Source organism: Roseivivax halodurans JCM 10272, assembly GCF_000521785.1.
Lineage (GTDB): Bacteria > Pseudomonadota > Alphaproteobacteria > Rhodobacterales > Rhodobacteraceae > Roseivivax > Roseivivax halodurans.
The window spans coordinates 113,144-168,132 of record NZ_JALZ01000004.1 but is presented as its reverse complement, the minus strand read 5'-3'; the positions used below and the strand labels follow the sequence as shown (position 1 = coordinate 168,132).

55 protein-coding genes (2 of these 55 running past the window's edge) are annotated in these 54,989 nt (G+C 68.1%); 23 read left to right on the top strand and 32 right to left on the bottom strand.

All coding sequences use genetic code 11. The features are described 5' to 3' along the window. From OCH239_RS05870 to OCH239_RS05860, 3 genes are all read right to left on the bottom strand, one after another. Positions 1–829: the 5' portion of a M20 aminoacylase family protein gene (locus tag OCH239_RS05870; RefSeq protein ID WP_037259853.1), read on the bottom strand. Its footprint begins 335 nt before the window's first position; only the first 829 of its 1,164 coding nucleotides appear in the window; its start codon is at positions 827–829; its stop codon lies off the left edge, out of view. A gap of 141 nt (positions 830–970) precedes the next feature. Next, on the bottom strand, positions 971–2,134 hold the full coding sequence (gene argE / locus OCH239_RS05865; RefSeq protein ID WP_037259851.1) for an acetylornithine deacetylase: 1,164 nt from the start codon (positions 2,132–2,134) through the stop codon (positions 971–973). A 19-nt stretch (positions 2,135–2,153) separates the two neighbouring features. Continuing rightward, positions 2,154–3,986 carry an ABC transporter ATP-binding protein gene (locus OCH239_RS05860; protein ID WP_037259849.1) on the bottom strand — a complete coding sequence of 611 codons (1,833 nt, stop codon included), beginning with the start codon at positions 3,984–3,986 and terminating at the stop codon, positions 2,154–2,156. Between the two features lie 318 nt (positions 3,987–4,304). Here OCH239_RS05860 and OCH239_RS05855 point away from each other — a divergent pair, with 318 nt between their 5' ends. From OCH239_RS05855 to OCH239_RS05840, 4 genes are all read left to right on the top strand, one after another. Further along, positions 4,305–6,008 carry a peptide ABC transporter substrate-binding protein gene (locus tag OCH239_RS05855; protein ID WP_037259846.1) on the top strand — a complete coding sequence of 568 codons (1,704 nt, stop codon included), beginning with the start codon at positions 4,305–4,307 and terminating at the stop codon, positions 6,006–6,008. A 64-nt stretch (positions 6,009–6,072) separates the two neighbouring features. After that, on the top strand, positions 6,073–6,408 hold the full coding sequence (locus OCH239_RS05850) for a DUF4440 domain-containing protein (RefSeq protein WP_037259844.1): 336 nt from the start codon (positions 6,073–6,075) through the stop codon (positions 6,406–6,408). A gap of 39 nt (positions 6,409–6,447) precedes the next feature. Further along, positions 6,448–7,485 carry an ABC transporter permease gene (locus tag OCH239_RS05845; protein ID WP_037259842.1) on the top strand — a complete coding sequence of 346 codons (1,038 nt, stop codon included), beginning with the start codon at positions 6,448–6,450 and terminating at the stop codon, positions 7,483–7,485. Beyond that, positions 7,478–8,458: an ABC transporter permease gene (locus tag OCH239_RS05840; protein WP_037259840.1), complete on the top strand. Its 981-nt coding sequence runs from the start codon at positions 7,478–7,480 to the stop codon at positions 8,456–8,458. The genes OCH239_RS05845 and OCH239_RS05840 overlap by 8 nt, the downstream gene beginning before the upstream one ends. A gap of 4 nt (positions 8,459–8,462) precedes the next feature. On the opposite strand, the gene OCH239_RS05835 is transcribed toward OCH239_RS05840, so the two are convergent. The 5 genes from OCH239_RS05835 to OCH239_RS05815 all read right to left on the bottom strand — a co-directional run bounded on the left by OCH239_RS05835 (position 8,463) and on the right by OCH239_RS05815 (position 14,073). Next, a complete protein-coding gene (locus OCH239_RS05835) occupies positions 8,463–9,758 on the bottom strand; it encodes a DUF3422 family protein (RefSeq protein ID WP_037259838.1) in 1,296 nt (431 codons plus the stop codon). Positions 9,759–9,945: 187 nt separating this feature from the next. Next, positions 9,946–10,173 (bottom strand): hypothetical protein, encoded by a 228-nt coding sequence (locus OCH239_RS05830; protein WP_037259836.1) that lies wholly within the window; start codon positions 10,171–10,173, stop codon positions 9,946–9,948. 268 nt (positions 10,174–10,441) lie between these two features. Next, positions 10,442–11,941 carry an NAD(P)(+) transhydrogenase (Re/Si-specific) subunit beta gene (locus tag OCH239_RS05825; RefSeq protein WP_037259834.1) on the bottom strand — a complete coding sequence of 500 codons (1,500 nt, stop codon included), beginning with the start codon at positions 11,939–11,941 and terminating at the stop codon, positions 10,442–10,444. A gap of 16 nt (positions 11,942–11,957) precedes the next feature. Further along, positions 11,958–13,532 carry a Re/Si-specific NAD(P)(+) transhydrogenase subunit alpha gene (locus OCH239_RS05820; RefSeq protein ID WP_037259831.1) on the bottom strand — a complete coding sequence of 525 codons (1,575 nt, stop codon included), beginning with the start codon at positions 13,530–13,532 and terminating at the stop codon, positions 11,958–11,960. A gap of 103 nt (positions 13,533–13,635) precedes the next feature. Continuing rightward, a complete protein-coding gene (locus OCH239_RS05815) occupies positions 13,636–14,073 on the bottom strand; it encodes a methyltransferase family protein (protein WP_037259829.1) in 438 nt (145 codons plus the stop codon). A gap of 157 nt (positions 14,074–14,230) precedes the next feature. On the opposite strand from OCH239_RS05815, the gene OCH239_RS05810 reads away from it, so the two are divergent. Then, positions 14,231–14,983, top strand: a complete 753-nt coding sequence (locus OCH239_RS05810) for an SDR family NAD(P)-dependent oxidoreductase (RefSeq protein ID WP_037259824.1) — start codon at positions 14,231–14,233, stop codon at positions 14,981–14,983. Positions 14,984–15,001: 18 nt separating this feature from the next. Here OCH239_RS05810 and OCH239_RS05805 read toward each other — a convergent pair whose 3' ends face one another. The 5 genes from OCH239_RS05805 to OCH239_RS05790 form a co-directional block, all read right to left on the bottom strand. Further along, positions 15,002–15,778 (bottom strand): gamma-glutamyl-gamma-aminobutyrate hydrolase family protein, encoded by a 777-nt coding sequence (locus tag OCH239_RS05805; protein WP_037259823.1) that lies wholly within the window; start codon positions 15,776–15,778, stop codon positions 15,002–15,004. Positions 15,779–15,855: 77 nt separating this feature from the next. Continuing rightward, positions 15,856–16,284: a GlcG/HbpS family heme-binding protein gene (locus OCH239_RS05800; RefSeq protein ID WP_037259821.1), complete on the bottom strand. Its 429-nt coding sequence runs from the start codon at positions 16,282–16,284 to the stop codon at positions 15,856–15,858. A gap of 100 nt (positions 16,285–16,384) precedes the next feature. Then, a complete protein-coding gene (locus OCH239_RS05795; protein WP_037259819.1) occupies positions 16,385–18,526 on the bottom strand; it encodes a malate synthase G in 2,142 nt (713 codons plus the stop codon). Between the two features lie 226 nt (positions 18,527–18,752). Continuing rightward, entirely contained in the window at positions 18,753–18,899 is a 147-nt protein-coding gene (locus tag OCH239_RS22025) for a DUF2256 domain-containing protein (RefSeq protein ID WP_084782212.1), read from the bottom strand. Between the two features lie 13 nt (positions 18,900–18,912). Next, the gene (locus OCH239_RS05790; protein ID WP_037259817.1) at positions 18,913–19,206 is read right to left on the bottom strand and encodes a hypothetical protein; all 294 of its coding nucleotides are present in this window, start codon (positions 19,204–19,206) and stop codon (positions 18,913–18,915) included. Positions 19,207–19,367: 161 nt separating this feature from the next. On the opposite strand from OCH239_RS05790, the gene pepN reads away from it, so the two are divergent. Further along, on the top strand, positions 19,368–21,917 hold the full coding sequence (pepN, locus tag OCH239_RS05785) for an aminopeptidase N (protein WP_037259969.1): 2,550 nt from the start codon (positions 19,368–19,370) through the stop codon (positions 21,915–21,917). Between the two features lie 172 nt (positions 21,918–22,089). Continuing rightward, complete coding sequence (locus OCH239_RS05780; RefSeq protein ID WP_037259815.1) at positions 22,090–22,956, top strand: lysophospholipid acyltransferase family protein; 867 nt, start codon at positions 22,090–22,092, stop codon at positions 22,954–22,956. Between the two features lie 78 nt (positions 22,957–23,034). Here OCH239_RS05780 and OCH239_RS05775 read toward each other — a convergent pair whose 3' ends face one another. Beyond that, a complete protein-coding gene (locus tag OCH239_RS05775) occupies positions 23,035–23,898 on the bottom strand; it encodes a transglycosylase SLT domain-containing protein (RefSeq protein WP_244430306.1) in 864 nt (287 codons plus the stop codon). Between the two features lie 322 nt (positions 23,899–24,220). On the opposite strand from OCH239_RS05775, the gene gatB reads away from it, so the two are divergent. Continuing rightward, on the top strand, positions 24,221–25,735 hold the full coding sequence (gene gatB, locus OCH239_RS05770; protein WP_037259814.1) for an Asp-tRNA(Asn)/Glu-tRNA(Gln) amidotransferase subunit GatB: 1,515 nt from the start codon (positions 24,221–24,223) through the stop codon (positions 25,733–25,735). 285 nt (positions 25,736–26,020) lie between these two features. Further along, positions 26,021–26,446 (top strand): DUF4177 domain-containing protein, encoded by a 426-nt coding sequence (locus OCH239_RS23505; RefSeq protein ID WP_244430305.1) that lies wholly within the window; start codon positions 26,021–26,023, stop codon positions 26,444–26,446. Positions 26,447–26,469: 23 nt separating this feature from the next. Here the strand turns inward: OCH239_RS23505 and OCH239_RS05760 are convergent, their stop codons facing one another. Continuing rightward, entirely contained in the window at positions 26,470–26,727 is a 258-nt protein-coding gene (locus OCH239_RS05760; RefSeq protein WP_037259812.1) for a BolA family protein, read from the bottom strand. Positions 26,728–26,803: 76 nt separating this feature from the next. Here OCH239_RS05760 and OCH239_RS05755 point away from each other — a divergent pair, with 76 nt between their 5' ends. After that, complete coding sequence (locus tag OCH239_RS05755; RefSeq protein ID WP_037259810.1) at positions 26,804–27,430, top strand: DnaJ domain-containing protein; 627 nt, start codon at positions 26,804–26,806, stop codon at positions 27,428–27,430. Positions 27,431–27,681: 251 nt separating this feature from the next. Here the strand turns inward: OCH239_RS05755 and msrB are convergent, their stop codons facing one another. The 4 genes from msrB to OCH239_RS05735 form a co-directional block, all read right to left on the bottom strand. After that, a complete protein-coding gene (msrB, locus tag OCH239_RS05750) occupies positions 27,682–28,173 on the bottom strand; it encodes a peptide-methionine (R)-S-oxide reductase MsrB (RefSeq protein WP_037259808.1) in 492 nt (163 codons plus the stop codon). 144 nt (positions 28,174–28,317) lie between these two features. Beyond that, positions 28,318–28,881, bottom strand: coding sequence for a fasciclin domain-containing protein (locus tag OCH239_RS05745; RefSeq protein WP_037259806.1), 564 nt, complete (start codon positions 28,879–28,881; stop codon positions 28,318–28,320). 122 nt (positions 28,882–29,003) lie between these two features. Then, entirely contained in the window at positions 29,004–29,714 is a 711-nt protein-coding gene (locus OCH239_RS05740; RefSeq protein ID WP_037259804.1) for an anti-sigma factor, read from the bottom strand. Next, positions 29,711–30,256 carry a sigma-70 family RNA polymerase sigma factor gene (locus OCH239_RS05735; protein ID WP_037259802.1) on the bottom strand — a complete coding sequence of 182 codons (546 nt, stop codon included), beginning with the start codon at positions 30,254–30,256 and terminating at the stop codon, positions 29,711–29,713. The genes OCH239_RS05740 and OCH239_RS05735 overlap by 4 nt, the downstream gene beginning before the upstream one ends. A 197-nt stretch (positions 30,257–30,453) precedes the next feature. Here OCH239_RS05735 and cobS point away from each other — a divergent pair, with 197 nt between their 5' ends. The 3 genes from cobS to OCH239_RS05720 all read left to right on the top strand — a co-directional run bounded on the left by cobS (position 30,454) and on the right by OCH239_RS05720 (position 32,780). Further along, on the top strand, positions 30,454–31,440 hold the full coding sequence (gene cobS, locus OCH239_RS05730) for a cobaltochelatase subunit CobS (RefSeq protein ID WP_037259800.1): 987 nt from the start codon (positions 30,454–30,456) through the stop codon (positions 31,438–31,440). Continuing rightward, entirely contained in the window at positions 31,437–31,763 is a 327-nt protein-coding gene (locus OCH239_RS05725; protein WP_037259798.1) for a hypothetical protein, read from the top strand. Before cobS ends, OCH239_RS05725 begins: the two co-directional genes overlap by 4 nt. Positions 31,764–31,859: 96 nt before the next feature. Next, positions 31,860–32,780, top strand: a complete 921-nt coding sequence (locus tag OCH239_RS05720) for a sugar kinase (RefSeq protein ID WP_037259796.1) — start codon at positions 31,860–31,862, stop codon at positions 32,778–32,780. Positions 32,781–32,865: 85 nt separating this feature from the next. Here OCH239_RS05720 and OCH239_RS05715 read toward each other — a convergent pair whose 3' ends face one another. After that, complete coding sequence (locus OCH239_RS05715) at positions 32,866–33,804, bottom strand: 2-hydroxyacid dehydrogenase (protein ID WP_037259794.1); 939 nt, start codon at positions 33,802–33,804, stop codon at positions 32,866–32,868. Between the two features lie 82 nt (positions 33,805–33,886). After that, complete coding sequence (locus OCH239_RS05710) at positions 33,887–34,282, bottom strand: methylglyoxal synthase (protein ID WP_037259791.1); 396 nt, start codon at positions 34,280–34,282, stop codon at positions 33,887–33,889. A 172-nt stretch (positions 34,283–34,454) separates the two neighbouring features. Here OCH239_RS05710 and aroQ point away from each other — a divergent pair, with 172 nt between their 5' ends. After that, entirely contained in the window at positions 34,455–34,892 is a 438-nt protein-coding gene (gene aroQ, locus OCH239_RS05705; RefSeq protein ID WP_037259789.1) for a type II 3-dehydroquinate dehydratase, read from the top strand. 229 nt (positions 34,893–35,121) lie between these two features. Next, positions 35,122–35,634 carry a YgjV family protein gene (locus OCH239_RS05700; RefSeq protein ID WP_037259787.1) on the top strand — a complete coding sequence of 171 codons (513 nt, stop codon included), beginning with the start codon at positions 35,122–35,124 and terminating at the stop codon, positions 35,632–35,634. Positions 35,635–35,644: 10 nt separating this feature from the next. Here the strand turns inward: OCH239_RS05700 and OCH239_RS05695 are convergent, their stop codons facing one another. Further along, complete coding sequence (locus tag OCH239_RS05695) at positions 35,645–35,893, bottom strand: hypothetical protein (protein WP_157577811.1); 249 nt, start codon at positions 35,891–35,893, stop codon at positions 35,645–35,647. 332 nt (positions 35,894–36,225) lie between these two features. On the opposite strand from OCH239_RS05695, the gene OCH239_RS05690 reads away from it, so the two are divergent. After that, on the top strand, positions 36,226–36,738 hold the full coding sequence (locus OCH239_RS05690) for a DUF421 domain-containing protein (RefSeq protein ID WP_037259783.1): 513 nt from the start codon (positions 36,226–36,228) through the stop codon (positions 36,736–36,738). 12 nt (positions 36,739–36,750) lie between these two features. On the opposite strand, the gene OCH239_RS05685 is transcribed toward OCH239_RS05690, so the two are convergent. The 3 genes from OCH239_RS05685 to OCH239_RS05675 all read right to left on the bottom strand — a co-directional run bounded on the left by OCH239_RS05685 (position 36,751) and on the right by OCH239_RS05675 (position 40,665). Further along, positions 36,751–37,359, bottom strand: a complete 609-nt coding sequence (locus tag OCH239_RS05685) for a 2-dehydro-3-deoxy-6-phosphogalactonate aldolase (protein ID WP_037259781.1) — start codon at positions 37,357–37,359, stop codon at positions 36,751–36,753. Further along, entirely contained in the window at positions 37,356–38,264 is a 909-nt protein-coding gene (locus OCH239_RS05680) for a 2-dehydro-3-deoxygalactonokinase (protein WP_037259779.1), read from the bottom strand. The genes OCH239_RS05685 and OCH239_RS05680 overlap by 4 nt, the downstream gene beginning before the upstream one ends. A gap of 76 nt (positions 38,265–38,340) precedes the next feature. Further along, positions 38,341–40,665, bottom strand: a complete 2,325-nt coding sequence (locus OCH239_RS05675) for a Tex family protein (RefSeq protein WP_037259778.1) — start codon at positions 40,663–40,665, stop codon at positions 38,341–38,343. Positions 40,666–40,830: 165 nt separating this feature from the next. Between OCH239_RS05675 and OCH239_RS05670 the strand changes: the two genes are divergently transcribed. From OCH239_RS05670 to OCH239_RS05660, 3 genes are all read left to right on the top strand, one after another. Further along, the gene (locus tag OCH239_RS05670) at positions 40,831–42,567 is read left to right on the top strand and encodes a PAS domain S-box protein (protein WP_037259777.1); all 1,737 of its coding nucleotides are present in this window, start codon (positions 40,831–40,833) and stop codon (positions 42,565–42,567) included. Positions 42,568–42,571: 4 nt separating this feature from the next. Continuing rightward, positions 42,572–42,916 carry a response regulator gene (locus OCH239_RS05665; protein ID WP_037259776.1) on the top strand — a complete coding sequence of 115 codons (345 nt, stop codon included), beginning with the start codon at positions 42,572–42,574 and terminating at the stop codon, positions 42,914–42,916. 87 nt (positions 42,917–43,003) lie between these two features. Continuing rightward, positions 43,004–44,347, top strand: coding sequence for a sodium-dependent transporter (locus OCH239_RS05660; protein ID WP_037259775.1), 1,344 nt, complete (start codon positions 43,004–43,006; stop codon positions 44,345–44,347). Here the strand turns inward: OCH239_RS05660 and OCH239_RS05655 are convergent. The 7 genes from OCH239_RS05655 to OCH239_RS23500 all read right to left on the bottom strand — a co-directional run bounded on the left by OCH239_RS05655 (position 44,344) and on the right by OCH239_RS23500 (position 52,516). After that, positions 44,344–44,676 (bottom strand): chaperone modulator CbpM, encoded by a 333-nt coding sequence (locus OCH239_RS05655; RefSeq protein WP_037259774.1) that lies wholly within the window; start codon positions 44,674–44,676, stop codon positions 44,344–44,346. The two genes, OCH239_RS05660 and OCH239_RS05655, sit on opposite strands and share 4 nt — an antisense overlap. Further along, on the bottom strand, positions 44,673–45,581 hold the full coding sequence (locus tag OCH239_RS05650) for a DnaJ C-terminal domain-containing protein (RefSeq protein WP_037259771.1): 909 nt from the start codon (positions 45,579–45,581) through the stop codon (positions 44,673–44,675). Before OCH239_RS05650 ends, OCH239_RS05655 begins: the two co-directional genes overlap by 4 nt. A gap of 2 nt (positions 45,582–45,583) precedes the next feature. Next, positions 45,584–46,018 (bottom strand): thioredoxin domain-containing protein, encoded by a 435-nt coding sequence (locus tag OCH239_RS05645; protein ID WP_037259769.1) that lies wholly within the window; start codon positions 46,016–46,018, stop codon positions 45,584–45,586. An 86-nt stretch (positions 46,019–46,104) separates the two neighbouring features. Next, positions 46,105–46,851 carry a VIT1/CCC1 transporter family protein gene (locus tag OCH239_RS05640; RefSeq protein ID WP_037259766.1) on the bottom strand — a complete coding sequence of 249 codons (747 nt, stop codon included), beginning with the start codon at positions 46,849–46,851 and terminating at the stop codon, positions 46,105–46,107. 154 nt (positions 46,852–47,005) lie between these two features. Continuing rightward, entirely contained in the window at positions 47,006–48,622 is a 1,617-nt protein-coding gene (locus OCH239_RS05635; protein WP_037259765.1) for an acyl-CoA dehydrogenase family protein, read from the bottom strand. A 73-nt stretch (positions 48,623–48,695) separates the two neighbouring features. Beyond that, entirely contained in the window at positions 48,696–51,821 is a 3,126-nt protein-coding gene (locus OCH239_RS05630) for an efflux RND transporter permease subunit (protein WP_037259763.1), read from the bottom strand. Continuing rightward, on the bottom strand, positions 51,818–52,516 hold the full coding sequence (locus OCH239_RS23500; RefSeq protein ID WP_244430314.1) for an efflux RND transporter periplasmic adaptor subunit: 699 nt from the start codon (positions 52,514–52,516) through the stop codon (positions 51,818–51,820). Before OCH239_RS23500 ends, OCH239_RS05630 begins: the two co-directional genes overlap by 4 nt. A gap of 25 nt (positions 52,517–52,541) precedes the next feature. On the opposite strand from OCH239_RS23500, the gene OCH239_RS23995 reads away from it, so the two are divergent. From OCH239_RS23995 to OCH239_RS05610, 4 genes are all read left to right on the top strand, one after another. After that, positions 52,542–52,946: a hypothetical protein gene (locus OCH239_RS23995; RefSeq protein WP_482822332.1), complete on the top strand. Its 405-nt coding sequence runs from the start codon at positions 52,542–52,544 to the stop codon at positions 52,944–52,946. A 246-nt stretch (positions 52,947–53,192) separates the two neighbouring features. Continuing rightward, entirely contained in the window at positions 53,193–53,873 is a 681-nt protein-coding gene (locus tag OCH239_RS05620; RefSeq protein WP_037259761.1) for a Crp/Fnr family transcriptional regulator, read from the top strand. Positions 53,874–54,051: 178 nt separating this feature from the next. Continuing rightward, positions 54,052–54,261, top strand: a complete 210-nt coding sequence (locus OCH239_RS05615) for a YgaP family membrane protein (protein WP_037259759.1) — start codon at positions 54,052–54,054, stop codon at positions 54,259–54,261. Between the two features lie 129 nt (positions 54,262–54,390). Beyond that, a protein-coding gene (locus tag OCH239_RS05610; RefSeq protein WP_037259757.1) for a SulP family inorganic anion transporter crosses the window boundary here: on the top strand, positions 54,391–54,989 show its start. 1,144 nt of this gene lie beyond the right edge of the window; only the first 599 of its 1,743 coding nucleotides appear in the window; the start codon lies at positions 54,391–54,393; its stop codon lies off the right edge, out of view.

The window sequence follows — 54,989 nt, the reverse complement described above, 5'->3', positions numbered from 1 at the left end:
GCATCCGCGTCTCGGCGAGATCGCGCATCTCGGGCGAGAGCGTGCGCACCGTGCCCTTCAGGTGCACCTTCTGCGGGATGACGTTGAAGGCCGTCGAGGAGGTCTGGAACGAGGTGACCGACACCACCACCTGCGCGACTGGATCGGCGTTGCGGCTCGCGATGCTCTGCAGCGCGGTGACCATCTGCGCCGCGACGACCGTCGTGTCGATGGTCTCGTGCGGCTTTGCGGCGTGCCCGCCCCGGCCCTCGACCTCGATCTCGAAGAGATCCGTCGCGGCAAAGAACGCCCCCGGGCGGATCTGGAACTCGCCCACCGGCACGCCGGGCCAGTTGTGCATGCCGTAGACCTCCTCGATCCCCCATCGCTCCATGAGGCCGTCGCGGCACATCTCGCGTCCGCCGCCGCCGCCCTCCTCCGCGGGCTGGAAGATCACCACGGCGGTTCCGTCGAAATTACGGGTCTCGGCGAGATAGCGTGCAGCGCCGAGCAGCATCGCGGTGTGGCCGTCATGGCCGCAGGCATGCATCGCGCCCTCGGTCGTCGAGGCCCATTCGGCGCCGGTCGTCTCATGGATCGGCAGCGCGTCCATGTCGGCGCGCAGGCCGATCGTGCGGCCCGATCCGGTGCTCCTGCCGTGAATGACGCCGACGACCCCGGTCCGCCCGATGCCTGTCGTGACCTCGTCGCAGCCGAACTCGCGCAGCTTCTCCGCCACCAGCGACGCGGTGCGGTGCGTCTCGAACAGGATCTCGGGATGCCGGTGCAGATCGCGCCGCCACGCGGTGATGTCGTCGTGCAGTTCGGCGAAGCGGTTCTTGACCGGCATGGAAGGCTCTCCCCGGGAGATGTGATCGGATTGCCGGAGACTGCCCGAGCCCCGGACCGGCTGCAAGGTCGCGTTATAGGCGAGGGCTCTGCCCCCGCGCTCCCGGGATATTTCAATCAAGAAGAAGGGAGGACGGGAAGACTATCCGCTGAGCGTCTCGACCAGCCGGGTCATGAATGCCTCGCCCGCCTGGAACTGCGCCTGCGTGATGTACTCGTCAGGCTGGTGCGCGACCGCGATGTCGCCCGGGCCGCAGACCACCGCGGAATAGCCCGCGGCCTGGAAGTGGCTCGCCTCGGTGCCGAAGCTGACGGCGCCCGCGGGGCCGTTCTCTCCGGTGATCCTGCGGACGAGGCGTTCTGCCTCGCCGTTCTCCTCGGGGACGAAGACCGGCAGCGAGAAGGTCTCGGCCATCGCGATGCGTGCCTCGGGACGCACCGCCTGCATCCGTCCCTCGATCTCGCGCGCCGCAGCCTCGATCTTGCCGCGCCACTGGTCCAGCGTCTCGCCGGGAACGACGCGGGCGCCGAGCCCGAAGGTGCAGTACTTCGCGGTGATGTTGTGCGCGGTGCCGCCGCGGATCTGCCCCACATGCAGGTTCGTACAGGGGGGATCGAATGCGGCGGCAAGCGGGCCCGGCGTGGCGGCGAGGTTCGCATCGTTCACCCCGTTCGCCCACTCGATCAGCTTCGTGCCCCACATGATCGCCGACACGCCCCGGTGCAGGATCGAGGAATGCACCTCGAAGCCCTGCACATGCACCTTGTAGGTCACCCCGCCCTTGTGACCTGTCACCGGCGAGAGCCCCGTCGGCTCGCCCACGATGACCGCCGAGGCGCGCGGCAGGCCGGACATCGCGGCGATGAGAGGCGGCGCACCGGTGCATCCGACCTCCTCGTCGTAGGAAAGTGCGAGTTGCAGCGGCCGTTCGATCCCGGCGTGACGGGCCTCGACCAGGGCCCAGATCGCGAGGGCGTCGAACCCCTTCATGTCGGTCGTGCCCCGGCCGTAGAGCTTGCCGTCGCGCTCGGTCACCTGCCAGGGGTCGGAGCTCCAGTCCTGCCCCTCAACCGGCACGACGTCGCTGTGGCCCGAAAGGATCACGCCGCCCTCGACCTCCGGCCCGACATGGGCATAGAGGGCGGCCTTGTCGCCGACCTCGTTCCAGTGCCGGTGCGCGGTGATGCCGTGGCCCGCGAGGTAGCTCTCCACCCAGTCGATCAGGTCGAGATTGCTGGCATGGCTGACGGTCGGAAAGGCGACGAGCCGCTCGAGTATGGCGCGGGGTGAGAGACGTTCGGGCATTCGGGGTCTTTCGATGACGTCAGTAGCCGCTGTCGGTCGTGAGCACGAAGTGGCCCGGCGCGACCTCCTCGTAGGAAGAGGGCTCCGGCTCGTGGCCGACAGGGCGGATCGGCGACGGGATCGGCTTGAAGTTGAGGTCCTTCTCGGATGTCCGGCGGTTCGGATCGGCGATCGGCACGGCTTTCATCAGCGCGCGCGTATAGGCGTGGCGGGGATCCTCGAAGACCGCGCGGCGCGGTCCGATCTCGACGATCCGGCCGAGATACATGACCCCGACCTTGTGACTTACCCGCTCCACCACCGCCATGTCGTGGCTGATGAAGAGGTAGGAGAGGCCCAGCTCGGCCTGCAGTTCCAGCATCAGGTTCAAGACCTGCGCCTGAACGCTGACGTCGAGCGCGGAGACAGCCTCGTCGGCCACGATGAGCTTGGGATTGAGGGCGAGCGCGCGGGCGATGGCGATGCGCTGGCGCTGTCCGCCCGACAGCTCGTGGGGGTAGCGGCGCATGTAGGAGCGGGGCAGCTCGACCCGGTCGAAGAGGCGCGCGACCTTATCCATGGCCTCGCTCCCGCCGATCCCGAAATTGCGCATGGGTTCTGCGACTTGAGCGGCGAGCTGCATCTGCGGATTGAGCGAGGCGAAAGGATCCTGGAAGATCATCTGCATGTCGGCCCGGGCGCGGCGCAGATCGCGGTCGTTCAGGGCCATGACATCGGTGCCGTCGAGATCGATCCGTCCCGAATGCGGCTCGATCAGGCGCAGCACGGACCGCCCCGCGCTCGACTTCCCGCAGCCCGATTCGCCGACGAGGCTGAGCGTCTGGCCGCGGTTGGTGGTGAAGGACACGTCCTCCACCGCGTGGACCAGAGCGACTGTGCGGCGCAGAAGGCCGCCCTTCACCGCAAAGCGCGTGGTCAGGTTCTCGACACGCAGCAGCGTCTCGTCCGAGCCGCGCACCGGGGCCCCCGCCCCGTTGCCCTGCCCCACGAGCTTCATCGGCGCGGGCGCGTCGGTGCCACGCATCTCTCCGAGCTTCGGCACTGCAGCGAGGAGCGCCCGGGTATAGTCGTGTTTCGGCTCCGCGAAGATCTGCCCGACGGGTCCCTCCTCGACCTTCTCGCCGCGGAACATCACCACGACGCGGTCGGCCATCTGGGCCACCACCGCCATGTCGTGGGTGATGAAGAGCACCGCGGTGCCGGTCTCGCGCTTGAGCCGGTCGATCAGGGCGAGGATCTCGGCCTGGATCGTGACGTCGAGTGCGGTGGTCGGCTCGTCCGCAATCAGGAGCTTCGGCTTGCAGGCCAGCGCCATGGCGATGACAACGCGCTGGCGCATCCCGCCCGAAAGCTCGTGGGGATATTGTTTCAGCCGCCGCTCGGGCTCGGGGATGCGCACTTCGCGCAGGAGCTCCAGCGCCCGCGCCTCGGCCTCCTTGCGGCTCATGCCGCGATGGACGCGCAGCCCCTCGGTGAGCTGCCGCCCGACGGTGAAGACCGGGTTCAGCGCGGTCATCGGCTCCTGAAAGATCATGCCGATCGCGTCGCCGCGGATGTCCCGCATCGCGTCCTGATCGAGCGTGGCGAGGTCGAGCGGCGCATCCCCCTCCCCCCGGTCGAAGATCAGACGGCCACCCGCGATCTCCCCGCCACCGAACTCCACGAGCCGCATCAGCGACAGCGAGGAGACAGACTTGCCCGACCCGCTTTCGCCCACCACACAGACCGTCTCGCCCGGGCCGATCTCGAAGGAGACGTCCTTCACACCCACGATGGTGCCGCGGCGGGTGCGGAACTCCACCCGCAGGCGGTCGATGACGGCCACGGGCCGGGCAGCGGGAGCGTCGAGCATGGCAAGCGTCCTCGGGGGCAACGGGTTTCACGACGCTAGGGAGCGCGCGCGCCGAATGTCAAATGGCTGTGTCCCTTGCGGGTCCGGCAAGTCCATGAGCGAGCCTTCACATCAGGGGCCGCGCCCATCTGTTGTGCGCATTGCAGGCGAACCCGGTATCTCCATGTCGCCCCAGACTTGCTTTTTCGGAACACCCGGTTTTCGATCGGACCACGATCCGGACGAAGCGCGGACCGGCATCACCAGCCTTTCCAGCGCCGTGCCGGCGAAAAAACGAATGAGCGCACTGCATCACGTGCGCCCGACAGGGAGTAAGACATGAAGTTGAAATCGCTTCTCATGGGGGCGGCCGCGATCGGTGCGATTGCTCCCGCGGCCTTCGCGGAGCGTGGCGAGGATGGTCAGGTCAACATCCTCTACCATCAGGCGCCGTCGATCCTGAATCCGTATCTCTCGGGCGGCACCAAGGACATCCAGGCTTCCTCGATCGTGCTCGAGCCGCTGGTGCGCTACAACGAGAATGCCGAGCGTCTGCCGTGGCTCGTGACCGAGGTTCCGACGGTCGAGAACGGCGGGGTCTCCGAGGATCTGACAACGATCACCTACTCGCTGCGCGACGACATCACCTGGTCGGACGGCTCGCCCCTGACGGCCGAAGACGTGGTCTTCACCGCCGAGTATTGCATGGCGCCGGAAGGCGGCTGCGCGCAGCGGGCCAAGTTCGACGGGATCGAGACCGTCGAGGCGGTGGACGAGCAGACGGTCAAAGTCACCTTCAACAAGCCGACCGCCAACCCCTACACGATGTTCGTCGGCAACGAGAGCCCGATCCTCCAGAAGGCCCAATTCCAGGATTGCCTCGGCGCCGCTGCGCCGTCCTGCACCGAGGCCAACTTCAACCCGATCGGCACGGGACCGTTCGTTGTCGACGAGTTCCGCCCGAACGACGTCATCACCTTCTCCGCGAACGAGAACTACCGCGAGGAAGACAAGCCGGCCTTTGCGACGATCAACTTCAAGGGCGGCGGGGACGAGCTCGCCGCGGCGCGCGCGGTGCTCGAGACCGGCGAATTTGATTACGCCTGGAACACCCAGCTCGCACCCGACGTGCTCGAGCAGATGGCGCAGGCGGGGCAAGGCGAGATCATCGCCGCCTTCGGCACGCTCGTCGAGCGGATCGAGATGAACCTCACCGATCCCTCTCCCGACCTGCCCGAGGGCGAACGGGCGACGCTTGCACATCCGCACCCGTTCCTGACGGACGAACGCGTGCGCCGGGCCCTCTCGATGGCGATCGACCGCGAGCTTCTGACCGAGATCGGCTACGGTCAGGCGGGCCGTCCGACCTGCAACCTCGTGCCCGCACCCGACATGTTCGCCTCGGACAATACCGAGTGCCTGACGCAGGACATCGAGGGGGCGAAGGCTCTTCTCGAAGAAGCCGGCTGGACCGACAGCGACGGCGACGGCGTGCGCGACAAGGACGGCGAGCGCCTGTCGCTGCTCTTCCAATCCTCCACAAACGCCGTGCGGCAGGACTTCCAGGCGCTGATCAAGCAGTGGTGGTCCGAGATCGGGGTCGAGACCGAGCTGCGCAATGTCGATTCGTCGGTCTTCTTTGGCGGCGATCCGGGCAGTCCGGACACGTTCCAGAGGTTCTACGCGGACGTGGAGATGTACGCCAACAACTTCGACGGCACCGATCCACAGTCGTACCTCGCGCAATACCGCTGCAACAATCATCCGCGTCCCGAGACGCAGTGGCAGGGCGAGAACATCAACCGCTTCTGCTCGGAGGAATACGACGCGCTGCTCGACGAGCTGGCGCAGACCGGCGAGCTGGAAGAGCGCGCGCGGATCGCGAAGGAGCTGAACGACATCATCACGAAGGACTCGATGGTGATCGTGCCGCTCGTGCACCGCGGCCGGGTCTCGGCAAAGTCGAACTCCCTCGGCGGCGTGGTCCTGAACACATGGGACAGCGAGCTGTGGAACATCGCGGACTGGTACCGCGAGGAGTGATGCACACCTCGGGGCGGGCCAACTCGCTCGCCCCTGTCCGGCTCGCGCGGAAGGAAGCGTCTCGATGGAAGAAGACCTGTGGCGATGGGAACGCGCGCTGTGGCTCGGGGGCGCGGACACGTTCCAGCGGCTGATGCTCCCCGAGGTCAGAATGGTGTTTCCGATGCCCGGCGAGGCGCTCGGTCACGACGCCATCCTCGAGGCGGTGCGCGCCAGTGACCGCTGGTCCGAGGTGAGCTTCGAGCACCAGACCGAAACCGATATCGGCCATTCCGTCATCCTGACCTACACCGCGCACGCGTCCCGCGGCGGCGAGACGCAAGTCATCGCCTGCTCCTCGCTCTGGACCGAGGGGGACGACGGTCTGCGCCTCGTCCTGCACCAGCAGACCCCGATCTGAGCCCCGTTTGCGCCTGCCCGACCGGAGATCCGTCGCCCCGTGCTGACCTTCACCATCCGACGCCTGATCCTCGCGATCCCGACGCTGATCCTCATCAGCTTCGTCATCTTCATGCTGCTCCAGCTCGCCCCCGGCGATCCCATGGCGCAGGTGCCCCTCACTGTCCCGCCCGAGGTCAGGGAGCAGATGCGCCAGGCGCTCGGCCTCGGAGAGCCGCCGCTCGTCCAATACGGCAAGTGGCTGCGCCAAGTCTTCCTGCTGGAGCCGGCCGTCTTCATCGACTGGATGACGCGCGACTCCCTGCTTCTCGGCTGGCTGCCGGACACCTCCCTCTACAACGGCGAGCTCCGCGTGATCTCGTGGCAGACCCGCTCTCCGGTCATGGAGATCGTGCTCCAGCGCATCCCGCAGACGCTCTGGGTCGTCGGGCTCGCCTACGTCGTCGGCATCCTGATCGCCATCCCGATCGGCATCTACTCGGCGTACCGGCAATATTCGGTCTTCGACCAGGCGGGCACCTTCGTGACCATGATCGGCTTCTCGATCCCGCCCTTCTTCACCGGGCCGCTGCTCATCGTCATCTTCTCGGTGCAGCTCGGTTGGCTGCCCTCGATCTACGACACGACCCACGTCGTCAACGACTGGGACAGTTTCGTGGTGCAGCTGAGCCAGATGGTCATGCCGGTCATGGTGCTGGCGCTGCAGATCACCGCGCAGTTCTCGCGCTACATGCGCGCCTCCATGCTCGACAATCTCGGGCAGGATTACGTACGCACAGCCCGCGCCAAGGGCCTGAAGGAAGCGGTCGTGGTGAACGTCCACGTGCTGCGCAACTCGATGATCCCGGTGGTCACCGTCATCGCGCTCGGGGTGCCCGCCATCTTCGGCGGCGCGATCATCACCGAGAACGTCTTCAAGGTGAACGGGATCGGCCAGCTCCTGATCACCGCGCTCTTTGCCAACGACCTGCCGATGGTGATGACGCTGACCTTCATCTTCGCGACGCTGATCGTGCTCTTCAACCTGATCGCCGACGTGCTCTACGGCCTGCTCGACCCGAGGATCCGCTATGACTGAACCGGTCCCCGCCAGCCCCAACGCCATCGCGGCGCTCGCCGACGAGGGCCCGGAGAGCCCTCCCCGCTCGCAATGGCAGGACGTCTGGGAGCAGTTCACCCGCCACAAGGGCGCGGTCATGGGGGCTGGGTTCCTGATCTTCGTCACGCTGGCGGTGCTCGTCGGGCCCTGGATCTGGCCGCTCGATCCGCAGGAGCTCGACATCCGCAACAAGGACCTGCGCCCGATCTATTCGGCTCTCTGGAACGGCACGGCGAACGTGTCCTGGGCGCACCCTTTCGGAACCGACAATCTCGGCCGGGACCAGATGGCGCAGATGATCTCGGGCGGGCGCGCCTCGCTTGCGGTCGGCTGGGCGGCGATGCTGCTGTCGCTGATCATCGGCACGGCCATCGGGGTCGCGGCCGGCTTTTTCCGGCGGCTCGACGGCGTGCTGATGCGCCTGACGGACCTCTTCCTGTCGCTGCCGATCCTGCCGCTCCTCTTGGTCGCGGTCACGCTCTTCCGTCAGCCGCTCAGGGCAAATTTCGGCCCCGAGGGCGGCATGTTCATCCTCATCGTCACGGTGATCGGCATCACCTCGTGGATGCCCACGGCGCGGATCGTGCGGGGCGACATCCTCGCGCTCAAGGAACGCGAGTTCGTGCTCGCCGCACGGTCCATCGGCACAACGCCGTGGAAGATTATCCTGCGGCACCTGCTGCCCAACGTCCTGTCCCCGATCATGGTCTCCGCGACGCTCGGCCTCGCGACTGCGATCATCACCGAGAGCTCGCTCTCGTTTCTGGGGGTCGGCTTTCCCTCCGACTATCCCACATGGGGCAAGATGCTGGCGGACGCGGTGCCGCGCATGATCGACTACCCCGAGCGCGTGATGCTGCCGGGCATCGCGATCTCGCTCACCGTCCTGAGCGTGAACTATCTCGGCGACGGGCTGCGCGACGCGCTCGATCCGCGGCTGCGGGGGCGGTGAGACCTCACTCCTCCTTGCCCTCGACCTCCTGCCGAAGACGACGGATCATGTACCAGACGCCGGTGATGACCGGCAGCGTCACCGCCGCGGTCAGAAGGCCCTTGGAGACCCCGAGCGCCTCTGCGGCGGGATAAAGCAGGTAGGCGGCGAGCGAGACCGCGTAATAGCTGATCGCCACGGTAGAGAGCCCCTCGACCGTCTTCTGCAGCCGCAATTGCATGTCGGCCCGGCGGTTCATGCTCTCGAGAAGCTCCTGGTTCTGGGCGGAGCGTTCGACCTCGACCCGGGTACGTAGAAGCTCGCTGGTGCGCATGGCGCGCTGGCTCATCGTTCCGATGCGGCGCTCCGTGGACTTCACGGTTCGCATGGCGGGATCGTAGCGGCGCATCATGAACTCGGCGAAGGTCTGGCGCCCCTGCCAGCGCTGCTCCCGCAGCACCGAGATCCGCTGCCCCACGATGGCCTCGTACGCGCCGGTCGCGCCGAGCCGGAACGATGTCTGGGCCGACAGCGACTCGAGCTCCGCCGAGGTCGCGAGCAGCGACTTCAGCGTAAGCTCCGGAGATCCTTCCCCGTGGGTCATCGCCTCCATCAGCTTCGAGAGCTCCTCGTCGATCTGACCGAGCTTGGGGGACACCTCCCTGACCCGGGTGAAGCCGAGCATCGACATGGTCTTGTAGGTCTCGATCTCGGTCAGGCGCTGCACGATCCGACCGACGCGCCGATCTCCCACATTCGGGCGCGGGAAGACCGCGAACCGCATATGCCCGGCAGGGTCGATCCGGAAATCGCCGGCAATCACCGCCTCGTCGTCGATGACGGCACTGACGGCAATCGACTCGGCCACCAGCCAATCGTCGATCATCGCTGCGATCCGGTCCTCGTCATCGGGACGTTCCTCGACGCGGATCAGGGCCGATGTGATCCGTGTGCCCGGAGCGGCGTCGAGCCATTCGGTCGGGAACACTTCGAAATCGGCGGGATCGAACGGCCGGTCCGTCAGGCCGCTCAGAAAGACCGTGTAGGTGACGAACTCGGTATGCTGCTCCCATTTTAGGACGTGCTGGCCGATCCTGCCGAAGAAATGCGTGGCCCCGGGCTGGGGGTGCGGGGATCCGTAACGGTCGAGCAAATCGGTCAGGTGCGCAAGGTCGAGCGACTTGTCGCGCGACGCGGCCTGATGGGGCTTCTTGACCGCAAGATAGACCGCGCGGCACGGCGCCTGAAGGGACGGAAAGGGGCGCGCATGCAGCTCGTTGGCAAGGCGGTAGCGCAGGGGATGGTCCTGGATCGGCGGCATGTGGGGCCCGGTCTGGTCAACTTCGGTTTCACCACATACCGGCGCATCACGCTGGGTAAAGGAAAAGCTGTACGTCTCGTCAGCAGGTTGTCGGAATGTCGCGTCTCGCCTGCACGGCGCGGGCTCGCCTTTTCAGGCGGTTAGCCACGTTTGACGATCTGAAGTGTCACAACGCCGCATTGCGGCATCAGCGCAATCGGGCCGGATTATCGGGCATCGCCTCCAGCGACCTCGAAGGGCGGTCCAGGGTGATCGCCAGCAGAATTGCCCGCAGGAGCAGCAGGATCGCGAAACCAAGGAGCACAAGCGCCCAGTGACCGATCGCCGGGGCGGAAAGCATGGAAATCCCCACAAGCAGGAAGCCCATCGTCAGCATTCCGAAGATGCGCATGGAGCGTGTTTCCTGGCTGATCATAGCACGACTCCTTGCCTGCCTGCCCCGCGCCTTTCCGGCGCGCCGTTGACATAGCATCCAATTAGTCCCGGACCGAGTGGCGGAAAACCGGCTCGGCAAGTGTTGGCTGCGAGGGTGGCGGCAAACGGCTGAAAGCATGCGTCACCTTCGAGGCACGGAGGGAACTGTGCCAGAAAGCGCACGTCTGTCGCCGGCAGAGCGGCAAAAAAAAGACCGCCGGGTGGATCACCCACCCGGCGGTCATCGGCACGGCCCCGCCGAGCGGGACTTAGCCGAGCTTCTGCAATAGATCGTCGAGCGACTTCTTGGCGTCGCCGTAGAACATCCGAGTGTTGTCCTTGAAGAAGAGCGGGTTCTCGATCCCGGAGTAACCGGTGCCCTGCCCGCGCTTGGAGACGAAGACGTTCTTGGCCTTCCAGACCTCGAGCACCGGCATGCCGGCGATGGGCGAGTTGGGATCGTCCTGCGCTGCCGGGTTCACGATGTCGTTCGAGCCGATGACGATCACGACGTCGGTATCGGGGAAGTCGTCGTTGATCTCCTCCATCTCGAGCACGATGTCGTAAGGCACCTTCGCTTCGGCCAGAAGCACGTTCATGTGCCCCGGCAGACGCCCCGCGACGGGGTGGATGGCGAAACGCACCTCCTTGCCCTGACCGCGCAGACGGCGAGTGAGCTCGGCGACGTTGTTCTGCGCCTGCGCCACCGCCATCCCGTAACCCGGCACGATGATCACGCTGTCGGCCTCCTCGAGGGCCTGCGCCACGCCGTCGGCGTCGATCGCAACCTGCTCTCCCTCGACCGCCTGCTGCTCGCCCTGGCTGCCGCCGAAGCCGCCCAGGATGACCGACACGAAGGACCGGTTCATCGCCTTGCACATGATGTAGGAGAGGATCGCACCCGAGGAGCCGACCAGCGCGCCGACCACGATCAGGAGGTCGTTCGACAGCGAGAAGCCGATCGCCGCCGCCGCCCAGCCCGAGTAGCTGTTCAGCATCGAGACGACCACCGGCATGTCCGCGCCGCCGATCCCCATGATGAGGTGGTAGCCGATGAAGAGCGCGAGCAGCGTCATCAGGAAGAGCGGGAAGAACCCGCCGGTGCCGAAATACCAAAAGAGGCAGATCAGCGAGACCGCCGCGGCCCCGGCGTTCAGCATGTGGCCGCCCGGCAGCTTGGTCGCCGCTGACGACACCTTTCCGGCGAGCTTGCCGTAGGCGATCACCGACCCGGTAAAGGTCACCGCGCCGATGAAGACCCCGAGGAAGAGCTCGAGGCGCAGAACGTTGATCTCGGCCTGCGTCTTGTGCGCGACGATGGCTGCAAAGCCGCGGAACTGCTCCTCCACCGCGGCGATGGCCGCCAGGGTGGCGGTATCGACGCCCTCGTGCGGGATCGGGAACGGCACGCCCGCATCGGCGAAGATGCCTGCGACCCGGCCGATCTCGATATGGGCGTTGTAACCCACGAAGACGGCCGCGAGGCCGACGAGGGAGTGCATCGCCGCGACGAGCTGCGGCATCTCGGTCATCTGCACGCGTTTCGCGACATAGACGCCGATGGCGCCGCCGCCCGCGATCAGGATGACCGACAGCCACCAGGCTCCGCCGCCGGGGCCCACCAAGGTGGCGAGCACCGCCAGCGCCATGCCAACGACGCCGTACCAGATGGCGCGCTTTGCGCTTTCCTGTCCCGAAAGGCCCCCGAGCGAGAGGATGAACAGAACGGCTGCGACCACGTAGGCCGCGGTAGTGAACGGGAATTCCATGTGTTCCTCCGCCGGATCAGGATTTCTGGAACATGGCGAGCATGCGCCGTGTCACGAGGAAGCCGCCGAATATGTTGATCCCGGCCATGAAGACCGAGAGCGCGGCGAGGAGGATCACCAGGAACGAACCCGAGCCGATCTGCATCAGCGCGCCCAGGATGATGATCGACGAGATCGCGTTCGTCACCGCCATGAGCGGCGTGTGCAGGCTGTGCGCCACGTTCCAGATGACCTGGAAGCCGACGAAGCAGGCGAGAACGAAGACGATGAAGTGCTGCAGGAAGCTCGGCGGAGCGACGAGACCCACGAGCAGCATCAGCACCGCACCGGTGCCGAGCAGCGTGACCTGGTTCTTCGTCTGCTGCTTGAAGGCGGCCATCTCGTCGGCGCGCTTCTCCTCCGGCGTCTTCTCCTTTTCCTTGGGCTTCGGCTTCTGCGCCGCGATCGCCTTGGTCTTGGGCGGCGGCGGCGGGAAGGTCACCTCGCCGCCATGCGCGATGGTCGCGCCGCGGATGACGTCATCCTCCATGTCGTGATTGACCGCCCCGTCCTTCTCGGGCGTGAGGTCGGTCATAAGGTGGCGGATGTTCGTGGAGTACAGCGTCGAGGCCTGCGTCGCCATTCGGGAGGGGAAATCGGTGTAGCCGATGATCACCACGCCGTTCTCGGTGACGATGCGCTCGTCCTTGACGGTCATCTTGCAGTTGCCGCCGCGCTCGGCGGCGAGGTCCACGATCACCGAGCCGGGTTTCATGGCCTTGACCATGTCCTCGGTCCAGAGCTCGGGCGCCTCGCGGTTGGGGATCAGCGCCGTGGTGATGACGATGTCCATGTCGGGCGCAAGCTCGCGGAACTTCGCCAGCTGTGCCTCCTGGAACTCGGGCGAAGACGGCTTGGCGTAGCCGCCCGATTCAGAGCCGTCCTCCTGCTCTTCCTCGAAATCGAGATAGACAAACTCCGCGCCCATCGACTCGACCTGCTCGGCCACTTCGGGCCGCACGTCGAAGGCAAAGGTGATCGCGCCGAGAGAGGTCGACGTGCCGATCGCCGCGAGCCCCGCGACGCCCGCACCGACGACCAGAACCTTCGCCGGGGGAACCTTGCCCGCAGCCGTCACCTGACCGGTGAAGAAGCGTCCGAAATTATTGCCCGCCTCGATCACCGCGCGATAGCCCGCGATGTTCGCCATCGACGACAGCGCGTCCATCTTCTGTGCGCGGGAGATCCGTGGGATCATGTCCATCGCGATGACGGTCGCGCCCTTGGACGAGGCGAGCTTCATCAGCTCCTCGTTCGAGCCCGGATAGAAGTGCGAGATCAGCGTCTTGCTCGAATCGAGGCGGCCCACTTCGTCTTCCGTGGGCGGGCGCACCTTGGCGATGATGTCGGCGCCCTGCCAGAGCGCGTCCGGTCCGTCGACGACCTCGACCCCCGCCTCGCGGTAGGCGTCGTCGAGAAAGCCGGCCTTCGTTCCGGCTCCGGCCTCGATCATGCACTCGTGCCCGAGCTTCTGCAGCATCTTGGCCGAGTCCGGGGTCATCGCGACCCGGTTCTCGCCGTCGAGAATTTCCTTTGGCGTCCCTATCTTCACGAGTGCTGTTCCTCTCCGTCAGTTCGTGTCGCAGGCCGAGGGGCGCCCTGCGCCCCGCCCACCGTTAACCGCTCGCGGCCTTAGAGCATAGCGGCCGCGAGACTTAAAGCCATCGCTTCGTTTGTTGCGCGTATGCCGCGTATTCCGCAGGAAAATTGTTTTCGAGACGTCTCTCCTCCGGCAGGACGAAGCGCGCTTGGATCATCGCCATGAAGGCCGGGACGAGGATAAGCGCCAATGACGCGCTCCAGATTAGCGCCAGACCGGCGAGGATCATCGCGTCGGCCAGATAGATCGGGTTGCGGCTGCGCGCGTAGATGCCCGTGGTGATGAGCGCCTTGGGGATCTCGTGCGGAATGATCGTGGTTCGGTGCCGGCGGAACTCCCTCGCGGCCAGGCCGACAAGGAGAAGCGCGAGCGCGATCAGGATGCCGCCCAGTACGTCTCCGACAGCTCCAAGCTCCGGCCCTAGGCCGCGCAACATCCATGCGGCGCCGGCAAATCCGGCGAGCCAGACCGGCGGCGTGTCGATCCACTTCATGCGTGCCTCTCCCGGGGCCGTCTCGTCGCAGGCCACTCTGCTGAGGATGCCGCAACGCCGCAAGCGACGGCGCGACGTGGCGTTGCTCACCGCTCCCGGGTTGTGCCCCACCTGCGGCCCGCTAGGGTCACGGCATCAGGCAGACGAGAGGCACGCCATGCAACACGAGGGACGCCACGCGCTCATCACCGGAGGCGGCACCGGGATCGGCCTCGCCATCGCGCGGGCACTCGCCGCCGAAGGTGCGGAGGTCACCATCACCGGCCGCCGGATGGAGGTGCTGGAAGCTGCGCGCAGCCCGCGCATCCACCCGCTCCGCATGGACGTCTCCGAGGAAGCGTCCGTCGTCGAGGGCATCGCCTCGGCGGTCGAGGCGCGCGGGCCGGTGCAGATCTGCGTCCCGAACGCGGGCATCGCGGAGCCCTCGGCGATCCACAAGACGGATATGGGTCTCTGGCGCAAGATGATGGGGATCAATCTCGACGGGGCCTTCCTGACGATCCGCGAATGCCTCGGCTCCATGCGGCAGACAGACTGGGGCCGGGTCATCGCAGTGTCCTCAATCGCGGGTCTGCGGGGCCTCAAGGGCGCGCCGGTCTACACCGCCTCGAAGCACGGGCTGGTCGGCCTCATCCGGGGGCTTTCGGCCGATTATCTCGGCAAGCCCTATACCTTCAACGCGCTCTGCCCGTCCTACGTCGACACCGAAATCGTGCCGCAGAACGTTGCCCGGATCATGGAGCGCACGGGCATGTCCGAAGCGGACGCCCGGGCCACGATGGAGGGCGTGAACCCTCATGGCCGCCTGATCCTCCCCGAGGAGGTCGCGGATGCCGCGCTCTGGCTCTGCGGTCCGAATTCCGGCTCGATCGACGGTCAGGCGATCCAGATCTCCGGCGGCGAGATGTGATGGCTCCGCGCGGCCCGTCTAGGCCGTCTTCCGCCCCGGCATCGCAAGCCCATTCGCCCAGGCCCGCGCCGCATCCCCGAAGGCCGCGAAGAGCGGGCGCGAGACGGGATCCTCGGCCGCGCGGTACTCCGGATGCCACTGCACCGCGTAGGTGAAGCCGGGCGCGCCGTCGACATAGATCGCCTCGGGCGTGCCGTCCTCGGCGCGTCCGTCGACCACGATCCGCGCGCCTTCTGTCTTGATCCCCTGCCCGTGTAACGTGTTGGTCATCACCTCACGCGCCCCCATCATCCGGTGGAACGGCCCGCCTTCGGTGAAGGTCACGCAATGGCGGAGCGCGAACTTCTCCTCGATGGTCCCGTCGGGCGGCATGCGGTGGTTCATCCGTCCCGGCAATTCGCGGATCTCGGGGTGGAGCGTGCCGCCCATCGCGACGTTCACTTCCTGAAAGCCCCGGCAGACGCCCAGCACCGGCTGGCCGCGCTCGATACAGGCGCGCACGAGCGGCAGCACGACCGCGTCGCGCCCCCGGTCGAAGGCGCCATGTGCTTCGGTCGGCTCCTCGCCATATTCCTCGGGATGCACGTTCGGACGCCCGCCCGGCAGCAGGAAACCGGAGCAGACCTCGAGAAGCTCGTCCAGCGGGGCCATCGCGGGATCCGCCGGGATCAGCAGCGGCAGGCAGTCCGACACCTCGGCCACGGCCTCCTGCAGCATGCTCCCCGACGCATGGGCCGGGTACTGATCGTTGATCAGGTGGGAATTGGTGACGATGCCGATGACCGGGCGGGCCATGTCTCCTCGCTTTCGACGCGCGTTGGTGCAGTTTCGACCCGAGGATATAGCGGCCCGCCCGCCACGATTAAAGCGGATCAGACCTCGGCGGCGAGACCCGAGGCCTCGATGCCCGCTTTCGCGGCAGCTGCGTCGTTGTCCGAGGCATCGCCCGAGATGCCGAGGGCGCCGATGGTGATGCCCTTGTTATCCTTGACAAGAACGCCGCCCGGCACCGGCACCAGCCCCCCTCCAAGAGCGCCATTCGCGCAGGCGATGAAGTAAGCCTGTGCCTCGGCGCGCGCCATCTGTGCGGAGCCGGGCATGTCGAGCATCACCGCGCCGTAGGCCTTGGCCCGCGCGATGTCGAAACGCCCCGGGCTCGCGCCGTCCTCGCGCTCGGCCGCGATCAGGTTGCCGCCGGCATCGAGGACGACCGCGCAGAGCGGTTTGAGCTCTTCCGCCCGCCCGTGTTCGAGCGCCTTGCGGATCATCGTGCGCGCCCGCCTCAGTGAAATCGTAGCCATGCCGGCCCTCCCCTTGCTTCTTCTTGGCGAAAATACTCCGGGGTCCGGGGCAGAGCCCCGGTCCCGCGGCCAAAGACGGTTCCCGAGGCCCGCCGTGCCCTCACGCCGCCTTCAGCTGCAGCCGGCGGCGGTGCAGGACCGGCTCGGTGTAGCCCGAAGGCTGCTCGCGGCCCTGGAAGACCAGATCGCAGGCGGCCTGGAAGGCGATGCCGTCGAAGTCCGGCGCCATCGGCCTGTAGCTCGGATCGCCCTCGTTCTGGCGGTCGACGATCTCGGCCATGCGGCGCATGATCTCCATCACCTGCTCGCGGCCGACGACGTCGTGATGCAGCCAGTTGGCGATATGCTGCGCAGAAATCCGGCAGGTCGCGCGGTCCTCCATGAGGCCCACGTCGTTGATGTCCGGCACCTTCGAGCAACCGACGCCGTGATCGACCCAGCGCACCACGTAGCCGAGGATCCCTTGGGCGTTGTTCTCGACCTCGCGGACGATCTGCGCGTTGCTCCACTTCCGGAAGGCCGCGAGCGGGATGTCGAGCAGCGCGTCCACATGCGCGCGCCGCCCGCCCTTCCTCAGATTGCCCTGCACCGCCAGCACGTCGACCTTGTGATAATGCAGCGCGTGCAGCGTCGCCGCCGTAGGAGAGGGCACCCACGCGCAGTTCGCGCCCGATTTCGGATGCGCGATCTTGGCCTCGAGCATCGCCGCCATCAGATCGGGCATGGCCCACATCCCCTTGCCGATCTGCGCCCGGCCCGAGAGCCCGCATTCGAGCCCGATATCCACGTTGCGGTTCTCGTAGGCGGTGATCCACGCCTTGTCCTTGATGAAGCTCTTGCGGCTGAACGGACCCGCTTCCATCGAGGTGTGGATCTCGTCGCCGGTGCGGTCGAGGAACCCGGTATTGATGAAGGCGCAGCGGTGCTTCGCCGCCCGGATACATTCCTTGAGGTTCACCGAGGTGCGCCGCTCCTCGTCCATGATCCCCAGTTTCACGGTGTAGCGCGGCAGGCCGAGGGCCTCCTCGACGAAGGAGAAGATCTCGTCCGCGAAGGCGACCTCGTCCGGCCCGTGCATCTTGGGCTTCACGACGTAGACCGATCCTGCGACAGAATTGCCGCCCCCGCGGCCGAGGTCGTGCTTGGCGATGAGCGTCGTGATCATCGCGTCCATCAGCCCCTCGTAGATCTCGGAGCCGTCCTTGAGATGGATCGCGGGGTTGGTCATCAGGTGGCCGACATTGCGCACCAGCATCAGCGCCCTGCCCTTCACGCTGACCTCGCCCTTTCCGTCCGGCGCGGTGAAGGTCGGGTCCGCGGACAAGGTCCGGGTGACCTCGCTGCCGCCCTTCTCGAAGGTTTCCGACAGATCGCCCTTCATCAGGCCGAGCCAGTTGCGGTAGGCGAGCGCCTTGTCCTCGGCGTCGACGCAGGCGACGGAATCCTCGCAATCCATGATCGCCGAGACGGCGCTCTCGATCCGGATGTCGGCAAGGCCGCACTGGTCGCGGGATCCGATCTGGTGGGTGCGGTCGAAGACGAGCTCCACATGAAGGCCGTTGTTGCGCAGCAGGATCGCCTCGGGGGCACGGGGATGGCCGCGGTAGCCGACGAATTTCTCGGGCGATGCCAGCGGCATGTCGTCGACCAGAAGAGCGCCCTTGCTCACGTGATAGCGCCGTGCATCGGCGTGACTGCCCCGGTCGATGGGAAACGCCTCGTCGAGGAACACCCGCGCCCGGGCGATGACGCGCGCGCCGCGGCCCTTGTCGTATCCGCCGGGCGGCGGCGTCGAGCCCATCGCGTCGGTGCCGTAGAAGGCGTCGTAGAGCGAGCCCCAGCGCGCGTTGGCGGCATTGAGGGCATAACGCGCATTGGTAATCGGCACGACGAGCTGGGGCCCCGGCACGGTCGCGATCTCGGGGTCGATGTTTGAGGTCTCGATCTCGAAATCGTCACCCTCGGGCAGAAGGTACCCGATCTCCTCGAGGAACGCCTTGTAGGCCTCGTGATCATGGGGCTGGTTGCGGTGGCTGAGGTGCCATTCGTCGATCTGCGTCTGCATCCGCTCGCGGATCTGCAGGAGCTCGGCGTTGCGGGGTCCGAACTCATGCGCGAGTTTCGACAATGCCGCCCAGAAGGCATCGGACTCGACGCCTGTGCCCGGGAGCGCCTCGCCCTCGACGAAGTCGAAGAGAACCCGGTCGATCTGCAGCTCGTTGCGGGTGATGCGGTCGGACATGGAAGCTCCCTCCCTCGATGGTCATGCGCAAGATATCGGTCGGAGCGCAGACAACACGGGTTTCCGATCGGAAACAAGCCCTTTGGGATCAGGAGGTCCCGCTTTCGAAGAAGGCCCGCGAGACGGGCTCGGCCGTTCTTGATGTCAGTGAACTTGGGATGGCGGCACCGGTCAAAGCCAGGATCGTCAAACTGACGGGCCCATCTGCACGGGTCGCGGCCCGAGATCAGGCTCCGGGCCGCGGCTTCTCGCGTTTGCAGCGTTCGGAGCAGTAGATGACCTGCTCCCAATCCCTCGACCACTTCTTGCGCCAGAAGAAGGGCCGCCCGCAGACCGGACAGACCTGCGAGGGAAGATCGCTCTTCCGGCGCATCCGGCCCATGCGGTTACTGGCTGCTCTCTTCGCCTTCGGTCTCGACGGTGCCCGTCGAATTGCCGCCGGGTTCGTAGGTCTCCTCCTCGAAACCCTCGAGCGCCTCTTCGGTCTCCTGGCCTTCGGGCACGGTTTCGACCGTATCGTCGCCGCCCGGCTCGCCGGTATCCTCGCCGCTGCTGAACGACATCCACATCACGAGCGCCACCAGCAGGATCGCGGCGTAGACCATCGAGGCGCGGATGCCGAGCAATGCGGGACGGTGGCGTTTCTCTTCCTTGTCGGTATTGGTGTCGGGTGCGGACATGGTCGGATCTACCTTCTTGCAATCGATAAGCGCCCGGAGGGGATCGCGGAGATCGCGTTGCGGCTCGGGGCGCGGTTGCGTAACACGGTAGGCCAGAGCCCGGACCCGGCAACAGGTCCGGCATGTCCTCGCCGATCAGTCCGCTCAAGGAGTTCCGCCCCGTGAAAGACGCGAGCCCGCAGACCGTTTACCTCAAGGACTACACGCCGTTCGGCTACACGGTCGAACACGTGGATTTGACCTTCCGCCTGTCGCCGGACGCAACGCGCGTGATCAGCCGGATCCGCTTCGCGCCGAACCCCGCGGCGACGGACAGGACCTTCTTCCTGCATGGCGAGGAGTTGAACCTGATCTCCGCCAGGATCGACGGCGCCGAGGTCTCGCCCGAGGTCACGGACAAGGGCCTGACTTGCGAGGTGCCGGACACGCCCTTCACCTTCGAAGCGGAGGTCGAGATCGCGCCGGCGCGGAATACGGCGCTCGAGGGGCTCTACATGTCGAACGGCATGTATTGCACCCAGTGCGAGGCCGAGGGTTTCCGCAAGATCACCTACTATCCCGACCGCCCCGACGTGATGGCCACCTTCGACGTGCGGATCGAATCGGACCTGCCGGTGCTGCTCTCGAACGGCAACCCTGGCCCGCGCGGCGAGGGCCATGCGGAATGGAGCGATCCCTGGCCGAAGCCGGCCTACCTCTTCGCGCTCGTCGCCGGAGAGCTCGAGGCACGGTCCGACGTCTTCACCACGCGGTCGGGTGCCCGCGTCGACCTGAACCTCTGGGTCCGGCCCGGCGATCTTCACAAGACCGAATGGGGCATCGAGGCGCTGAAGAAGTCGATGCGCTGGGACGAGGAGGTCTATGGCCGCGAATATGACCTCGACGTCTTCAACATCGTCGCGGTGGACGACTTCAACATGGGCGCGATGGAGAACAAGGGGCTGAACATCTTCAACTCCTCGGCCGTGCTCGCCTCGCCGGACACCTCGACGGACGCCAATTTCGAGCGCATCGAGGCGATCATCGCGCACGAGTATTTCCACAACTGGACCGGCAACCGGATCACCTGCCGCGACTGGTTTCAGCTCTGCCTCAAGGAAGGGCTGACGGTCTTCCGCGACAGCCAGTTCACCGCGGACATGCGCTCGGCCCCGGTCAAGCGCATATCGGACGTGATCGCGCTCCGCGCCCGCCAGTTCCCGGAGGATCAGGGGCCTCTTTCGCATCCTGTGCGGCCCGAGAGCTTCCAGGAGATCAACAACTTCTACACCGCCACGGTCTACGAGAAGGGCGCTGAGGTCATCGGCATGCTCAAGCGGCTCGTGGGCGATGACGCCTATTCCAAGGCGCTCGATCTCTATTTCGAGCGCCACGACGGCGAGGCCTGCACGATCGAGGACTGGCTGAAGGTCTTCGAGGACGCGACCGGCCGCGATCTCGCGCAGTTCAAGCGCTGGTATTCGCAATCGGGCACGCCGCGGCTTTCGGTCGAGGAACGCTACGAGGGCTCCGACTACACCCTGACCTTCCGCCAGACCACGCCGCCGACGCCGGGCCAGGCCGAGAAGGCGCCGCAGGTGCTGCCGATCGCCGTGGGCCTGCTCAATCCCAACGGCGACGAGGTGGTGCCGACGACGCTGCTCGAGATGACCGAGGGAGAGCAGAGCTTCACCTTCCCCAACATGCCGTCGAAGCCGGTCCCGTCGCTGCTGCGCGGCTTCTCGGCGCCGGTCGTGCTCGACCACGAGGCGAGCGGCGAGGACAAGGCGTTCCTCCTCGCCCACGACACCGACCCCTACAGCCGTTGGGAGGCGGGGCGGTCGCTCGCCCGCGCGTCGCTCATAGCGTCGATCCTCGAAAGGACCGAGCCCGATGCCGCCTATCTCGACGGCCTGAAGCGTCTCGTCACCGATCCTGCGCTGGATCCGGCGTTCCGCGCGCTGATGATGTCCCTGCCGTCGCAGAACGAACTGGCTCAGGTGCTGCACGAAAAGGGCGTCACGCCCGATCCCGACGCGATCTTCGAGGCGGTCGAGAGCCTTCTTCGCGCGATGGCGGAGCGCTGGCGCGATGTCCTGCCGGCCCTCGCCGAGGAGGCCAGGGTGAGCGCCCCCTACGCGCCCGACGCCGAGCAATCCGGCAAACGCGCGCTCGGCTCAGCCGTGCTCGGCCTTCAGACGCGGCTCGACGGGGGCGCGGCGGCAAAGGCGCAGTTCGAGAACGCGGACAACATGACGCTGAGCCTGTCGGCGCTCGGCGCGCTCGTCCGGGCCGACGCGGCGGAAGATGCGCTCGCTGCTTTCGAGACGCGCTGGTCCGGCGACCGACTCGTCATGGACAAGTGGTTCGGCATCCAGATCATGCTGGCCCCGCCGCAGGTCGCCCCGGACCGCACCCGCGCACTGACCGAGCATCCTGCCTTCGACTGGACCAATCCGAACCGCTTCCGGGCGGTGATGGGCTCTCTCGCGGGCAATCACGCGGGCTTCCACCGGGCCGACGGCGCCGGGTACGAGATTCTCGGGGAGTGGCTCTCGCGGCTCGACGAGAAGAATCCGCAGACCGCCGCGCGCATGGCCTCCGCGTTCCAGACCTGGACCCGTTACGACGACGAACGGCGCGCCAAGGCCCGTGCAACCCTTGAAAGGCTATACGAAAAGCCGGGTCTGAGCGGCGACATGGCCGAGATGGTCGGGCGCATGCTCGGATGACGGACCTTGCGTAACCTCCGCCGATGGCGGAACCTCACCCCTGGCAGATGCGTTTGGACAAGCTATGGTGCATCCTGAGATGACCGAAATTGGGTCTCGCGACGTGAAACTCCGTCCTCAGGGAGGAGTGCGTGTCATGGGAGTTTTACGAAACCGTGACTGAGTGCCGGACATGAAGGATCGTATCGACCCGCTCATCGCTGAACGCGCGCCGTGGCTGTTTTCGAACCGCCTCGGCACCGTCCGTGCGCGGCAGCTTCTCAACATGATGCTCGGATACGAGCGCACGATCGAGCTCGCCACGTCGTTCCGCTCCTCGCCATCCTCGGAGATCATGTCGACGATGGGTGAGTTGCTGGCCCGCGACGTCGAGATCCGCGGCATGTCGAACATCCCGCGCAACGGGCCTGCTCTGGTTGTGGCAAATCACCCGACGGGCATCGCAGACGGGATCATCCTGCATCACCTGCTCTCGCCGATCCGGCCGGATGCCTACTACTTCGCCAACCACGACATCCTGCGCGTGCTGCCCCAGATGGAGGACATGATCGCGCCGGTCGAATGGCGGCACGAGAAACGCAGCCACGGCAAGACGCGCGAGACGATGGCCTATACCCGCACCGCGGTGAAAGAAGGCAGGCTCGGCGTGATCTTTCCGGCGGGCCGCCTTGCCAAGCGCAAGGGCCTCAGCCTTCACGAGCGGGACTGGATGCCCTCCGCGGCGATGATCGCACGGAAATTCGATCTGCCGATCATCCCGATCAACATCCGGGCGCGGAACTCGGTGCTGTTCTACCTCTTCGACCTGATCCATCCGACGCTGCGCGACATCACGCTCTTCCACGAGACGCTGAACAAGGCGCGCCAGCCGTACCGCGTGACGGTGGGCGAGCCGATTTCGGCCGCTGCATTGCCGAAGACCTCCGAGGAGGGGATCGACCTTCTTCGCCGCGCCACCCTTTCGCTGGGCGGACGCCGGGCGCCTGCGGTGTCGCTGATCGACAATTCCCGCCGCCCCTCTTGGCTGAAAGCCACCTGACAAAGCAGCCGCCGAACGTGTTCGGCGGCTGCTTTGCCTACAGCTTCACGATGCTCTGCGACGCCCGGGCCCGCGAGATCAGCGCGGGAGGTGTCCGGTGCTGCTGATCACTCCGAATGTCGCCGCGGTCCGGGCCGGGTGCGGCGCCGAGGCGACGACCGGCTCCTGCGGACGTTCCGGCCGCAGCTGCGGCCGTGTGGACGGTGCAGGCTGGCAGAACGCCTTGGTGCGGGTATAGTTCATCATGTCCTCGCGCTTGGCCGAGGAATGGAACGGTCCCCAATCAGCCGCGACACCGCGCATGCCGCGCGAGACGACGCCATCGCGGGACACGGTCCGCGCCATGATGCGCAGGCCGCAGGACAGGTTGGCCGCACCCGATTTCAAGGCATCGCCCGATTGCGCCTGACAGCCGTAGAGCCGTGCGGTGGAGGGCAGGATCTGCAGCAGACCGTGCCAGCGCCCGCCGCCGCCGACGACGGTGGGGCGGTACGTGCTTTCGTGCTTGGCCAGTGCCGAAACGAGCCCGACCCAGAACGCCTCGCGCATGCGGCGGTCGTTCTGAACATAGCCCGGGCACCACTCGTCGATGTCGCGCGGTACGATGTCCGTGAGCGGCGCCGCCGGGCCCCGCAGCGAATTGACCATCGCGCGCGTCCACATCGTGCCGCGCGCCGAGCCACCCCAACGCGCGGTCGGAAGCCTGTCATCGCGCATCTTGGGGCGAAGCGAGACCGGAACCGCCTGTTCGGACTGCGCCTGGCGGGGCAGCGTCAACTGACCGGGGCGCAATTTCGGTCCGTATTCAGCCGGAGCTTGAGCCGTGGACGCGACCGGCGCCGCACAGAGCGCGATCACGACGATCGCTCCGAAGGTGGACCGCGTCCGTACTGCGATCTGTCTGCATATGTCCATCGGCGGAACGAGCCTCTTGGTCATCATGCGCCCGGATGTCCGACATTCCGCCCGGTCAGGCAAGACCGAGGGGCTCCGCTGGGCGGTTTCCCGCCGGAAACGGAGGTCCCCGGACCCGCGGAGATGCGAAAGAATGCCCGATAAGCCTTCGATAATAAACGTCAGTTCTGGACACCCCTGGGACCGGGAGGCGGCGGCTCCCCTTCCTGCCCCCACGGCGTCTTGCGCGCCTCGGCGATGTCGCCCCCACGCCGAGTCAGACCGGCGAGGGATCTCCGAAGGGCCCGCCCTTGCCGCGCCGCGCGCCCTCTTCTAAAGGGGGCAGCGTTGTAGCCGAAAGGGATGCGCGATGCTGGATCTTGCTTACGAGGCCCCGAAGCCCAAGGTGATCGCCGGGGCAAAGCACGATTGGGAACTCGTGATCGGGATGGAGGTCCATGCCCAGGTCTCGAGCCGCTCCAAGCTCTTTTCGGGGGCCTCCACGCAATTCGGCGCCGAGCCCAATTCCAACGTGTCCTTCATCGATGCGGCGATGCCGGGGATGCTGCCGGTCATCAACGAGTTCTGCATCGAACAGGCGGTGCGCACGGGGCTTGGCCTCAATGCCAAGATCAACCTCCGCTCGGCCTTCGACCGGAAGAACTACTTCTATCCGGACCTGCCGCAGGGCTACCAGATTTCCCAGCTCTATCATCCGCTTGTGGGTGAGGGTGAGATCCTCGTCGATCTCGAGCCGGGCATTGCGCGGAACGTGCGGATCGAGCGCATCCATGTCGAGCAGGACGCCGGCAAGTCGATCCACGACATGGACCCCGCGATGTCCTTCGTCGATCTCAACCGCACGGGCGTGGCGCTGATGGAGATCGTGAGCCGCCCCGACATCCGCGGACCCGAAGAGGCGGCGGCCTATGTGGCGAAGCTGCGCCAGATCCTGCGCTATCTCGGCACCTGTGACGGCAACATGCAGAACGGCAGCCTCCGGGCGGACGTGAACGTGTCGGTGTGTCGTCCCGGCGCCTACGAGAAGTACATGGAAACGCAGGATTTCTCGCATCTCGGCACGCGCTGCGAGATCAAGAACATGAACTCGATGCGGTTCATCCAGGCCGCGATCGACTACGAGGCGCGGCGCCAGATCCAGATCGTCGAGGGCGGCGGCGAGGTGGTGCAGGAGACCCGGCTCTTCGATCCCGACAAGGGCGAGACGCGGTCGATGCGCTCCAAGGAAGAGGCGCACGATTACCGCTACTTCCCCGATCCCGACCTTCTGCCGCTCGAGATCGAGCAGGACTGGATCGACGGGATCAAGGCCACCCTGCCCGAGCTGCCCGACGCGAAAAAAGTGCGCTTCGTCAAGGAGTTCGGCCTGTCGGAATACGATGCGAACGTGCTGACCGCGGAGGTCGCCAACTCGGTCTATTTCGAAGAGGTTGCCGGTGCGGCCGGAGACGGGAAGATGGCCGCGAACTGGGTCATCAACGAGCTTTTCGGGCGGCTGAAGAAGGACGACCGCGACATCACCGAGAGCCCGGTGTCGCCGGCGCAGCTGGCGGGCATCGTGAAGCTCATCGCCGCGGGCGACATCTCGGGCAAGATCGCCAAGGACGTCTTCGAGATCGTCTATACCGAGGGCGGCGATCCCGCTGAGATCGTTGAGGAAAAGGGCCTCCGTCAGGTCACCGACACCGGCGCGATCGAAGCCGCGGTGGACGAGGTCATCGCGGCGAACCCCGCACAGGTGGAGAAGGCCAAGGCCAATCCCAAGCTCGCGGGATGGTTCGTCGGACAGGTCATGAAGGCCACCGGCGGCAAGGCGAACCCGAAGGCGGTGAACGAGATCGTGAGCGCGAAACTGGGGCTCTGAGCCCCGGTTTCGTAACAAACGTAAGAAATTCGGCGCGTTTCGTACGGATTTCGCGCGACAAAGGATGGCGGCGCCGGCACCGCCGGCGACGGCAAAACCGAGGACACTTCGGACGGGTGATTCCGCCCCGCACCGGTCACGCCGCGGCTTCGACGCCGTGGGCGCGATACGTCCATCCCGGTGATACCGCCTGCCTCACGTTCAACGCAGAGCTGTCCGCATGGCTGGCACTCCTCTCGGCACGTGATAGTGTCCCGCCCCGTGAAGCCGGAAAGTGCGAGGGACATGCCAACATACGAATACAAGGTTCTGCCGGCGCCCGCGAAGGGCGAGAAGGCGAAGGGCGTGAAGGGGCCGGAAGCCCGCTTTGCGCATGCGCTCGAGAGGCTGATGAACGAGATGGCGGAAGGCGGCTGGGAGTACCTGCGCGCCGACACCCTGCCCTCGGAGGAGCGTCAGGGCCTCACCTCGTCGACGACCGTCTGGCGCACGCTGCTGGTCTTCCGGCGCGAGAGCGCCGGCGACGGGCCACGGCTGCTGAGCGCTCCGACTACCGCCGACGAACCGATGGTCGCCAAGCCGAAAGCGGCGCCCGCTCCCGGACCGGCCGATGGCGCCGCGAGCGACGCGCTGCGCCGGCCGGGCCCCGCGGCGGAGCGGACGGGCGTGCTGCGCGCCCCGGGCCGGATGATCGGCCGCAGGGCCGGCTGACGCCGCCCCGTGCCCGTGCGCCCTCAGGTGCCGAGGTCGAGCGAGAGCGCGTGGATCGCGCCCATGAGGTCGGGCCCGATCGCCTTGTGAACGGCGCGGTGCCGCGCGATCCGGCTCTGCCCCTCGAAGGCGGGCGCGCGCATCACCACATGGAAATGGCTCTCGCCGCCTTCCTGGAAGCCGGCGTGGCCACGGTGGCTCTCGCTGTCGTCGATGACCTGAAGGTCGGTCGGCTCAAAGGCCTCTCGCAGGCGTGTCTCGATTTCCGCTGTACGTGTCATTTTTCCCGTTCTGCCCCCTACAATCCCTCGCCGTTTTGTCTAAACTCCGGCGTCCGAGTCGAAAAGAGGTGCCCCGATGAGCAAGTCCGACCCGTTCGGTTTCGACATGTCCGTGTCCTCGGCCAAGAAGCGGAACCCGCGTGGCCGCCGTGGGATGTCGGGCGAGAGCGAGACCTCGACACGCGTGTGCGATCACGAGGGGTGCGACAAGCCCGGCAAGTTCCGTGCGCCCAAGGCTCCTGACGTGCTCGACGATTTCTGGTGGTTCTGCAAGGACCACGTGCGGGAATACAATCTCAAATGGGATTTCTTCCACGGCAAGACCGAGGCCGAGATGAACGCCCAGAACACCACCGACAAGGTATGGGACCGCCAGACCAAGGACTGGCGCGACCCCGAGCAACGCGCCTGGGCGCGGCTCGGCATCGAGGATCCGCATCAGGTGCTGGGCGCAAACGCCACGCGCAACCCCGGGCGGAACGGCAGCGGCGGCGGCAAGCGCCTGCCGCCGACGGAGAAGCGCGCGATCGAAATTCTCGAGGCGAAGGAAGAATGGTCCAAGGCCGATGTCCGCAAGGCCTACAAGGCGCTCATCAAGGTGCTGCACCCGGACATGAACGGCGGCGACCGCAGCCAGGAGGAGCAGCTGCAGGAGGTCATGTGGGCGTGGGACCAGATCAAGGACAGCCGCAACTTCAAGTGAGCCCGAAGCGTTCGGCCTTAGGCGAAATTAGTGGGTAGACACTAACCCTGAAGTTGCATACGCTTTTTCCCAGGCGTCTGTCCCGGGTTATTCCCTGCCCGCAAACGGTCGCTCCCTTTCGGGCAGCGCGCGGTCCGGTTTCCCCTGTCCTGACCCGCGCGCCCGCAAGGCCAAAGGCAGTCCCTTGACCGGCGACGGGCGGGTGCCAATGCGACCCCGCCCGTTACCTTTTCCGCAATGATCGCGAGGCGTCAGGCCTCCTGGAAGACCAGCGACACGCCGTTGAGGCAATGGCGCTTTCCGGTCGGGTCCGGGCCGTCGTCGAAGATGTGGCCGAGATGCGAGCCGCAGCGCGAGCAATGGACCTCGGTGCGGGTCATGAAGAGCGAGCGGTCGGGCTTGGTGCCGATGGCGCTGTCCGCGACCGGTTGCCAGAAGCTCGGCCAGCCGGTGCCGCTGTCGTATTTGTGCTGGGAGGAGTAGAGCGCCTGATCGCAGCCGCGGCAGAGATAGGTGCCCTCCGCCTTGAGATCGTGGAGCTCGGAGGAGAAGGCGCGCTCGGTGCCTTCCTCGCGCATGACCCGGTACTCGGCGTCGCTGAGCATCTCGCGCCATTCCTCCTCGGTCCGGGTCACTTCGTAGGGTCCGTCACCCTCCGCGGCGCCCGTGCGGGTCGCGGCGGTCGCGGCCGCGCCGAGGCCGAGGACGGCGGCGGTGCGGGACAGGAAATCGCGTCGCATCATGTCGTGTCTCCGTGAAGATGTCATACATCGGGGCCCGCGGCGCGTGCCGCCCCGCCGAGGGGAAGCGGGGCGGTGCCGGGCCGGTTCGCCTAGAGGATAGGCAGTCGCGGCCCGAGCTCAAAGACAAGCATGATCACAAGAGGATCAGCCGGCCTGACCTGCGGGCAGGAGGACGCGGTCGATCACGTGGATGACGCCGTTCGACTGGCGCACATCCGCGGTGGTCACGGTGGCGGAGCGGCCATTCTCGTCGGTCAGGGTGATCATGTCGCCGTCCATCTCGGCCTGAAGGGTGCAGCCGCCGACGGTCGGCACCGGGTGCGTGCCGCCATCATCGGCGATCATGCCGGCGATGGCGTCGGACATCGCGTTGGTGGCGACCACGTGGCAGGTGAGGATCTGGGCGAGCTGCTCGCGGTTCTCGTCCATCATGAGGGTCGTGAGGCTCTGGTCGCTGATCATCCCGAACGCCTCGTCGGTGGGGGCGAAGACGGTGAAGGGGCCCTCGCCGTTCAGCGTGTCGACCAGCCCGGCCTGCTGCACGGCGGCAACGAGCGTGGTGTGGATCGGGGAGTTCGCGGCGTTCTCGACAATCGTCATGTCGGCCATCATCGGCGCACCGCCGACGGTCGGATTGTCCTGGGCGAAGGCGGCGCCGGCGCTCAGGGCGGCAGCGGCGATGGTCGCGGTCAGGGTCTTGATCGTCATGGGTCGTGTCCTCCACTTGGGCCCCGTGCGAGGGGCAACGGGCGCCGCCGCATATCGGCAGCGTCGACATGGAGCCACGGACGGCGTGCAGGCCGGGTTTCGGGAGGCCCCGTGCCCTGCCCTCAATATTCCGTGATGGGGGCGGTGCCGAGCACGGGACCCGTTGGCGCACCGGACGGCGATCCTCCCTGCGGCTCGAGGCTGACGGCGAGCGTCGCGCCCGGAAGAAGGCCGGAGAGCCCCGGCGGCAGGGTGTAGCGGATCCGGTCCTCCTGCCGCGGCACGAGGCCGAGGGAGACCGGCGCGTCCTCGCCCCGGATGACCCAGAGCTCGAGGTCGGAGCCCTGCGGCACCTCGCCGGCCTCGCGGATCACGAGCAGCTCGGCGCTGTCGGCGAACCAGCCGGCATGGAGGGCGAGCGCCCGGTCCTCGACCGCGATGTCGGCGACGAGCTCGGGCTCGGAGGTGCCGGGGCCGAGGAGGTCGAAGGTCAGGAGCGCCCAGGCGAGCCCCGCGACCGCGGCGCCGCCGAAGCCGAGGGGGACGAGGAAGCGCCAGATGGTCCGGCCGGTGCGGGCGGCGGTGCCGCCGAAGGCGGCGGCCTCGATCCGGCGCTTGGCGCTCGGGGGCGGCGCCGCCTCCGGGACGGTGTCGGCGATGCGGGAGAGGTGTTCGGTCCAGGTGACGACCTGGAGGAGCAGGCGCTCGTCCTTCAGAAGCCGCGCCTCGAAGGCCTCGATCTCGGCCTCCGACATGAGGCCGAGCACGTATTCCGCGGCGAGGGCGGCATCGCTCCCGTTCGGCAGATCGTCGCTCGAGCCAACGTCGCTCATCGCTCGAGACACTCCCTCAACTGGATCAGGGCCCGGCGGAGCCAGGTGCGGACGGTGTTGAGCTTGACCCCCGTGGCGGCGGCAAGCTCGGCATAGGTGTCGCCGTCGAGATAGGCCCGGCGGACCATCGCGGCGCGATCCTCCGGCAGCTCCCGGAGGCAGAGGTGAAGGCGCCCGGCTTCGGAGCGTTCGGCGGCCATCGCCTCGGGTCCCGGGCCGTCGTCGGGCAGCGTCTCGGCGAGGTCGATCGCCTCGGACGGCGTGCCCCGTCTCTGCCGACGCCGGTCGATCGCGATGTTGCGGGTGAGCGTGATCAGCCACGTCATCGGCGAGTATCCGTTCACCCGGTAGGCATCGGCCTTGTGCCAGATCCGGACATAGGCCTCCTGCAGCGCCTCCTCGGATTCGGCCTGGTCCCTAAGAACACGGAGGCAGATGCCGAAAAGTTTCGCGGAGGTGCGATCGTAGAGATCGGAGAACGCGCGCCGGTCGCCCATGGCGATCCGGGCCAGCAGTTCCTCGACCTCTTGCTGTGGCGTCATCTGATCGGTCTTCGTCCCTCGGGGAATGGCCGCTGCGGCGCGGCCCCGGTTCCCCTTTCCCGCCGCCGAGACGTAGCCCCGCCGGCGCCGGGTGTCGATCCTTCCCCTTGTGCGTCTCTGAGATATGTTGCATCCCGACGTGCAACTCGCCCGCCCGCCCCGGCGGGCCGCGACGTGACGGACAGGACGGAGACCCCATGGCCGACGGCTCGATCGACATCAACGCCAAACCCACGGAAGAAATCTCGGTTCGCGATGTCTTCGGCATCGATACCGACATGGTCGTGCACGGCTTCGCCGACCGCACGGAGCGGGTTCCGGACCTCGACAGCACCTACAAGTTCGATCCCGACACGACGCTCGCGATCCTCGCCGGCTTCAACCACAACCGGCGCGTGATGATCCAGGGCTATCACGGCACCGGCAAGTCGACGCATATCGAGCAGGTGGCGGCGCGGCTCAACTGGCCCACCGTGCGGGTGAACCTCGACAGCCACATCAGCCGGATCGACCTGATCGGCAAGGACGCGATCAAGCTCAAGGACGGCATGCAGGTCACCGAGTTCCAGGAAGGCATCCTGCCTTGGGCCCTGCGCACGCCGACCGCGATCGTCTTCGACGAATACGATGCCGGCCGCGCCGACGTGATGTTCGTGATCCAGCGGGTGCTCGAGGTCGACGGCAAGCTGACGCTGCTCGACCAGAACGAGGTCATCCGTCCGCACAAGTACTTCCGCATCTTCGCGACGGCGAACACGGTCGGCCTCGGCGACACGACGGGGCTCTATCACGGCACGCAGCAGATCAACCAGGGCCAGATGGACCGCTGGAGCCTCGTTGCGACGCTGAACTACCTCTCGATCGACGCCGAGACCGCGATCGTCCTGTCGAAATGCCCGCATTACAACACCGAGAAGGGCCGCAAGCAGATCCGCCAGATGGTGACCGTCGCGGACCTGTCGCGCACGGCCTTCATGAACGGCGATCTCTCGACGGTGATGAGCCCGCGGACCGTGATCGCCTGGGCCCAGAACGCCGAGATCTTCCGCGACCTCGGCTACGCCTTCCGAGTGTCGTTCCTCAACAAGTGCGACGAGCTCGAGCGGCAGACGGTCGCCGAGTTCTACCAGCGCTGCTTCGACGAGGAGCTTCCCGAAAGCGCCGCGCGCGTCGCACTTCGGTGATCCGCGCCGGGGCGCTCGCGCTCCTTGCCGCCGGGCCGGCCTCCGCCTCGGTCGAGGAGAGCGAGGCCGCCCGATGCGCCGCGCTCTGGTCCGGCTATGCGGCCTATGCCGAGGTGTCGGCCTATCTCGACACCGGCGATGCCGCGGCGCAGGCCGCGAAATGGCGCGACCTTGCGGCGGCCGAGACCGGCGATGCCGCGGCAGTCGACGCCTACATCGCGCGGGAGGCGCGCGAGCGGGCGTCGATGCTCGACGCCTATATCTACAGCCGCGACCGGCAGAGCCGCGAGGTCTTCGAACGGGCGATGGCGCGCTGCGAGTGAGGATTGCGCGCGGTTGACATCCCCCGCCCGGCCCCTGTTCATGCGCCCCGGTAGACCAGATTGCGGGCGGCGGCCCGGCCCTGCCCCGGAGGCGACATGACCCGATCCTTCCTCGCCATCGGCGAATGCATGGTGGAGATGGCCCAGAGCGACGGCGGCCTCTACCGCCGCGGCTTTGCCGGCGACACGTTCAACACCGCATGGTACGCGCGGCGGCTTCTGAGCGACGACTGGCGCGTCGGCTATGGCAGCGTGATCGGCGAGGACGCGATCTCGGGCGAGATGGCGGATTTCATGGCGGCCGAAGGCCTCGAGACGGACGCCCTCGCGACCCATGCGGAGCGCACGGTCGGGCTCTACATGATCTCGCTGGATCAGGGCGAGCGCAGCTTCTCCTACTGGCGGTCGCACTCCGCAGCGCGGACGCTTGGCGACGATCCTGCCCGGCTCGAGGCCATGGTGACGGGCCGCGACGTGATCCACGTCTCCGGCATCACGCTGGCGATCCTGCCGCCCGAGGGGCGGGCGCGGCTCTGCGCCATGCTCGACAGGGCCCGGGCGGACGGGTCGACGGTCTCCTTCGACACCAACCTGCGCCCGAAGCTCTGGAAGAGCGCGGAGGCGATGCGGAGCGGGCTAACCGCGGGCGCCGCGGCGGCGGACGTGGTCCTGCCGAGCTTCGACGAGGATTCGGTGCTCTTCGGCGACGCGGTGCCCGACGATACCGTGGCGCGCTACCGCGAGCGTGGCGCGCGGTGCGTCGCGGTCAAGGACGGCGCGGGCGCGCTGACCCTCTGGGCCGAGGACGAGGGACGCGTCGTGCTCGAGCCCGAACCGGTGGAGCCGGTGGACACGACCGCGGCGGGCGACAGCTTCGCCGCCGCCTTCCTCGCCGCCCGGGCCGAGGGCGCGAGCCTCGAGGAGGCGGGCCGCGCCGCGATGCGCCTCGCCGCCCGCGTCATCCAGTCTCCGGGTGCGCTCGTGCCGGGGATCTTCGACGATCTGGCGAAGACCTGAGCGGCGTTCCTTCCCCTTCTTCTTGGCGGAAATACTCCGGGGGTGCGGGGGCAGCGCCCCCGCCGGCGGCAGCCGCTCCTCCCGCTCAGACCACCGGCGTCAGCAGATCGTCGCCCTGCAGAAAGGCCGCGACGTTGTCGCGCTGGAGCTTGGCCATGGCGGCGCGGGTCGCAACGGAGCCCGAGCCCTGGTGCGGCTGGATCACCACCGAGGGGATCTCGTAGAAGCGCGGATCGATGGCGGGCTCGCCGCGGAAGACGTCGAGGCCCGCGCCACCGAGACGTCCGTCCTCGAGCGCATCCAGAAGCGCCGCCTCGTCCACCGTACTGCCGCGCGAGATGTTGACGAGCACGCCTGTCGGTCCGAGCGCCTCGATCACGTCCTTCGAGACCGCGTTCTCGGTCTCGGGGCCGCCGACGAGCGCGACGAAAAGCGTGTCGACCGCACGGGCGAGCGCCACCGGATCCTCGTGGAAGGTCCAGCCCGGCGTCTCCTTTTCGGTGCGGGAGGTGTAGTGGATCTCCATCTTGAAGGCGGCGAGGCGGTCCGCGATCTCGCGGCCGATGCGGCCGAGCCCGAGGATGCCCGCGGTGCCGCAGCTCGCCTGCGTGACGAGCCGGAACTCGCCCTTTTCGGCCCAGTGGCCGTCGCGCGCCCAGCGGCTCGCGGCTTCCATCTCGCGGCGCTGCATGAGCCAGAGGCCGATGGCGAGGTCGGCGACGTCGTCGTTCAGCACGTCCGGCGTGTTGGTGACGCGGATGCCGCGCGCCTGAGCCTCACCGATGTCGATCGCATCGAAACCGACGCCGTAATTGGCGATGAGGCCGAGCGACGGCACAAGATCCATCTCGGCCGCGCCGAAGGGCACGTGGCCCTTGTAGGCGATGGCGCGGAGGCCCTCGCGGGTTCCGGGATCCACGTCCTGAAGCTCCGCGAGGCGAGTGAGGTGGATGGGGTCGAAGGCGGCGGTGAGCTCCGCGCGCTCGTGGTCCTTGAAATTGCCGATGGCGGCGACGTCGGTCATGGGCGCGGGATCCTCCTCTTCCGGGGTTGCCGGAAAGTGGCGGCGCCCGCGCCCGGCGTCAATGCAAGGGCGCCAGCCGCGCTCAGTCCGCGCCGCCCACGATATGGGCGAGGACCGCGTCGGCCGTGGCGCGGTTCAAGGCGAGCGGGATGTCGTAGAGCGTCGCGAGCCGCTGCAGCGACTTCACGTCGACGTCGTGGGGCATCGCCGCGAGCGGGTCGATGAAGAAGAAGAGCGCCGCGAGCCGGCCCTCGGCGATCATCGCGCCGAGCTGTGCATCGCCGCCGAGCGGGCCCGAGAGCAGGCGGTGGACCTCGAGCCCGGCCTCGTCCGACAGCCGCCCGCCCGTGGTGCCGGTGGCGCAGATCTCGAAGCGCTCGAGCCGCGCGCGGTTCTGGCGCGCCCAGTCGACGATGGCCTCCTTCTGCGCGTCATGCGCGACGAGCGCGATCCGTGCGCCCTGTCCCGTGTCGGTCATGCCGTGTCCCCTTGCCGTGCCGCATCTGCCAGCGGTAGCGAGGCGGGCGGGCCTCGGTCAAGCGCGGCAGGAGGGCCACGACACTCCGAGCACGGGGGCCGCGGCGATTGCGCCTGCGCGTGCGGGGCCGCTAGGAAGGGCGAAGTCTTACCACCCCCCGAGGTTTACCCGCATGCGCACGATCTTCATTCTCAACGGTCCCAACCTCAACCTTCTCGGCAAGCGCGAGCCGGGGATCTACGGCCACGAGACGCTCGCCGATGTGGAGACGCGCTGTCGCAAGGCCTGCCCCGAGGGCGTGGACGTGCGGCTCATGCAATCAAACTACGAGGGGCAGATCATCGACTGGATCCACGAGGCGCGGGACGAGGCGGCCGGGATCGTAATCAATCCGGGCGCCCTCACCCATACGTCGATCGCCATTCTCGACGCGCTCAACGCCTATGACGGGCCGGTGATCGAGGTGCACATCTCGAACGTGCACAAGCGCGAGGCCTTCCGACACCATTCCTACGTCTCGGCGCGGGCCGACGGCGTGATCGCGGGGCTCGGGATCGAGGGATACGAGGCGGCGACCCGGCGGGTCTGCACCCTGATCGGCCGCGGCTGACCCGACCACGCGCCCCGGATCACATTCGTCTTTCAGAAGGTATCCGGCCCTTGAAGCCGCAACCTATCCGAGCGGATAGGATTGGGTAGTCCGATGCGCAATCGACGGGACGGCTCGTCCCGGATTACGTGAAACCGTAACGAATTCATCCGTTTCCGGCGAGTCACATCCGGCGAGACGGTTTCCCGCAAGATCCGCCTGCCCGGCGCCACGAGACGATCACACCGACATGTCCACACTCGCCGCCCTTCTGGGGTCGCTGGCGCTCCTCTCCGGGGTGACGAGCTACGCCCTGCCCGACGACGTCCTGCTGCGGCGGCTGAACCTTCTCTGCTGCGGCGCCTGGGCCGGGCATTTCCTGGCGCTCGGCGACGCCGCCGGCGCGTCGATGCTGGTCATCGCCATGGTCATGATCGGGGCCCGGATGCTCGGTCTGTCCCGGCTCGGACGCGCCGCCTGGCTGGTCAACGTGACCGTCGCGGCGGCGGCGCTCGTCTCGGTCGCGATGGGGCAGACGGACGGGCGGGCCCTCCTGCCGATCCTCGGGGCATTCTTCATCAACACCGGCGTCTGCTACTGCACGCGCCACATGCTGACCGGATTGGTGGTGATCGGCGAGGTGCTGTGGCTGGCCCATGCCTGGAGCATCGGCAGCGTCTTCGCGGTGGTGAGCACGGGGCTCGCGCTCGGCGCCTTGGCGGTCCGGAGCTTCGGCGTGCAGACGCGCGTCGCGGCGCGCTAAGGCGCGCGCCTCACGCCTCGCGATGGCGGGCGGAGACCGTCAGGAGCGCGGAAAAGGCCAGCTCCTCGAGTGCGGCGCGGGACAGCGCGGGCGCCACCGCCACGCGAGCCTTCGGGAACGGCACGACAACGCCCGGATCGCCCTGCGCATTGGCCTCGCTCGAGGACTCGGCACGTGTGCGATCAACGGGACTTCGGGGCGGTCTCGGCATGGCAGGCTCCTCCTCGCCGGTATCGGGTCCGGCACTGGGAAGGCTCATGGAACGCGGCTCTCCGCCGGCCGCGCTGCATCCGTCGCGTTGGTTCGGCTGTACGATCAGACCGATCATTCCGTGCCTCCTCCCAGAGTGTCACGGGAAGTTTACACATACACGCCCCGCGAGTCTCGCATAGCATCGATCCCGTCATGGTTTGTGATCTTGTGAGCAAGAACGGCCCCTTGGCGGGTGCCGTGCGGCTCTGCAAAGCAGCGAGATGCGTGCGCTTCGCGGGCATTGCAGCGACGGGAGGTCTCACGGGGCGGCAGCCGGGCCGCCGGTCCGGAACCCGGAAAGGCGTCCGTGTCGTTGAACCCCGGCATAAGGAGGTGCGCATGGATTGGTCGGAGATGTTTTTTCAGGGCTGGAGCGGTCTGGTCCGGACACTCGTCGTCGGGACGCTGGCCTATGCGTTTCTCGTCGTGTCGTTGCGCGTGTCCGGCAAGCGGACGCTGGCCAAGCTCAACGCCTTCGATCTCGTCATCACGGTCGCGTTCGGTTCCTGCCTCGCCTCGATCCTGCTGAGCGAGAATGTCCCGTTGGCGGAGGGCGCGCTCGCGCTGGTGCTGCTCATTGCCCTGCAATACGGGGTGACGCTGGGCTCGGTGCATTCGAAGGCCTTCGCGCGGACGGTCCGGTCGGAACCGACGCTAGTGCTGCGCGGGGGCGAGATGCTGCCGAAGGCAATGCGGCAGGCCCGGATCACACCCGCGGAGCTGCGCACCGTGGCCCGGACCGGCGGACATGCCGAACTCGACGCGATCGACGCCATCGTACTTGAATCGGACGGCTCGTTCTCCGTCATCGCCGGAGCGGAGCGCGCCCCCGACCTGCCGGGCACGACGTAGCCCGCGCGCGACTTACGTTTTCTCGGTGGCGTCCCAGGCCGTGACGAGATCGGCGGCGCGGACGGCCACGTCCTCGGCCGAGGTCCCGGGCGCGTAGAGCGCCGAGCCGATGCCGAAGCCGGTGATGCCGGCGCGGCGCCAGACCTCGAAATCTCCCGCTCCGACGCCGCCGACGGCGTAGGTCGCAATCTCGGGCGGCAGGACGGCGGAGAGCGCCTTGATCCCGTCCGGACCGAGCAGCGAGGCGGGGAAGAACTTGAGCCCGTCCGCCCCGGCGCGGATCGCGGCGAAACACTCGGTTGCGGTGAAGACGCCGGGATAGGAAGCCATGCCGGCCTCCTTCGTCGCAGCGATGACCTCCGGATTGCAATCGGGCGACACGATCATCCGCGCGCCGAGATCCGCAAGCCTCTGGACCTGGTCAACCTTCAGCACGGTGCCGGCGCCGATCGTGGCGCGGTCGCTGCCGGCCGCGATCATCGCTGCAATGCTGTCGAAGGGATCGGGAGAGTTGAGCGGGACCTCGATCTTGGTGATGCCCGCGTCGATGAGCGCTTCGGCCACCGGGACGGCTTCGGGCGGCGTGATGCCCCGCAGGATGGCGATGATCTCTCGGCTCATGACGTGCCTCCCTTGAGTTCTGCATGCGCGGCGGCGAGACCGGCGAGCGTCAGGTCCTCGACCGCGAGGGGCGTCACCTCCGCGCCCTGCGCCTTCAGCGCCGCGGCATAGGCGGTCGCGAGCCCGCCCTCGCCGGCGAGCATGATCGGCTGGCCGAGCCAGTAGGGCCGCGCGCCGCCAAGCTCGAGCCCGATCAGCGTGCCCGAGAGCCGCGCGCGGGCGCTGGCGCCGGGAAGCTCGTGCAGGAGCGCCTCGGCGCGGAGGGAGAAGAGTGTTGCGGCGGTCATCGCGGGGTTCGAGATGGCCTCGGACACGGCGGCGTCGAAGGCCTTGTCGTCCCAGCCGTCCGCGAGGGTGTGGCGCAGGACCGACTGCCCGGCGATAAGCGCGTAGAGTTCGCCCGACATGAAGGTGCGGAAGCTCACCACCTCGCCCGCGCTGATCTGCACCCATTTGGTGTGCGTGCCGGGCAGGCAGATGACGCCGTCGAAGGACGGATGCGCGGCGAGGAAGCCCTTGATCTGCGTCTCCTCGCCCCGCATAACGTCCGCCGGGCGGTCCTGCCGGATGCCGGGCAGAATGCGGACGGTGATCCGGGGATCGGTGGTGGGGGCGCGCGTCGCCTCGGCGAGGCCCGGCGGGGCGCAGGGGGCCTTGCGGTAGGGTGCCTCGGCCCAGCCCTGCTGCGATCCGGCCATGCCGCAGACGATCACGGGGGTCTCGCGCATCGCGGGCAGCGCGTCGCCGACGAGGTCGAGGAGCGCGCCCTCGAAATCGGCGCGGGCGAGCGTGTTCATGCCGCGGTCCGAGGCGCGGCGGTCGATCACGCGGCCTGTGCCGTCCATGAGCCAGGCGCGCTGGTTCGAGGTGCCCCAGTCGACGGCGATCCAGTCGGGTTCGGTCATCGGCGGCTCCGGTCACGGTGCGTCATGCCTGTCCTTTCAAGTCTCGCGGCGCCGCGCAAGGTCGCGCCGGGCATCCTCACCGCTTCTTCTGCATCGCGTCGCGCAGGGCGTCGCCGAAGGCGCTGCCGCTCTCGGGGGCGGGCTTCGGGGCCCTGCCCTTGCCGCCGCCCGGGGTGCCGCGGGGCTGGTCGGGCTTGCCGCGTGCCGGCGGGGCCGAGGGACGCGCTCCGCCGTCCTGCTGTTTCTTCATCGACAGGCCGATGCGCTTGCGGGGAATGTCCACTTCGGTGACGCGGACGGTCACCACGTCGCCAGCCTTCACCACCTCGTGGGGGTCCTTCACGAAGCGGTCGGCGAGCTGGCTGACATGGATGAGCCCGTCCTGATGCACGCCGATGTCGACGAAGGCGCCGAAGGCCGCGACGTTGGTCACGGTCCCTTCGAGCCGCATGCCGGGCTTGAGATCCTTGATGTCCTCGACGCCGTCGGTGAAGGACGCGGTCTTGAAACCGGGGCGCGGGTCGCGGCCGGGCTTTTCGAGTTCCGACAGGATGTCGCGCACGGTCGGCAGGCCGAAGCGGTCGTCGACGAAATCCTCCGCGTTCAGGCCCTTGAGCGCGGCGCCGTCGCCCATGATGCCGCGGAGGTCGCGCCCGCAGGCCTTCACGATCCGGCGCGCGACGCCGTAGGCTTCGGGGTGCACGGACGAGGCGTCGAGCGGCTCGGCGCCGTCGCGGATGCGCAGGAAGCCGGCCGCCTGCTCGAAGGCCTTCGGGCCGAGGCCGGAGACCTCCTTGAGGCTCTTGCGCGAGCCGAAGGCGCCGGCGGCGTCGCGGTGGGCGACGATGGCTTCCGCAAGCCGCGGGCCGAGGCCCGAAACGTGGCTCAGGAGCGCGGCGGAGGCGGTGTTGAGATCGACGCCGACGGCGTTCACCGCGTCCTCGACCACGGCATCGAGCGCTTTCGCCAGCCGCCGCTGGTCGACGTCGTGCTGGTACTGGCCGACGCCGATGGATTGCGGCTCGATCTTCACGAGCTCCGCGAGAGGGTCCTGCAGGCGGCGGGCGATGGAGACGGCGCCGCGCAGGGAGACGTCGAGGTCGGGGAATTCGCGGGCGGCCAGCTCGGAGGCCGAATAGACCGAGGCGCCGGCTTCGGAGACGACGACCTTGATAGGGTGCGGCTGGCCGTCAGGGAGCAGGCGCAGGGTGTCGGCGACGAAGCGGTCGGTCTCGCGGCTCGCCGTGCCGTTGCCGATGGCGATGAGCTCGACGCCGTGGCGGCGCACGAGGTCGACGATCTTCGCCTCGGAGCCGCGGATGTCGCTGCGCGGCTTGAAGGGATAGATCGTCGCGGTCTCGACGACCTTGCCGGTGGCGTCGACGACCGCCGCCTTGACCCCGGTGCGCAGGCCGGGATCGAGCCCGAGCGTCGGTCTAGCGCCGGCTGGCGCGGCGAGAAGGAGATCGCGGAGGTTGCGGGCGAAGACCGAGATGGCCTCCTCGTGGGCGCGGGCGCGCAGCTCTCCGAGAAGGTCGATATACATCGAGAGGCTCAGCTTGACCCGCCACGCCCAGGCGGCGGCGTCGCGCAGCCAGCGGTCGCCCGGTCCGTCGCCGGGGATGCCGATCTCGGCGGCGATGATGCCGATGGCGCGGTCGGTGCCGGTCTCGGGCTCGGGCGCGATCTCGACGGTGACGATCTCTTCCTTGGAGGCGCGCAGGATCGCCAGCGCGCGGTGGGAGGCGATCTTCGACCAGGGCTCGCGGTGGTCGAAATAGTCGGAGAACTTTGCGCCCGCCTCTTCCTTACCGGGCACGACGCGGGCGGCGATCTGCGCCTCGGCGCGCATGAAGTCGCGCAGGCGGCCGAGGAGATGGGCGTTCTCGGCCAGCTCCTCGACGAGGATGTCGCGGGCGCCGGTCAGGGCCGCCTTGGTGTCGGCAACCGCCTCGATGACGTAGCCTTCGGCGAGCTTCTGCGGATCGGCGGTGCGGTTGTCCTGAATGCCGCGGAGGAGCGGCTCGAGCCCGTTCTCGCGGGCGATCATCGCCTTCGTCCGGCGCTTGGGCTTGAACGGCAGGTAGATGTCCTCGAGCGCTGCCTTGGTCTCGGCTGCCGCGATGGAGCGGGCGAGCGCGTCGGTCAGCTTGCCCTGCTCCTTGATGGAGCCGAGGATCGTCGCGCGCCGCGCCTCCATCTCGCGCAGATAGCCGAGGCGTTCGGAGAGGTTGCGCAGCTGGGTGTCGTCGAGCCCGCCGGTCGCCTCCTTGCGGTAGCGCGCGACGAAGGGGACGGTCGCGCCCTCGTCGAGCAGCTTGACCGCGGCCGCGACCTGCGCGGGCCGTGCGGCGATTTCGGTGCCGATGGTGCGGTGGATGCGGTCTTCGGCGTGGCTCAAGGCTGCGGCTCCTCAGGTCGTGGGAGCGCCTTGGTAGCCCGTGACCGCTGCGCCGCCAAGTGGTCGCCTGTGCGGCGCGACGTTTCCATTTGCTTTGCAGAGGCTCATTGGTTTTGAATTTGCGGGATGCCATCGTTTCGGTGGGGTCGAAGGACCGGAGGGGCCATGGCTTACGCGGCATTGGGCGAGGTTTTCGACGCTGTCATCGCCTTCATCGGCATCCTCGCCCCGGACGGCACGCTGATCGACGTCAACCAGCCCGGGCTCGACGTGTCGGGGCTGGTCAATGCCGACATCGCCGGCACGAAGCTCTGGGACGGGCCGTGGTTCCGCCACGATCCGGTCCTGCGCGAGCGCGTGCGTGCGGCCACGGGAGGCGCGGCGTCGGGAGAGACGCAACGCTTCGAGGCCGACATCCGCGTCGCGGGCGGCGATCCCATGACCATCGACCTGCAGATCTCGCCCCAGCGCGGCGCCCACGGCAGGATCGTCGCGCTCGTCGCCTCGGCCACGGACGTCACCGACCGGCGCAGGGCGGAGCTGGAGCTCGCACAGGCGCACGAGACCTTCATCACCGTGGTGCGCAGCTGCCCGTTCGGGATCGTCGTGCTCGATGCCGATCTGACGCTCCGCTTCATGAGCGACGGCGCGAAGCTCGCCTTCGACGATCCGCTGGAGAAGATGATCGGCACGGATTACGCGGCGATCATGCGCGAGGCCTGGCCCGCGGAGATGGCCGAGGAGATCATCGGGCGGTTCCGCCACACGCTCGAGACCGGGGAGAGCTTCCGCAGCGACGACACGACCGGCCTGCGCCGGGATCGCGGCGCGGTCGAATCCTACGACTGGCGGCTCGAGCGGATCTTCCTGCCGGACCGGCGCTTCGGGGTGGTCTGCCACTTCTACGACCTCTCCGAGCGGACCGAATACGAGTCGGTGGTGCGCGAGAGCGAGGCGCTCTTCCGCAGCACCTTCGAGAACGCCGCCGTCGGCATGGCGCATGTGGCGCCGGACGGCACCTGGCTGCGGGTCAACCAGTGCCTCTGCGACCTGCTCGGATATTCCAAGGCCGAGCTTCTGGGATTGCGGTTCCAGGACGTGACGCATCCCGAGGACCTCGAGGCGGATGTCGGGATGCTTCAGGAGGTCATCGAGGGCAAGCGCGACGCCTACGAGATGGACAAGCGCTACATCGCGCGGAACGGCGATCTGGTCTGGGTGACGCTGACGGTGAGCTGCATCCGCCGGGACGACGGCAGTGTCGAATATTTCATCTCGGCGGTCAGGGACATCACCCGCCAGAAGGCGGCGGAAGAGCAGCGCGACCTGCTGGTGCACGAGCTGAACCACCGGGTGAAGAACATCCTCGCCTCGATCCAGTCGGTCGCCTCGCATACGCGGCGCAATTCGGGCGGGCTCGAGGACTTCTTCAAGCGTTTCGACGGGCGGCTGAGGGCGATCTCGCGCGCGCATGATAGCATCTTCGACGACACCGCCGGATCGGCCAGCCTGCGGGAGATCCTCGAAGGGCAGTTCGCCATCTATTATGCCGAAGGGAGCCGCGCCTACACGCTCGACGGGCCGAATTTGGGGCTCGACGCGGCGCTGGCGAGCAAGCTCGGCGTCGTCTTCCACGAGATGATCACCAACGCGATGAAATACGGCGCGCTGTCGCACGAGGGCGGACACATCGCGATCGAATGGAGCGTGCGGCGGCGGGAGGGCGGTCGCGAGATCGCGCTCGCCTGGACCGAGACCGGCGGTCCGGCCGCGGCGCAGCCGACGACCTTCGGCTTCGGCTCCACCCTCATCGACATGATGGTGGTGCAGAGCCTCGGCGGCACGCTCGAACGGACCTTTTCGGAGACGGGACTCGTTGTGGCGATGACAGTAAGGCTCTGAGTCCATGCCACCTTCTACCGGGGTCCTCGTCGTCGAAGACGAGCCGATCATTGCCCTCGACATGTCCTGCGAGCTCAGGCTCGCCGGCTGGGGCGTCGTCGGTCCGGCGCTGTCGCTCGACCATGCGCGCCGGCTGCTTCTGAACGAAGGCTTCCGGGTGGCGCTTCTCGACGTGAACGTCGGCGACGAGACCTCGTTCGACTTCGCGCGCGCCTGCCGTTCGGAAGGGATCGCGGTGATCTTCATGACGGGATATTCGCGCGCGATCCTGCCCGAGGATCTCGCGGACAGCGTGCTCCTGCGCAAACCGGTGCAGATGTCGGAGCTGCGGGCCGCGCTCGCCGGCTGATCCGGGCGGAGGCGCCAGCTTGCCGATCGGGCCGCGAGGCACTAGGCGCATGGCCGATCGAAGCACCGGCCAGAAGGACATCCAGAGATGAGCACCGGGACCGCACATTGGGGCTCGCGCCTGACCTTCGTCCTCGCTGCGGCGGGGTCGGCGGTCGGCCTCGGCAACATCTGGAAGTTCCCCTACATGGTCGGCGAGGGCGGCGGCGCGGCCTTCGTGCTCGTCTACCTCGCCTGCATCGTGCTGATCGGCATGCCGGTGCTGGTGGCCGAATGGCTGATCGGGCGGCGCGGCCAGAAGAACCCCGTCGACACGATGCGCGATCTCTCGGCGGCGAACGGGCGGAGCGGCGCCTGGGTGCTGCTCGGCGCGAGCGCGGTGATCGTCGGCGCGGTGATCCTGTCGTTCTACAGCGTCGTCGGCGGCTGGTCGCTCTACTACACGGTGGAGGCCGCGACGGGCGCGTTCGCGGGACTGGATGGCTCGGGTGTCGAGGCGCTCTTCGAGGGCATGCTGGCGAGCCCGCTGACGCTGCTCCTGTGGCATTCGGCCTTCATGGGCGCGACCATCGCCATCGTCGCGCGGGGCGTCACCGGCGGGCTCGAGGCGGCGGTGCGGCTGCTGATGCCGGCGCTTGCGGTGCTGATCGCGGTGCTCGTCCTCTACGGCACGACCACCGGGCATTTTGGCGAGACTCTCTCATACATGTTCGCGGTGGATTTCGGGCGCATCGACGGCGGGCTGGTCATCGCGGCGATGGGTCAGGCCTTCTTCACGCTTTCGGTCGGGGCGGGCGTGATGATGGCCTACGGCGCCTATCTCGGGCGCGAGACGAGCCTTCTGTCGGCGGCCTGGACGGTGGTGATCCTTGACACCGTAATCGCGCTCTCGGCGGGGCTCGTGATCTTTCCCATCGTCTTCGCCAACGGGCTCGAGACCAGCGCGGGGCCGGGCCTCATCTTCGTGACGCTGCCGATCGCCTTCGCGCAGATGGCCGTCGGCTCTGTGGTCGGCTTCGTCTTCTTCTTGCTGCTCGCCTTCGCCGCGCTGACATCGGCGATCTCGCTGCTGGAACCTGCGGTCGCCTTCACCGAGCAGCGCTCGCGCCTCGGGCGGATCGGCTCGACGCTCGTGATCGGCGGGCTCTGCTGGGCGCTCGGGATCGCCGCGCTTCTGTCGTTCAACCTCTGGAGCGCGCCCTTGCCGCTGGTCGGACTCGGGCTCTTCGATGCGCTCGACGGGCTGACGAGCAAGATCATGCTGCCGCTCAACGGCTTCTTCGCGGTGCTTTTCGTGGGCTGGTTCCTGAACCGGCGGGGCGTGCTCGAGGAGCTGGGGCTCTCAGGCCTGCGGGCGAAGGTCTGGCTGGCGCTCTCCTGCGTGGTGGCGCCGCTCGGCGTTGTCGCGGTGTTCCTCGCCGAGATGCTCTAGGCGCCGCTGCGCGCCCGGGCCGCGGACACGACCGCCGCGCGGACCGCCTCGGGCTGCTCGGCGAGCGCTTCGGCGAGGCAGCGCAGATCGCGGCGGGCAGCGTGCAGGCGGTCGAGCAGCGTGAGGATCACCGGCAGCGCGTCCTCGGGCAGCTCCATCTCCTGCCGCAGATCGCAGAGGAGGCGCGCGCGGGCGACGTCCACCTCGTCGAAGACCGGGCCCGCGGGGCCGGTGACCGGGCGCACCCAGCCCTCGGACACGAAGAGGCGCAGCTCGTGCAGGGTCAGGCGCTCGATCCGCGCGACCACGGTCTCCTCGTCGAGGTTCATGTCGCCCTCCGCATCTGCTTGCGCGGATCGAAGCCCGCGTGCTCCTTCCATGTGCGGGCAAGCTCCTCGAGTTCGGGGCTCACCTTCTCGGGCAGCACGATCTTCAGCCGCACATTCTGGTCGCCCGTGCCGCTTCGCGCGGCGATGCCCTTGCCCTTGAGGCGGAGCCGCCGTCCCGAGGAGACGCCCTTGGGGATGGTCATCGTGACGAGGCCAGAGATCGTCGGCACGTCGATGCGCGCGCCGAGCACCGCCTCGTCGACGGTGATCGGCAGCTCGACCTCGATGTCGTTGCCCTCGCGGGTGAAGACGGGGTGCGGGCGGACGCCGACCGTGACGAGCGCATCGCCCGCCTCACCGCCACCCTGCCCCGGCGCGCCCTTGCCGCGCAGCCGCAGGGTCTGGCCGTCCTTGAGCCCAGCGGGGATCGCAAGCTCGATCCGGTTGCCGTCGGGCATGGTCAGCACACGTTTCGCGCCGCGGGCGGCCTCGAGGAACTCGACGTCGACGTTGTAGCGCAGGTCCGCGCCGCGCATCGCACCGCCCCGCCGGAAGCCGCGCCCGAAGAGGTCTGAGAAGATATCGGACATGTCCTCGTACCCCTGGGCGCCGCGCGGATCGTAGCGGCGGCCGGCATCCTGGCTGGCGTATTGGTGATAGAATTTCGGCTCGGCGCGCTCCTGCCCGCTGGCGTCGATCTCGCCCGCGTCGAAGCGGCGGCGCTTCTCGGGATCTCCGAGAATGTCGTAGGCGGCGGCGACGTCCTGGAACTGCGCCTGCTTGCCCGCGTCGCCGGGATTGAGGTCGGGATGCAGGGTCTTGGCGAGCTTCCGGTAGGCCTTCTTGATCTCGTCCTGGCTCGCGGTCTTCTCCACCCCGAGCGTCTTGTAGGGATCGTGCGGCATCGTCAGGCCTTTGCCTCGGCGGAGGCCCAGTCGACGATCGCCGCCGCCTGCATGACGCCCGCCTGCCGCCGGATCTCGCGGCCGCCGCGGAAGGCAACCAGAAGCGGGATGCCGCGGATATTGTAGAGCCGTCCGGCGTCGGGATGCGCCTCGGTGTCGAGCTTGGCAAAGCGGGCGCGGCCGCGCATCTGCTCCGCCGCCTTGGCGAATTCGGGGGCCATCATCCGGCAGGGCCCGCACCATGCGGCCCAGAAATCGACGACGAGGGGAAGCTCGTCCATGCGCGCGGCCTTCCTGAGGATGTCGAGCGAGACCTCGGCGGGCTTTGCGGGCAGGAGCGGCGCGCCGCAGGTGCCACATTTCGGCGACGCGCCGAGACGGTCCTCGGGGATGCGGTTGCCCTGGCCGCAGGCGAGGCAGGCGAGTTTGACGGGCATCGGACGGGCCTTTCGCGGAATCTCTGACACGATCCATAGCGCGGCTTCGGGGCGCACGTCTTGCGCTGAATCAAGCGGCGTGCGGATCAGCCGGCGATCCCGCCGAGAAAGGCGCCGACGGCGTAGGCGACGGAGGCGGCGGCGCTGCCGATGCCGAGGGTTTCGAGCCCCGAGCCCCACCAGCTCCGCAGGGTCCAGCGGCTCTTGAGCGCGCCGATCAGGGCGAAGGCGAGCGCGGTCGCCGCCACCGAGACGAGAAAGGGCTGCGCGACGCCGATCACGAAAGGCAACAGCGGCACGGAGCCTGCCGCGACGAAGGCGGCGAAGGTGACCAGCGCGGCGGAGCGGGCGCGCGGCGGCGAGAGGCTCTTGCCGTATTCGTCGGTCAGCATGAGGTCGATCCAGGCCTCGCGCCGCGCGCCGATCTGACTCACGGCGTCCTCGAGCACCGATCCGGCGAGGCCCTTGGCGGCGAGGATCTGGCGCAGTTCCTCGCGCTCGCCCTCGGGCACCGTGTCGATGTGCCGGCCCTCGACATCGCGCAGGCGCGAGACCTCCTCGGCCTCGGCGCGGTTGGCGGCGTAATTGCCGAGGGCCATCGACACGCCGTCGGCGAGGAGGTTGGCGAGCCCGAGGATCAGCACGACCGAGGTCGGCAGCTCCGCCCCCTGCACGCCCGCGACGATGGCGAAGGTGGTGACCGAGCCGTCGATGGCGCCGTAGACCGCATCGCCGAGATGGCCGGGCCGCCGCGCCTCCGCGAGCCGCGTGGCCACTTCGGCCGGGGCGTGGCCGTGTTCGGGGGTGTTCGCATGGGTGGCGGGGGGCGTCATTCCGGGGTCCCTTATGTGCCGCCGATCCGAGGGCACCGGTGTCGCCTGGTCCTCGGCGGTCGCGCCGCTGGCGGCTCATGGTGGTCGACCCGGGTGCGGCGCGCCTTGATACCGGTCAAGACGCGCCCATCGGCTCGGCAGGGGCGTTTCGGCGTCAGGCGAAGCTGCGGTCGAGTACGTGGTCGGCCGCCCCTGCGGGGAGCGCGCCGGAGATGCGGCCGCGCTCCCCGCCGAGGCGGGTGCGGACATAGGCCGACGCGGCCTCGCCGTCACCCTCGCGAAGGAGGACCGAGGCGGCGAGCAGCGTGGCGGAGCGTTCGACGAACCAGCGCGCCTCGGCCTCGGGAACGTCCCGGCCCCAGCGCGCGGCGTGGTCCTGCATGGCGGCGTCGTAGGCGGGATCGATCCCCCTTGCGGCGGTGAGGTCCGCCTGCAGCGCCTCGCGGGCGAGCGGCTCCTTGGCGAGGGTGCGGAGCGCGTCGAGGCAGATGACGTTGCCCGAGCCCTCCCAGATGCCGTTGAGCGGCGCCTCGCGGTAGAGCATCGGCATCGCGGTGTCGTCGACATAGCCCATGCCGCCGAGCACCTCCATCGCCTCGACCACGACGCCGGGGCAGAGCTTGTTCGAGAGGAACTTCGCCAGCGCGACGGCGATCCGGGCGAAGGCGCGCGCCTCCTCGCTGCCATCGTCGAAGCTGCGGGCGACGCGCAGGCCGAGCGTCAGCGATCCGAGCCAGTCGAGGGTGAGATCGGCGAGCACGCTGCGCATGAGCGGCTGGTCGACGAGGCGGCGCTGGAAGGCGGTGCGATGCTCCGCCCAGTGATGGGCCTCGCGGAGCGCTGCGCGCATGAGGCCCGCGGGTGCCATCGCGGTGTCGAGCCGGGTGTGGTGCACCATCTCGACGATGGTGCGCACGCCGCGCCCCTCCTCGCCGATCCGGTGCGCGAGGGCCTCCGCGTATTCGATCTCGGCCGAGGCGTTGGAGCGGTTGCCGAGCTTGTCCTTGAGGCGCTGGAGTCGGAAGCCGTTGCGCCCGCCCTCGAGCCAGCGCGGCACGAGGAAGCAGGTGAGGCCGGCCTCTGTCTGCGCGAGCGTGAGAAAGCCGTCCGACATGGGCGCGGAGCAGAACCACTTGTGGCCGGTGAGGCGCCAGTCCTCGCCGTCGCGCGTCGCGGTCGTGGCGTTGGCACGGACGTCCGAGCCGCCCTGCTTTTCGGTCATCGCCATGCCGAGCGTCGCGCCGCGCTTGTCGGCGAGCGGCCGCACGGCGGGATCGTAGTCGCGGGAGACGAGCTTGTCGGCCCAGCCGTCCGCTCCGTTGGCGCGGAGGACCGGCACGGCGGCGTAGGTCATGGTCAGCGGGCAGCAATGGCCGGGCTCGATCTGGCTTGCGAGGTAGACCATCGCGGCATGGGTGAGATGGCCGCCGGGGGCCTCCTCCCACGCGACGGAGTGGTAACCGGCGGCGGCGGAGGTGGTCATCATCCGGTGGTAGGCGGGATGGAAGGTCACCTCGTCGAGGCGCCGGCCGCCCGCGTCGAAGAGCTTCAGCTCGGGACCGGAGCGGTTGGCGGTGCGCGCCGCCTCGCGCATCTCCTCTGTGCCCATGGTGGCGCCGTAGGCGGCCAGAACCTCGGCCTGCCCGGCCCCGGCAGCGACGATCGCGCGGAGCTTGGGATCGTCGCCCCAGAGGTCGCAATCCCCCGGAGCGGCGGGCTGGTTGGTCACCTCGTGCGTGCCAAGGCGCGCGGTGGGTTCGGGTCGGGTCATGGGGCCTCCTCCATGACGGCCAGTCTACCCGTGCCGCGCCGCGCCACCAAACGCCGCCCGACGTGACGGCGCGTCAGACCGGCTGCGCCGTCGCCGTGGGCTGTCCCCGCGTTTCGCGCTTTTCCCGCAGCATCAGCATGGCGGGCGTCACCACCAGCGTCAGGACGGTCGCGACGACGAGCCCGCCCGCGATCGCGCTTGAGAGCTCGGTCCAGTATTGCGTCGAGGGCGCGCCGTAGACGATCTCGCGGCCGAAGAAGTCGATGTTGAGCCCGATCACCATTGGCAGGAGGCCGTGCGCTGTCGTGACCGAGGTCAGCACCACGGGCCGGAGGCGCTGCGCGCCCGTCCGAAGCGCGGCCTCGAGCGGCGAGGACCCGGTCCGGCGAAGGTCGTTGTAGGTGTCGATCAGGACGATGTTGTTGTTCACGACGATGCCCGCGAGGGCGATCACGCCGACACCCCCCATGACGATGCCGAAGGGCCGGCCCGTCACGATGAGGCCAAGGAGCACGCCCGCGACCGAGAAGATGATGGCGCTCATGACGACGAGGGCCTGGAAGAAGCTGTTGAACTGCAGCACGAGGATCATGAACATCAGAACGATGGCCGAGATGAAGGCGCCGGCGAGGAAGATCATCGATTCCTGCTGGTCCTCGGCCTCGCCCGCGAATTCGTAATCCGCGCTTTCGGGCAGGTCCGCGGCGGCGAGGGCGCCGCGCAGCTCCGAGATCTGGTCGGCCACGAGAAGCCCCGGCGCGACGTTGGCCTCGATGGTGGTGACGCGCCGCTCGTCGATGCGGCGGATGACGCCGACGCGCTCGACCGGCTCGAAAGTCACGAAGTTCGAGATCGGCACGAGGCCGGAACTCGTCGGCACCCGCAGGTTGCCGAGCTCCGAGAGCGAGCGCTCGTCGCTCGGGAAGCGCACGCGCACGTCGAGCTCGCCGTCGGCATCGGAGGGCCGGTAGTCGGTAACCGTGATGCCTTGCGTCAAAAGCTGGATCGCCTGACCGAGGAGGCTCACGTCGGCGCCGAATCGTGCGGCCTCCTCCCGATCGACGTTGATGGCGAGCTCGACGCCCGGCAGCGGCCGCGTGTCGGTGACGTCGGTGAAGCCGCCGACCTGCTCCATCTCGGCGAGCACGGCCTCGGTGGCGGCGGCCTGCGCCTCGGGATCGCCCGCCGAGACGCGCAGGTTGATCGGCTTGCCGCTGTTCGGCCCGCCGCTCTCGGTCTCGACCTGGATGTCGATACCGGCGATGTCGGTCATGTCCTGCCGGATGCCGGCGGCGATCTCGGCGGCGGGCGGACGCGTCTCCCAGTCGGCGAGATCGAGCTGGATGGTGCCGATCACGTCCTCGTCGGTCTGGCCGCCGCTCATCATCGAGCGGGCATAGACGCTGGACACGCCCTCGATGCCGAGGAGCCGCTGCTCGACCTCGCGGACGAGGTCGTCGCGCTCGTAGATCGAGAGGTTGTCGCGGGCCCGGACCTGCACCTGCATGAACTCGGGCTCGACGGACGGGAAGAAGGAGACGCCGCGGCCGAACTCGGCATAGGCCGCGAAGCCGCCGAGAAGGAGCGCGAGGGCGAAGACCACCGTCGCCCAGGGCCGCAGGATCGCGCGTTCGAGGAGGCGCACATAGGCGCCCGTCGCCCCGGGGATCTGGCGCGGATCGCCGTGCTCGGCGCCGTGCAGCGTGCGCTTCGAGGCCGCGGTCTGCGGCTGCGCGCGGCCGATCACGCCGCCGACGACGGGGATGAAGATCAGCGCCATGAAGAGCGAGGCGGTGAGCGTGAGCATCACCGTGATCGGCAGGTACTTCATGAACTCGCCGATGATCCCGGTCCAGAAGAGCAGCGGGAAGAACACCGAAAGCGTTGTCGCGGTCGAGGCGATGATCGGCCAGGCCATGCGCTTCGCCGCGGTCGCGTAGGCGTTGCGCGGCGTGTCGCCCTCGTAGAGGCGCCGGTCGGCGAGCTCGACCGTCACGATGGCGCCGTCGACGAGCATGCCGACGACGAGGATGAGGCCGAAGAGCACGACGATGTTCATGGTGAAGCCCATCGCCCAGATCGCCGTGACCCCGGCGAGGAAGGCGCCGGGGATGGCGAGGCCGACGAGCACCGCCGAGCGGAGGCCGAGCGCGAAGACGATGACGATCATCACCAGCATGACCGCGGCGATGACGTTGGATTCGAGGTCCGAGAGCAGCGTCTCGACCTGTTCGGACTGGTCCTGCAGGTAGGTGACGCGCACGCTGTCGGGCCAGTCCTGCCGGAGCGTCTCGATCGCGTCCTTGGTGGCGGCGACGGTGTCGATGATGTTCGCGCCCGAGCGCTTGGTGACCTCGAGCGCAAGCGCGGGCTGGCCGTCGATGCGGGCGAAGCTCGTCGGATCCTCGAAGGCGCGGCGGACGGTGGCGACGTCACCGAAGGTCACGACGGTGTCGCCCTCGACCTTCACCGGCATCGACATCACGTCGCCGATGTCCTGGATGAGGCCCGGCACCTTGAGCACGATGCGCCCGCCGCCGGTCTCGATCGCGCCCGCGGCGATGAGCTGGTTGTTGCGCTGGAGCTGGTTGATCAGCGTGTCGAAGCTGAGATTGTAGGTCTGGAAGACCGTCGGATCGATCAGCACCTCGAGGAATTCCTCGCGCGCGCCGCCGATATCGACCTCGAGCACGCCGGGCAGCGCCTCGACCTCGTCCTGCGTGGTCTCGGCGATGTCGTTGAGCGTGCGCTCGGGCACCGGGCCCGACAGGACCGCCGTGATGATCGGGAAGAGCGCGGTGTTGATCTCGGTGACGTTGAGGTCGGTCGCGTCCTCCGGCAGATCGCCTTCGACGGCGTCGGCGGCCTCGCGGACCTTGTCCAGAGCCTCGTCGATGTCCCCGCCCGCGGCGAATTCGAGCTGCACCGAGGCGAAGCCCTCGGTCGCCTCGCTCGACATCTGCTCGAGCCCCTCGATGGCGCCGAACTCGGCTTCCATCGGCTCGAGCAGGAGGCGCTCGGCGTCGCTCGGACTGATCCCGTCGACCGAGGTCGAGACGTAGACGAGCGGCAGCGGAACCTCGGGATTCGCCTCCTTGGGGATGGCGCGGTAGGACAGCGCGCCGACTGTCAGCACCATCAGCAGGACGATGACGACGACCCGGCTGCGCGAGAAGGCGGCGTCGATGAGGGTGTTCATCGGCCCGCCTCGGCGGTCTCTGCCCCGCCCTGCCCTTCGGCGCTGGCGGCGTCCTGCGCGCGCACCGGCTCGCCCGCGCGGACGAAGCCCTGCCCCACGGTGATGATCTCGGCCTGATCCGGAAGGCCGGTGGCCCAGACGCCGTTGATCTCGGTTTTCACGATCTCGACCGGGTGGAAGGCGACTGTGCCGTCCTCGACCGTCTTCACGCCGATCTCGCCCTCGGGCGACAGCGAGACGATCGACGGCTGTACGAAGTGCGCCTGGGTGTCGCCGGTCGGGATCGTGACCTCGGCCGAGACGCCGGCGGGGATCTCGCCGTCGGCGTTCTCGACCTCGATCTCGGCGAGGAAGGTGCGCGTCTCGGAGGCCGCGGCAGAGCCGACGAAGCTGACGGTGCCCTCGCGGGTCTGGCCGGTGATGAAGCGCACCTGGGCCGTCTGCCCGGCCTCGATCCGGTTCAGCGATTGCTGCGGCACCTGGATCGCCACGGTGAGCGGGTCGGTGTCGACGATCCGCGCGACCTCGTCGCCCGCGGCGACGTATTCGCCCTCGTTGATCTCGAGCTGTTCGACCCTTCCGTCGAAGGGCGCGACGATGGTGAGATCGCGCAGGGCCTGCTCGGCGCTCGCGACCTGCGCCTCGGCGGCGGCGAGCGCGGCGCGCGCCTCGGCCACGCGGTCGGCGGTGGCGATGCCGCGGTCGAGGAGCTGGCTCGCGTTGTCGAATTCGCGCTGGGCGCGCGCGCTCCTCCTGCGCCTGGGCGAGAGCGGCGTCCGCCTCGGCCGAGGAGAGCCGCGCGAGCGTCTCGCCGCGGGTCACCGAGACGCCCTTGCGGACGGGCAGCGCCTCGACCGTGCCCGACGCCTCGGCGCGCACGGTCGTGTCCCGCTCGGGCAGCGCCTGGCCTTCGGCGCCGAAGGTCAGCGTCACGGGTTCGGCAGTCGATTGCCGCACGAGCACGGCGGGGGGCGCGGCCTCGGTCGCTTCGGCCGCTTCGGGCGCGGGGTCCTCGGCGGGCAGCACGAAGCCGCTCGCCATCCAGCCGATGACCACCACGAGGATCACGAGCGCGATCCAGAACGAACGGGACGCACCGCGATCCGTGTCGAAGGACAGCGGTGATCCCGCCGACGTTTCGCCAGTTTCTTTAGACATCTCGCCCCGTTCCGTCCGTGTGTCGTGCCTGCGCGCCGTGCTCTGGCCGCCCGCAGTGACGTACTTATACGCGCGTGACTATCAAGTCCGTCGTCATCACGAGGCGAGAGGGTCGTGACCCCGGCTCCCCACCCGGGGCGGCGCGGGGTGGCCATCGCATCCCGAACCCTGTTCATATGGCGCTACCTCCGGGCGGCATGGGAGCCTCGCGTCATGGAAGAGACCACCAGCGACTGGATCGACCGCTTCGACGGGCTGCGTCGGCTCCCCGGCGACATCCGCCGCGATCTGATCGCCGGCAGCCAGGTGGTGGAGGTGCCGGAAGGAACGCAGATCTTCGCGCCGGGGCAATCAGCAGACAACCTGCTCCTGCTGCTCGAGGGGACCGTCCGCGTGCAGCAGAAGTCGGAGACCGGGCGCGAGGTCTTTCTCTACCGGGTGCATGCCGGGGAAAGCTGCGTTCTGACCACCGCCTGCATGCTGGCCTTCGAGGATTACGCCGCCGACGGCATCGCCGAGACCGACGTGCGCGCCGTCGCCATCCCGCGCGCGACCTTCGATGCGATGGTGGCGCGGTCGCCGATCTTCCGGCGCTTTGTCTTCACCGCCTATTCGCGGCGGATCACCGATCTCTTCACCCTGATCGACGACATCGTGTTCCAGCGTATGGACGTCCGGCTGGCCGCGCGGCTGCTGGAGCTCGCCGACGCGGCGGGCGTCGTGCACGCGACCCATGCGCATCTCGCCAGCGAGCTTGGCACCGCCCGCGAGGTCATCAGCCGCACGCTGTCGGAGTTCCACCGCCGCGGCTGGATCGAGCAGGCGCGCGGCGAGGTGCGGCTTAGCGGCCGCGAGGGCCTCGAACGGCTCGCCCGTTCGGCCGGAGAGCGCTGAGTCCCGCCTGCGCCAGATCAAGGCGCACGCGTCCGGCGTCCCTAGACTGGACGGGCCGGATCCGCTCCGGCGCCATTTTTTTTTGCGTCGGCCTCCAGCGCTCTGTGACGAAGTCACCGTCCGTCCGGGGGGGCGACGTGCGAGAACGGCTCATCACCGGGTCCTTTGGAGGAAAGTCATGACTCGCAACATGGGAACTCTCGATCGCGTCGGGCGCCTCGCGCTCGCCGCCATCCTGCTCTGGATCGCCTTCGGCACGGCATTCGCCGCCGCGGGCGCGCTGCACTGGATCGCCATTGCCGTGGCCCTGGTCCTTGGCCTCACGGCGCTTGTCGGCAATTGTCCCGCCTATGGCCTTCTCGGCATCCGGACGTGCAAGCTCTCGTGACGGAGCGGAGACCGTCCGGGGAGACGGCGTCGCCTACGCGATGACGCCGTGCGCCGGAATCCGCCACGTGACGACGCTGCGCCGGGACCCCGGCGCAGCGATGAATTCAAAGACCACAAGATGCCCCGAATGACCTCTTCCCTCCGCCGCTACCTGCCGATCCTCGACTGGGGCCGAAGCTACGATTCCGCGGCGCTGACGAGCGATCTCGTCGCGGCGGTGATCGTGACGATCATGCTGATCCCGCAATCGCTGGCCTATGCCCTTCTGGCGGGCCTGCCGCCCGAGGCGGGCATCTATGCCTCGATCGCGCCGATCCTGCTCTACGCGATCTTCGGCACGTCGCGCGCGCTGGCCGTCGGGCCCGTCGCCGTCGTCTCGCTGCTGACCGCCTCGGCCATCGGAGAGGTCGCGGAGCAGGGCACGGCAGGCTACGCCGTCGCGGCCTTGACGCTCGCGGGCCTCTCGGGGGCGTTCTTGCTGGCGCTCGGGGTGTTCCGGCTCGGCTTTCTGGCCAATTTCCTGAGCCACCCGGTGATCGCCGGGTTCATCACCGCCTCGGGCATCCTGATCGCGACCTCGCAGGTGAAGCACCTTCTCGGGATCGAGGCGGGCGGGCACACGCTGATCGAGATGGTGCATGGGATTCTGAGCCATCTCGGTGAGATCAGCTGGATCACTGTCGCCATCGGCGGCGGCGCCACCGCATTCCTCTTCTGGGTGCGCAA

What these genes read in the sequence shown, in the direction of transcription:
- argE (WP_037259851.1), bottom strand. Translation starts at nt 2,134, where the DNA reads ATGCCCGAACGTCTCTCACCCCGCGCCATACTCGAGCGGCTCGTCGCC.
- OCH239_RS05860 (WP_037259849.1), bottom strand. Translation starts at nt 3,986, where the DNA reads ATGCTCGACGCTCCCGCTGCCCGGCCCGTGGCCGTCATCGACCGCCTG.
- OCH239_RS05855 (WP_037259846.1), top strand. Translation starts at nt 4,305, where the DNA reads ATGAAGTTGAAATCGCTTCTCATGGGGGCGGCCGCGATCGGTGCGATT.
- OCH239_RS05850 (WP_037259844.1), top strand. Translation starts at nt 6,073, where the DNA reads ATGGAAGAAGACCTGTGGCGATGGGAACGCGCGCTGTGGCTCGGGGGC.
- OCH239_RS05840 (WP_037259840.1), top strand. Translation starts at nt 7,478, where the DNA reads ATGACTGAACCGGTCCCCGCCAGCCCCAACGCCATCGCGGCGCTCGCC.
- OCH239_RS05835 (WP_037259838.1), bottom strand. Translation starts at nt 9,758, where the DNA reads ATGCCGCCGATCCAGGACCATCCCCTGCGCTACCGCCTTGCCAACGAG.
- OCH239_RS05830 (WP_037259836.1), bottom strand. Translation starts at nt 10,173, where the DNA reads ATGATCAGCCAGGAAACACGCTCCATGCGCATCTTCGGAATGCTGACG.
- OCH239_RS05825 (WP_037259834.1), bottom strand. Translation starts at nt 11,941, where the DNA reads ATGGAATTCCCGTTCACTACCGCGGCCTACGTGGTCGCAGCCGTTCTG.
- OCH239_RS05815 (WP_037259829.1), bottom strand. Translation starts at nt 14,073, where the DNA reads ATGAAGTGGATCGACACGCCGCCGGTCTGGCTCGCCGGATTTGCCGGC.
- OCH239_RS05810 (WP_037259824.1), top strand. Translation starts at nt 14,231, where the DNA reads ATGCAACACGAGGGACGCCACGCGCTCATCACCGGAGGCGGCACCGGG.
- OCH239_RS05805 (WP_037259823.1), bottom strand. Translation starts at nt 15,778, where the DNA reads ATGGCCCGCCCGGTCATCGGCATCGTCACCAATTCCCACCTGATCAAC.
- OCH239_RS05800 (WP_037259821.1), bottom strand. Translation starts at nt 16,284, where the DNA reads ATGGCTACGATTTCACTGAGGCGGGCGCGCACGATGATCCGCAAGGCG.
- OCH239_RS05795 (WP_037259819.1), bottom strand. Translation starts at nt 18,526, where the DNA reads ATGTCCGACCGCATCACCCGCAACGAGCTGCAGATCGACCGGGTTCTC.
- OCH239_RS22025 (WP_084782212.1), bottom strand. Translation starts at nt 18,899, where the DNA reads ATGCGCCGGAAGAGCGATCTTCCCTCGCAGGTCTGTCCGGTCTGCGGG.
- OCH239_RS05790 (WP_037259817.1), bottom strand. Translation starts at nt 19,206, where the DNA reads ATGTCCGCACCCGACACCAATACCGACAAGGAAGAGAAACGCCACCGT.
- OCH239_RS05780 (WP_037259815.1), top strand. Translation starts at nt 22,090, where the DNA reads ATGAAGGATCGTATCGACCCGCTCATCGCTGAACGCGCGCCGTGGCTG.
- OCH239_RS05775 (WP_244430306.1), bottom strand. Translation starts at nt 23,898, where the DNA reads ATGATGACCAAGAGGCTCGTTCCGCCGATGGACATATGCAGACAGATC.
- gatB (WP_037259814.1), top strand. Translation starts at nt 24,221, where the DNA reads ATGCTGGATCTTGCTTACGAGGCCCCGAAGCCCAAGGTGATCGCCGGG.
- OCH239_RS23505 (WP_244430305.1), top strand. Translation starts at nt 26,021, where the DNA reads ATGCCAACATACGAATACAAGGTTCTGCCGGCGCCCGCGAAGGGCGAG.
- OCH239_RS05760 (WP_037259812.1), bottom strand. Translation starts at nt 26,727, where the DNA reads ATGACACGTACAGCGGAAATCGAGACACGCCTGCGAGAGGCCTTTGAG.
- OCH239_RS05755 (WP_037259810.1), top strand. Translation starts at nt 26,804, where the DNA reads ATGAGCAAGTCCGACCCGTTCGGTTTCGACATGTCCGTGTCCTCGGCC.
- msrB (WP_037259808.1), bottom strand. Translation starts at nt 28,173, where the DNA reads ATGATGCGACGCGATTTCCTGTCCCGCACCGCCGCCGTCCTCGGCCTC.
- OCH239_RS05745 (WP_037259806.1), bottom strand. Translation starts at nt 28,881, where the DNA reads ATGACGATCAAGACCCTGACCGCGACCATCGCCGCTGCCGCCCTGAGC.
- OCH239_RS05740 (WP_037259804.1), bottom strand. Translation starts at nt 29,714, where the DNA reads ATGAGCGACGTTGGCTCGAGCGACGATCTGCCGAACGGGAGCGATGCC.
- OCH239_RS05735 (WP_037259802.1), bottom strand. Translation starts at nt 30,256, where the DNA reads ATGACGCCACAGCAAGAGGTCGAGGAACTGCTGGCCCGGATCGCCATG.
- cobS (WP_037259800.1), top strand. Translation starts at nt 30,454, where the DNA reads ATGGCCGACGGCTCGATCGACATCAACGCCAAACCCACGGAAGAAATC.
- OCH239_RS05720 (WP_037259796.1), top strand. Translation starts at nt 31,860, where the DNA reads ATGACCCGATCCTTCCTCGCCATCGGCGAATGCATGGTGGAGATGGCC.
- OCH239_RS05715 (WP_037259794.1), bottom strand. Translation starts at nt 33,804, where the DNA reads ATGACCGACGTCGCCGCCATCGGCAATTTCAAGGACCACGAGCGCGCG.
- OCH239_RS05710 (WP_037259791.1), bottom strand. Translation starts at nt 34,282, where the DNA reads ATGACCGACACGGGACAGGGCGCACGGATCGCGCTCGTCGCGCATGAC.
- aroQ (WP_037259789.1), top strand. Translation starts at nt 34,455, where the DNA reads ATGCGCACGATCTTCATTCTCAACGGTCCCAACCTCAACCTTCTCGGC.
- OCH239_RS05700 (WP_037259787.1), top strand. Translation starts at nt 35,122, where the DNA reads ATGTCCACACTCGCCGCCCTTCTGGGGTCGCTGGCGCTCCTCTCCGGG.
- OCH239_RS05695 (WP_157577811.1), bottom strand. Translation starts at nt 35,893, where the DNA reads ATGAGCCTTCCCAGTGCCGGACCCGATACCGGCGAGGAGGAGCCTGCC.
- OCH239_RS05690 (WP_037259783.1), top strand. Translation starts at nt 36,226, where the DNA reads ATGGATTGGTCGGAGATGTTTTTTCAGGGCTGGAGCGGTCTGGTCCGG.
- OCH239_RS05685 (WP_037259781.1), bottom strand. Translation starts at nt 37,359, where the DNA reads ATGAGCCGAGAGATCATCGCCATCCTGCGGGGCATCACGCCGCCCGAA.
- OCH239_RS05680 (WP_037259779.1), bottom strand. Translation starts at nt 38,264, where the DNA reads ATGACCGAACCCGACTGGATCGCCGTCGACTGGGGCACCTCGAACCAG.
- OCH239_RS05670 (WP_037259777.1), top strand. Translation starts at nt 40,831, where the DNA reads ATGGCTTACGCGGCATTGGGCGAGGTTTTCGACGCTGTCATCGCCTTC.
- OCH239_RS05665 (WP_037259776.1), top strand. Translation starts at nt 42,572, where the DNA reads ATGCCACCTTCTACCGGGGTCCTCGTCGTCGAAGACGAGCCGATCATT.
- OCH239_RS05660 (WP_037259775.1), top strand. Translation starts at nt 43,004, where the DNA reads ATGAGCACCGGGACCGCACATTGGGGCTCGCGCCTGACCTTCGTCCTC.
- OCH239_RS05655 (WP_037259774.1), bottom strand. Translation starts at nt 44,676, where the DNA reads ATGAACCTCGACGAGGAGACCGTGGTCGCGCGGATCGAGCGCCTGACC.
- OCH239_RS05650 (WP_037259771.1), bottom strand. Translation starts at nt 45,581, where the DNA reads ATGCCGCACGATCCCTACAAGACGCTCGGGGTGGAGAAGACCGCGAGC.
- OCH239_RS05645 (WP_037259769.1), bottom strand. Translation starts at nt 46,018, where the DNA reads ATGCCCGTCAAACTCGCCTGCCTCGCCTGCGGCCAGGGCAACCGCATC.
- OCH239_RS05640 (WP_037259766.1), bottom strand. Translation starts at nt 46,851, where the DNA reads ATGACGCCCCCCGCCACCCATGCGAACACCCCCGAACACGGCCACGCC.
- OCH239_RS05635 (WP_037259765.1), bottom strand. Translation starts at nt 48,622, where the DNA reads ATGACCCGACCCGAACCCACCGCGCGCCTTGGCACGCACGAGGTGACC.
- OCH239_RS05630 (WP_037259763.1), bottom strand. Translation starts at nt 51,821, where the DNA reads ATGAACACCCTCATCGACGCCGCCTTCTCGCGCAGCCGGGTCGTCGTC.
- OCH239_RS05620 (WP_037259761.1), top strand. Translation starts at nt 53,193, where the DNA reads ATGGAAGAGACCACCAGCGACTGGATCGACCGCTTCGACGGGCTGCGT.
- OCH239_RS05615 (WP_037259759.1), top strand. Translation starts at nt 54,052, where the DNA reads ATGACTCGCAACATGGGAACTCTCGATCGCGTCGGGCGCCTCGCGCTC.